The 57,671-nt window shown below is 56.0% G+C and carries 43 protein-coding genes and 1 other RNA gene (1 of these 44 running past the window's edge); 15 read left to right on the top strand and 29 right to left on the bottom strand.

Annotated elements, in window-relative coordinates:
• The 11 genes from EPN93_10805 to EPN93_10855 all read right to left on the bottom strand — a co-directional run.
• Positions 1 to 164: lipoate--protein ligase family protein (locus EPN93_10805; GenBank protein ID TAL35186.1), on the bottom strand; the 164-nt coding region annotated here is incomplete at its 3' end.
• Entirely contained in the window at positions 152 to 1,015 is an 864-nt protein-coding gene (gene lipA / locus EPN93_10810; protein TAL35187.1) for a lipoyl synthase, read from the bottom strand. The genes EPN93_10805 and lipA, both read right to left, overlap by 13 nt.
• Complete coding sequence (locus tag EPN93_10815) at positions 1,003 to 2,427, bottom strand: glycine dehydrogenase subunit 2 (GenBank protein ID TAL35188.1); 1,425 nt, start codon at positions 2,425 to 2,427, stop codon at positions 1,003 to 1,005. The genes lipA and EPN93_10815 overlap by 13 nt, the downstream gene beginning before the upstream one ends.
• A gap of 7 nt (positions 2,428 to 2,434) precedes the next feature.
• On the bottom strand, positions 2,435 to 3,946 hold the full coding sequence (locus EPN93_10820; GenBank protein ID TAL35189.1) for an ammonia-forming cytochrome c nitrite reductase subunit c552: 1,512 nt from the start codon (positions 3,944 to 3,946) through the stop codon (positions 2,435 to 2,437).
• A gap of 48 nt (positions 3,947 to 3,994) precedes the next feature.
• Complete coding sequence (nrfH, locus tag EPN93_10825; GenBank protein TAL35190.1) at positions 3,995 to 4,438, bottom strand: cytochrome c nitrite reductase small subunit; 444 nt, start codon at positions 4,436 to 4,438, stop codon at positions 3,995 to 3,997.
• A 122-nt stretch (positions 4,439 to 4,560) separates the two neighbouring features.
• Positions 4,561 to 4,890 (bottom strand): cupin domain-containing protein, encoded by a 330-nt coding sequence (locus EPN93_10830; GenBank protein TAL35191.1) that lies wholly within the window; start codon positions 4,888 to 4,890, stop codon positions 4,561 to 4,563.
• A gap of 22 nt (positions 4,891 to 4,912) precedes the next feature.
• Positions 4,913 to 6,145: a DUF438 domain-containing protein gene (locus EPN93_10835; GenBank protein ID TAL35192.1), complete on the bottom strand. Its 1,233-nt coding sequence runs from the start codon at positions 6,143 to 6,145 to the stop codon at positions 4,913 to 4,915.
• A 15-nt stretch (positions 6,146 to 6,160) separates the two neighbouring features.
• Positions 6,161 to 6,529 carry a nitrous oxide-stimulated promoter family protein gene (locus EPN93_10840; protein ID TAL35193.1) on the bottom strand — a complete coding sequence of 123 codons (369 nt, stop codon included), beginning with the start codon at positions 6,527 to 6,529 and terminating at the stop codon, positions 6,161 to 6,163.
• Positions 6,529 to 7,143, bottom strand: coding sequence for a MarR family transcriptional regulator (locus tag EPN93_10845; protein TAL35194.1), 615 nt, complete (start codon positions 7,141 to 7,143; stop codon positions 6,529 to 6,531). The genes EPN93_10840 and EPN93_10845 overlap by 1 nt, the downstream gene beginning before the upstream one ends.
• The gene (locus EPN93_10850) at positions 7,133 to 7,414 is read right to left on the bottom strand and encodes a hypothetical protein (GenBank protein ID TAL35195.1); all 282 of its coding nucleotides are present in this window, start codon (positions 7,412 to 7,414) and stop codon (positions 7,133 to 7,135) included. The genes EPN93_10845 and EPN93_10850 overlap by 11 nt, the downstream gene beginning before the upstream one ends.
• 11 nt (positions 7,415 to 7,425) lie before the next feature.
• Positions 7,426 to 8,289 carry a 4Fe-4S dicluster domain-containing protein gene (locus tag EPN93_10855; GenBank protein ID TAL35196.1) on the bottom strand — a complete coding sequence of 288 codons (864 nt, stop codon included), beginning with the start codon at positions 8,287 to 8,289 and terminating at the stop codon, positions 7,426 to 7,428.
• A gap of 347 nt (positions 8,290 to 8,636) precedes the next feature.
• Here EPN93_10855 and EPN93_10860 point away from each other — a divergent pair, with 347 nt between their 5' ends.
• Positions 8,637 to 9,878 carry an MFS transporter gene (locus EPN93_10860; GenBank protein TAL35197.1) on the top strand — a complete coding sequence of 414 codons (1,242 nt, stop codon included), beginning with the start codon at positions 8,637 to 8,639 and terminating at the stop codon, positions 9,876 to 9,878.
• 132 nt (positions 9,879 to 10,010) lie between these two features.
• On the opposite strand, the gene EPN93_10865 is transcribed toward EPN93_10860, so the two are convergent.
• Both EPN93_10865 and EPN93_10870 read right to left on the bottom strand, forming a co-directional pair.
• The gene (locus EPN93_10865; protein TAL35198.1) at positions 10,011 to 10,211 is read right to left on the bottom strand and encodes a hypothetical protein; all 201 of its coding nucleotides are present in this window, start codon (positions 10,209 to 10,211) and stop codon (positions 10,011 to 10,013) included.
• 136 nt (positions 10,212 to 10,347) lie between these two features.
• On the bottom strand, positions 10,348 to 11,070 hold the full coding sequence (locus EPN93_10870) for an enoyl-CoA hydratase/isomerase family protein (protein ID TAL35199.1): 723 nt from the start codon (positions 11,068 to 11,070) through the stop codon (positions 10,348 to 10,350).
• A gap of 425 nt (positions 11,071 to 11,495) precedes the next feature.
• Here EPN93_10870 and EPN93_10875 point away from each other — a divergent pair, with 425 nt between their 5' ends.
• Positions 11,496 to 12,710 (top strand): aminotransferase class I/II-fold pyridoxal phosphate-dependent enzyme, encoded by a 1,215-nt coding sequence (locus tag EPN93_10875; GenBank protein ID TAL35200.1) that lies wholly within the window; start codon positions 11,496 to 11,498, stop codon positions 12,708 to 12,710.
• A 92-nt stretch (positions 12,711 to 12,802) separates the two neighbouring features.
• Here EPN93_10875 and EPN93_10880 read toward each other — a convergent pair whose 3' ends face one another.
• Positions 12,803 to 13,789: an HD domain-containing protein gene (locus EPN93_10880; GenBank protein TAL35201.1), complete on the bottom strand. Its 987-nt coding sequence runs from the start codon at positions 13,787 to 13,789 to the stop codon at positions 12,803 to 12,805.
• Between the two features lie 166 nt (positions 13,790 to 13,955).
• On the opposite strand from EPN93_10880, the gene rnpB reads away from it, so the two are divergent.
• Positions 13,956 to 14,302: RNase P RNA component class A (rnpB, locus tag EPN93_10885), an RNA gene on the top strand.
• Between the two features lie 16 nt (positions 14,303 to 14,318).
• On the opposite strand, the gene EPN93_10890 is transcribed toward rnpB, so the two are convergent.
• From EPN93_10890 to EPN93_10900, 3 genes are all read right to left on the bottom strand, one after another.
• Positions 14,319 to 17,231 (bottom strand): peptidase M16, encoded by a 2,913-nt coding sequence (locus EPN93_10890; GenBank protein ID TAL35202.1) that lies wholly within the window; start codon positions 17,229 to 17,231, stop codon positions 14,319 to 14,321.
• Between the two features lie 233 nt (positions 17,232 to 17,464).
• On the bottom strand, positions 17,465 to 18,409 hold the full coding sequence (locus EPN93_10895; protein TAL35203.1) for a TIGR01212 family radical SAM protein: 945 nt from the start codon (positions 18,407 to 18,409) through the stop codon (positions 17,465 to 17,467).
• Positions 18,393 to 20,201, bottom strand: coding sequence for a hypothetical protein (locus EPN93_10900; protein ID TAL35204.1), 1,809 nt, complete (start codon positions 20,199 to 20,201; stop codon positions 18,393 to 18,395). Before EPN93_10900 ends, EPN93_10895 begins: the two co-directional genes overlap by 17 nt.
• An 8-nt stretch (positions 20,202 to 20,209) precedes the next feature.
• Here EPN93_10900 and EPN93_10905 point away from each other — a divergent pair, with 8 nt between their 5' ends.
• From EPN93_10905 to EPN93_10915, 3 genes are read left to right on the top strand one after another with little or no spacing between them, the layout of a single operon-like run.
• Positions 20,210 to 20,896 carry a PilZ domain-containing protein gene (locus EPN93_10905; GenBank protein TAL35205.1) on the top strand — a complete coding sequence of 229 codons (687 nt, stop codon included), beginning with the start codon at positions 20,210 to 20,212 and terminating at the stop codon, positions 20,894 to 20,896.
• On the top strand, positions 20,799 to 21,947 hold the full coding sequence (locus EPN93_10910; protein TAL35206.1) for an NAD-dependent epimerase/dehydratase family protein: 1,149 nt from the start codon (positions 20,799 to 20,801) through the stop codon (positions 21,945 to 21,947). Before EPN93_10905 ends, EPN93_10910 begins: the two co-directional genes overlap by 98 nt.
• Before the next feature lie 12 nt (positions 21,948 to 21,959).
• The gene (locus tag EPN93_10915; protein TAL35207.1) at positions 21,960 to 22,781 is read left to right on the top strand and encodes an SDR family NAD(P)-dependent oxidoreductase; all 822 of its coding nucleotides are present in this window, start codon (positions 21,960 to 21,962) and stop codon (positions 22,779 to 22,781) included.
• A gap of 35 nt (positions 22,782 to 22,816) precedes the next feature.
• Here the strand turns inward: EPN93_10915 and EPN93_10920 are convergent, their stop codons facing one another.
• The gene (locus EPN93_10920; GenBank protein TAL35208.1) at positions 22,817 to 24,571 is read right to left on the bottom strand and encodes a glycoside hydrolase family 32 protein; all 1,755 of its coding nucleotides are present in this window, start codon (positions 24,569 to 24,571) and stop codon (positions 22,817 to 22,819) included.
• On the bottom strand, positions 24,562 to 25,527 hold the full coding sequence (locus EPN93_10925; GenBank protein ID TAL35209.1) for a carbohydrate kinase: 966 nt from the start codon (positions 25,525 to 25,527) through the stop codon (positions 24,562 to 24,564). Before EPN93_10925 ends, EPN93_10920 begins: the two co-directional genes overlap by 10 nt.
• Before the next feature lie 301 nt (positions 25,528 to 25,828).
• Between EPN93_10925 and EPN93_10930 the strand changes: the two genes are divergently transcribed.
• Positions 25,829 to 27,163: an MFS transporter gene (locus EPN93_10930; GenBank protein ID TAL35210.1), complete on the top strand. Its 1,335-nt coding sequence runs from the start codon at positions 25,829 to 25,831 to the stop codon at positions 27,161 to 27,163.
• Here EPN93_10930 and EPN93_10935 read toward each other — a convergent pair.
• Positions 27,138 to 28,364 (bottom strand): mandelate racemase/muconate lactonizing enzyme family protein, encoded by a 1,227-nt coding sequence (locus EPN93_10935; protein TAL35240.1) that lies wholly within the window; start codon positions 28,362 to 28,364, stop codon positions 27,138 to 27,140. The two genes, EPN93_10930 and EPN93_10935, sit on opposite strands and share 26 nt — an antisense overlap.
• Before the next feature lie 225 nt (positions 28,365 to 28,589).
• Between EPN93_10935 and EPN93_10940 the strand changes: the two genes are divergently transcribed.
• Complete coding sequence (locus EPN93_10940; protein TAL35241.1) at positions 28,590 to 29,204, top strand: glycerol acyltransferase; 615 nt, start codon at positions 28,590 to 28,592, stop codon at positions 29,202 to 29,204.
• A 56-nt stretch (positions 29,205 to 29,260) separates the two neighbouring features.
• Here the strand turns inward: EPN93_10940 and EPN93_10945 are convergent, their stop codons facing one another.
• The 3 genes from EPN93_10945 to EPN93_10955 form a co-directional block, all read right to left on the bottom strand.
• Positions 29,261 to 31,183, bottom strand: a complete 1,923-nt coding sequence (locus EPN93_10945) for a radical SAM protein (protein ID TAL35211.1) — start codon at positions 31,181 to 31,183, stop codon at positions 29,261 to 29,263.
• Positions 31,059 to 32,282 (bottom strand): class I SAM-dependent methyltransferase, encoded by a 1,224-nt coding sequence (locus tag EPN93_10950; protein ID TAL35212.1) that lies wholly within the window; start codon positions 32,280 to 32,282, stop codon positions 31,059 to 31,061. The genes EPN93_10945 and EPN93_10950 overlap by 125 nt, the downstream gene beginning before the upstream one ends.
• Positions 32,283 to 32,371: 89 nt before the next feature.
• Positions 32,372 to 35,566, bottom strand: coding sequence for a response regulator (locus tag EPN93_10955; GenBank protein TAL35213.1), 3,195 nt, complete (start codon positions 35,564 to 35,566; stop codon positions 32,372 to 32,374).
• Between the two features lie 157 nt (positions 35,567 to 35,723).
• Between EPN93_10955 and EPN93_10960 the strand changes: the two genes are divergently transcribed.
• Complete coding sequence (locus EPN93_10960) at positions 35,724 to 37,058, top strand: NAD(P)/FAD-dependent oxidoreductase (GenBank protein ID TAL35214.1); 1,335 nt, start codon at positions 35,724 to 35,726, stop codon at positions 37,056 to 37,058.
• Here the strand turns inward: EPN93_10960 and EPN93_10965 are convergent.
• Positions 37,055 to 39,295 (bottom strand): hypothetical protein, encoded by a 2,241-nt coding sequence (locus tag EPN93_10965; protein TAL35215.1) that lies wholly within the window; start codon positions 39,293 to 39,295, stop codon positions 37,055 to 37,057. The genes EPN93_10960 and EPN93_10965 overlap by 4 nt on opposite strands.
• Before the next feature lie 217 nt (positions 39,296 to 39,512).
• Here EPN93_10965 and EPN93_10970 point away from each other — a divergent pair, with 217 nt between their 5' ends.
• The 4 genes from EPN93_10970 (at position 39,513) to EPN93_10985 (ending at position 45,835) form a co-directional block, all read left to right on the top strand.
• Positions 39,513 to 40,832, top strand: a complete 1,320-nt coding sequence (locus EPN93_10970; GenBank protein TAL35216.1) for an FAD-dependent oxidoreductase — start codon at positions 39,513 to 39,515, stop codon at positions 40,830 to 40,832.
• 187 nt (positions 40,833 to 41,019) lie between these two features.
• A complete protein-coding gene (locus EPN93_10975; protein ID TAL35217.1) occupies positions 41,020 to 42,654 on the top strand; it encodes an ATP-binding cassette domain-containing protein in 1,635 nt (544 codons plus the stop codon).
• Between the two features lie 219 nt (positions 42,655 to 42,873).
• Positions 42,874 to 43,239: a peptide chain release factor-like protein gene (locus EPN93_10980; GenBank protein TAL35218.1), complete on the top strand. Its 366-nt coding sequence runs from the start codon at positions 42,874 to 42,876 to the stop codon at positions 43,237 to 43,239.
• A gap of 88 nt (positions 43,240 to 43,327) precedes the next feature.
• Positions 43,328 to 45,835 carry a glycogen/starch/alpha-glucan phosphorylase gene (locus EPN93_10985; protein TAL35219.1) on the top strand — a complete coding sequence of 836 codons (2,508 nt, stop codon included), beginning with the start codon at positions 43,328 to 43,330 and terminating at the stop codon, positions 45,833 to 45,835.
• Positions 45,836 to 45,987: 152 nt separating this feature from the next.
• Here EPN93_10985 and EPN93_10990 read toward each other — a convergent pair whose 3' ends face one another.
• The 5 genes from EPN93_10990 to EPN93_11010 form a co-directional block, all read right to left on the bottom strand.
• A complete protein-coding gene (locus EPN93_10990) occupies positions 45,988 to 46,635 on the bottom strand; it encodes a cobalamin-binding protein (GenBank protein TAL35220.1) in 648 nt (215 codons plus the stop codon).
• Positions 46,636 to 46,814: 179 nt separating this feature from the next.
• Positions 46,815 to 48,029, bottom strand: a complete 1,215-nt coding sequence (locus EPN93_10995; GenBank protein TAL35221.1) for a hypothetical protein — start codon at positions 48,027 to 48,029, stop codon at positions 46,815 to 46,817.
• Positions 48,030 to 48,174: 145 nt separating this feature from the next.
• Positions 48,175 to 49,692 (bottom strand): response regulator, encoded by a 1,518-nt coding sequence (locus tag EPN93_11000; protein ID TAL35222.1) that lies wholly within the window; start codon positions 49,690 to 49,692, stop codon positions 48,175 to 48,177.
• A gap of 29 nt (positions 49,693 to 49,721) precedes the next feature.
• On the bottom strand, positions 49,722 to 50,147 hold the full coding sequence (locus tag EPN93_11005; GenBank protein ID TAL35223.1) for a response regulator: 426 nt from the start codon (positions 50,145 to 50,147) through the stop codon (positions 49,722 to 49,724).
• The gene (locus EPN93_11010; GenBank protein TAL35224.1) at positions 50,144 to 54,928 is read right to left on the bottom strand and encodes a PAS domain S-box protein; all 4,785 of its coding nucleotides are present in this window, start codon (positions 54,926 to 54,928) and stop codon (positions 50,144 to 50,146) included. The genes EPN93_11005 and EPN93_11010 overlap by 4 nt, the downstream gene beginning before the upstream one ends.
• A 645-nt stretch (positions 54,929 to 55,573) precedes the next feature.
• Here EPN93_11010 and EPN93_11015 point away from each other — a divergent pair.
• Together EPN93_11015 and EPN93_11020 are read left to right on the top strand one after the other, a co-directional pair.
• Positions 55,574 to 57,229: a hypothetical protein gene (locus EPN93_11015; protein ID TAL35225.1), complete on the top strand. Its 1,656-nt coding sequence runs from the start codon at positions 55,574 to 55,576 to the stop codon at positions 57,227 to 57,229.
• A gap of 369 nt (positions 57,230 to 57,598) precedes the next feature.
• Positions 57,599 to 57,671 carry the start of an aspartate aminotransferase family protein gene (locus EPN93_11020; GenBank protein ID TAL35226.1) on the top strand. It continues 1,193 nt past the right edge of the window, so only the first 73 of its 1,266 coding nucleotides appear in the window; its start codon is at positions 57,599 to 57,601; the stop codon falls past the right edge of the window.

The raw sequence follows: 57,671 nt of genomic DNA on the forward strand, positions 1-57,671 counted from the left end.
GTATTATTGAGGGAATTTTCGAGGCTTTCGACGGCGTCTTCGGGATGAATGAAAAAATCCCCCGATATTTTGATCGCTGTGACGCGCCCGGCGTCCAGGATAAATCGAACGCGCACGAGCTTCTCGCCCGGCGCCTTCACGATACCCGCCATCAGGCGCGGCATTCCGCCATCTCGCCGGCGTGATATGAACTGCGCACCAGGGGGCCGCATTGCACCGATTCGAACCCAAGCGATTGGGCCATGGCCCGGATATCGTCGAATTCCGCGGCAGTGTAGTAGCGGCCCACCGGATATCCCTCCCTGCGCGATCTCAGGTATTGCCCTGCCGTTATCATCGCGCATCCCGCGCTCCTGAGATCCCTCATCGTATCAAATACGTCGAGCCTGCTTTCGCCGAATCCCACCATGAGCCCGGACTTCGCGGGTATGCCCGATTTCGCGACTCGCTCGATCAATCGCAGGGAGTGCCGGTAATCGCCCTGGGGGCGCAGCTCTCCAAAAAGGGGGCGTACCACCTCGATATTATGATTTATGACGTCGGGCCTGCTTCGCATCACGGTGTCGAGCGCATCGGCACCCGACCCCATGAAGTCCGGGATGAGAACCTCGACCCGGCATCCGGGACTTCGCTCCCTGACGGCGCTCACCGTGCGCGCGAAGATTCCCGCACCCCCGTCCGCAAGATCGTCGCGGGTCACCGAGGTGATCACGGCGTAGGTGAGTTTCATTTTCTCAATCGCGCGCGCGACACGTAACGGTTCGTCGGGGTCCGGGGGTGCGGGTGCGCCCGTGGAGACGGCGCAGTACCGGCAATTACGGGTACAGGTCGGACCCATGATGAGGAAGGTGGCCGTCCCGCGGCACATGCAGTCGCCGATATTGGGACAGCGCGCCTCCATGCACACCGTGTGGAGATTCTCTTCTTTAATGACGCGCTTGATGCGGGTGTACTCTTCCCCCCCCGGGATACTGATCGCATACTCCGGCGGGATGGAGCGCCCTACTTTTCCCATGCCAGCACCGGCTTGCGGGCCGCCAGCACGGCGTCGACCCTGCGTATCGGCGTGGTGTGCGGCGCGGTCTTGACCTTCTCCGGGTCCCGCTCGGCCTCTTCCTTTATTGCTTTCATCGCGACCGCGAAGTCATCGAGCGTTTCCTTGCATTCGGATTCCGTGGGCTCGATCATGATCGCGCCCGGTATGAGCAGGGGAAAATAGACCGTGGGCGAATGAAAGCCGTAGTCCAGGATCCGTTTCGCGATATCGTTCGTGGTGACCCCATTGGGCATCCCCTTGTCGCTCAGCACGAACTCGTGCTTGCAGATGCGGTCGACGGGAAGATGGTAATCCTTTTTCAGCAGCGCCATGAGGTAATTCGCGTTCAGCACCGCCTGGTCGCTCAGTCCCTTGACGCCCTGGGCGCCCAGCATGCGGATGTAGACGAAGGCGCGTACCAGGATGAGGAAGTTCCCATAAAATGAATGTATCCGGCCGATCGTCAGGGGGCGTTCGCTGTCGAGGACGTATCGGTCCCCCCGCTTCTCCACCACCGGCACGGGAAGAAACTGCTCCAGGGACGCGACCACGCCCAGGGGTCCGGAACCGGGCCCGCCACCGCCGTGGGGCGTGGAAAACGTCTTGTGTAAATTTACATGCATGAGGTCGAAGCCCATGTCCGCGACGCGCGCGCGTCCCATGATCGCGTTCAGGTTCGCCCCGTCGCAGTAAAAAAGCGCGCCCCGCGCGTGCAGCATGTCGGCAATCACATGAATGTTGCGGTCGAAAAGCCCGAGCGTGTTGGGGCTGGTGAGCATCATCGCCGCCACGCGCTCGTCCAGCACTCCCTTGAGCGCTTCGATGTCGACGTCGCCCTCGGGCGTGGACGGCACCTCTTTCACCTTGAAACCGCACATCGCGACCGAGGCGGGATTCGTGCCGTGCGCGGAATCGGGAATGAGGATGACGTCGCGCCGTTCCCCGCGCGTTTGAAAATGCTTTTTGATCACCATCACGCCGGTGAGCTCGCCGTGCGCCCCCGCGGCCTGCTGAAGCGTGAAGCGGTTCATGCCGGTGATCGCGCACAGGTAGCCCGCGAGATCGTGCATGAGGCGCAGGGCGCCCTGGGCCATTTCTGGCGGGGCGAGCGGGTGAAGCATCGTGAAGCCGTCCCGCATGGCGAGGCGCTCGTTGATCTTGGGGTTGTATTTCATCGTGCAGCTGCCGAGCGGGTACATGCCCCCGTCCACCGAAAAGTTCATCTTCGATAGCGCGGTGTAGTGCCGCACCACGTCTATCTCGCTTACGTCGGGGAGGCGCGGGTCCTCGCCCAGGAGCTCCCCTGGAATGGGGTCTCCCCCGGGAATATCGGGCACCGAGATTTTGAACGAATTCCTGCCCGGTGCGGATTTTTCAAATATTGTCGCCATTCTTACCTTATATCCCCTTCGATATCGCGGGCTGCAGCCTGTCGGATGTCCCGTACGGATCCTTGATCTCATGGCCGGGCTGGAAATTCAAGTGTTTACTTCCCCTGTTGTTGAGATATTTCGGCAGCTCGAGCTGCACGACCTCGGGGACCTGCACCCCCGCCTGCATGAGGGCCTCCCGGAGCAGCGCCTCCGCGCGCATCGAGAAGGCGATTGCGTCGCCGAGTATCCTTCCGGCCTCCGTCGGATTATGGAATCCTATGGAGTTTTCGGCGCCTATGAAAATGCCCCTGAGCAGCGCCTCCTCGTAGAATTCTTTCGCCTTCGCGTACAAGGCCTGATCGATCGCCTTGCCGGCCGCCTGCTGCGCGTGGACCATTTCAAAAAGTTTGGCCGTTCCCGCCGCCGCGTAGCCGGCCCTGTTCAGCAGCGATACGATGCGGTCCTGGATCGCGAACACCGAATCGCGCAGCCGGTCCTTCGATTGCGGATGACAGTTGGCGCACGCCCGCAGGTCGTCCTTGATGGGGCTCATGATATTGTGATCGGATATCTTGAAGCCGCCTTCACGCCTGTACGGCATGTGGCAGTCGGCGCAGGCGAGTCCCGCCTTGAAATGCGTGCTCTGCATGGTGAAAAATTCGAATTCGGGGTGTCTGATAAACGGCAGCTTGAAGCCGGTCGTCGCCTGTTTCCACTCCCGGTTCGCGGGACTGGAGAGAAGAACCTTGATGATATTCTCCACCGATATGTTTCCCCACGTGCTGCCGGCCCAGGGAAACACCACGTCGCTCGAGACGCCCTTGTCGTCCTTGGGAATGAAATAGGTCACGTGACACTGCGCGCACACGACCGAGCGCATTTCCTGGCGGGCGAACTCGTCCTTCCCGAGCGCTTTAAGTCCGCCCTTGACGGTCCAGCGGCCCACCTTGAGGTCCATGTTCCTGTTGTCGTGGCAGTCGATGCACGAGACCCCCATATCCTGGTGCTCTTTGGGAATCTTCGCCACCGCGTCCGCGTAACTCAGCTTGAAGAGCTCCTTGCCCATTTCCTCGTAGAACTTGTTCGCATAGGGGCTCTTGCACGCCAGGCACGCGCCGCCTGCCTTCGTCCGCGACTGGTCGATTTCCCTCTGGTCTATCATCATGTAATAATGGCCGCGCGGCTCGTTGTATTCAATGCCGAACCCGAACCCGTTGAACAGGAGCGCCATGAAGGGGAACTCGGAAAGCTTGTCCCACACGATCTTGTCGGTGTCCCATCCCCGCTTGTACCTGCTCCTCGCCTTCTCGCGGGGCTCTTTCGTTTTCAGCCATGACTTGTACTCGAGGGGGTACACCTCTCCCCATTTCTCCGGGCGCATCTCGTTGTCGGGGATTCCACCCACAAGCACGGGATAGGGTTTGGATGGCGCACAGCCGTCGAACAGGATCACGAAAGAGAACAGGAACACCACGCATGCGGCACCGCCATATATGAGGTACTTCCTGTTGATGGTTTTAATCCAGTCCAGATTCATGGTAATCCCCCCGTGTAACTAGAATTTTCACGAAAGATTGAGCGTTGATTAGAATTCGTTTATTCTATTGTGGTAAAAACTGCGATGACAATCCCAGCAGCGCATTGCGTCGGCGTTGATACGGGACACCATCTCCTCGTGGCAGCGCACGCAATTCGCCTGGATTGTTTTTTTGCCGTGCACCGTGATATGTATCATCTCGGGCACTATCCCCGTGTAGAAATAGACGACGTCCTTCATCCCGTCCAGTCCCTTCCACACGTAATGGTTCAGAAAACTGTCGTTGGGCAGGTGGCAGTCGACGCAGCGTATCATTGTATGTTTCCCGGTGTAAAACCAGTCCTCGTAGCGGGGAAGCATCACATGGCAGCTCGCGCAATATTCGGTCGTGGAGGTTTTCTTCATGACGGCGGGAAGCGCTGCCGCGACGAGGAGCACGGCGAACAGCGTTCCCCCCAGGTATATCCTCGTTTTCCTGTCGGCAAGATTCATGCGGACCTCCCCGCGAGATGAATGGTGTTAAGAAAAAGGAATTACTCATTAAAGTAATTCCTTTTTCTCGTTTTCGCCAGTCTTTTTTTCGCCCCGGCCCGGGATTTATTACGGTCGCCTGGTCACGAGCCTTTAATCATTATCAGCATCATCTTGAAGGGCGCCACCGCCTCCAGGGCATGCGGTTTTCCCGCGGGCATGAGGATGAACTCTCCTTCCCGCACGGTGTAGGGTGTGCCCTCGATGGTAATTTTCGCGCTGCCGTCCAGGACATGGACCACCGCATCGAACGGTGCGGTATGTTCGCTCAGCTTTTCTCCCTTGTCGAACGCGAACAGGGTGAGCGTACCGCTCTGCTTGTTAATGATGGTCTTGCTGACCACCGATCCGTCCTGGTAATTCACCAGTTCGCGTACTGCCAGGCCTTCGCGTGTAAATTCGTGGCTTTCCATTGGTATCCTCTATTAAAATATTTCAGCGCTGTTTTTCAGAATAGCTGAGAAGGCGCTGTTCGCCGGTAAGACTTTTTTTGTCCGTCAGGTCCTGGGTGAACTCCAGGGTTCCCAGGTACCCTCCGCTCGTGTCGCGAAGCGCAACGTACTCGATATGGATGAATCGCTCCTTCATGGTGATCCAGAACGCCGCGCTCGATTCCTTCCCGTCCCTGAAGTCCGAGAGTATTTTTTCCACCATGTGCACACTTTTGGGCGGATGGCAGTGCTGCACCTTGCGTCCCAGGACGGCGCGGTTTCGCTCGAAGATGCGGTCCTTTCCCTGGGAGAAGTAGCGGACGGTATCGTCCTTGTCCACGAAGGTGACGTCGGCGGGCAGAGCGTCCAGGATCGCGGCGACCTCGATCGCCGAGAGCGATCCCGTCGGAAGGTTGAATCGGCCCCCCGACTCCTTTGCCGTCGTCGCCTCTCCAAGGTTTGCCGGGATCCACGACTCCTTTGGATCGACCAGGCAGAAGCCGATATCGCGGCTCTGTTGCGCGATGTCATACCATTCCGGGTCGGTCAGGGTATCCAGGCTCATGGGGAAGAGTATCTGGTCCTCCTTCCCGGTCATGTCCTGGACGGCATCGGATGCCTTTTTAAGCACGGGAAGCGCGCGGTGCAGCCTGACGATATCACCCCCCACGCCGTTCAGCGCGGAAAGCGCTTCTTTTAAAAATACGCGCGTCTCGTCATGCTTGGCCCACATTACCGTGGGAGGTGCGGTGATCCCGTGCTTTTCAAGGTAGGGGAAAAGGAGATACTCCTTCCTGCGATAGTGCTTGTCCACGTCCATGAGCCTGTTCATCCTGTCGCGCATCTCGAGCACGAGCGTCGTCGTGTCGCCCTGCAGAAGGCCGGCCGCTTTTTCCATGAGCTTCTCGAGTCCCAGTAGCTCCCCGTTCAGGGCGTTGTTTTCCAGCTTGAACGTATGTACGGGATGTCCTTCCGGCGCGATCCTGGCCCCCGACTGGTCGATGGCCCCCTTAAGCGCTGCCGTATGCACGTCGCACAGCTTGATGACCTCTTCCCGGGGAAGCCCCTCGGCGATCAATTCCTGTTCCGCGTGCACGACGTCGTCGTAGGGAATAGATCCCAGGACCCGGACGAGCTCCTCCCTGACATCCTCCGCACCGTGCCCCGCATGAAGCTTGCGAATGAGGCCCTTGAGCGTTTCCCTGCGCTGTTTCGATTCCTGGGTGTTCTCTCCCATTTGACTCCTCCCGGTTCAACTGAAGTATTTAAACATGAGATCCACACGTCCATGCCTGATCATGTACATGCCTGAAAATTTCATCACCGCGCGTATCCTGTCCCGGTACGCGGGCAGGTAACAGTGCGTCGCACACTTCTTGCACGAAGGCTTGGGATCATGGGGGCAGATAATCCTCTTGCTTACCGCGTGCGCCAGCAGACGCGCGCAGTCGTCGCACAGGTTCAGCGACAAGCTGTTCACCTGTGCGCCCACGGTCCCCTGGAAAATGCGCGCCTGCTTTTCGTCCGTGGGATGCAGGTTTTCGCAGTAGATGCCCACGAAATGCGCGAGTACCCGGCAGTCTTTTCGGGTTTTTTCATCCGACCCGGCATTCGTCGTCATCACGCCTCCCCTGCCCGGTCGGGAACCGAATAATGCGCGCACCCGTAGCTGAACTCCTCGTCCGAGATCGCGTTTCCCGTGAGCCCGCACAGATGCGGTTTCGCCGAGGCGGCGTAGGCGTCTATCCTGAAATTGCCGCATGCAAGGCACATTCTTGCCACGCGAATCACGCCGTCTTCGAAGAGCGCCTTGATGAGGCCCATGAGCATGCGCGAAAGTTCTTCCTTCCGCGGTGCGTCCAGCTCCGCGATGTGCCGGTACAGCGCGTCCTGCCAACCGGTAAGACGGGCCGCGATCCGCTTCCCGGCGGACGTCAGTGAAAGCGTGACCGTTCTGTGGTCCTCATCATCCCTCGATTTCGCGACAAGCCCCTTGGCCTCGAGCGCGCTCACCGCGTCGCTCACGGTGGCCTTGGTAAGATCGAATTCCCGGGCCAGCACGGTCACCCTGCGAAGCGCGGCCGGGTACTGCTGAATGAACTGGATGAATTGTATCTGGATGGGGCTCAGGTTTTCGTTCTTCGCCGCGTCCCACAGTAAAATCCGCTGCACCTGGCTCAGCTTGTCCAGCGCGGCGACTATTTTGAAATCCGCGTCCCTGATGTCACGGCTCATCGGCTATTCTCCTGTCCTGCGATCCGGGACGTCCGCGGTCAAGGGCGCTTTTAAGCGCGCGGTAAACCTCGCTTCCCACACAATCCTCGGCGTACCGGCACCACTGTATGCAGCTCTTCAGATCATTGTACACCGCCCGGCCGCACGCGGGACAGCGCGACTCGACCTCGTCCGAGAATATCTCGATCGCGCACCCGCACTGCGGGCAGATTTTGTTCCCCGCTATCTCAGGCGTGCGTATTTTCCCCGCGCCCGGACACTTCGCATGCATGAGGGCACCCCCTACATGATCTCCCCGCGAATCGATATCGTGTAATCCTTGATGACGATATTTTTCCCCGCCTTCGCGAGCGCGGCGCTCACCACGCGCTCCACGCCGAAGCAGCAGGGAACCTCCATGTGCACCAATGTAATCGAGGAAATATCCTGTGTCGAGAATATCTCCGCCAGTTTCTCGACGTATTCGTCCATCCCGTCATCGAGCTTGGGACAGAAAATCGCGAGCACCCTGTTTTTCAGGAAGCGCTGGTGGAAATTCGGATAGGTGAACGGGACGCAGTCGGCGGCGATCACCATGTCGGCGTTCTTTAAAAACGGCGCGCGCGGATTGAGCAGGTGCAACTGTACCGGCCACTGCCTGAGCTCCGTTTCCATTGCCACCTGCGCCTGGGGAGATGGGGACGCAGCGTGCGCGTCCCTGAAATCCATCGTTCGCGAGCCCGGGCATCCTCCGCCCGCGTGCGAGGCATGGGCATGTACCGCTGCAACGGCTACTGGTTTCGGTGCTGCCGGTGTGGAGGGTTCCGGGTAATTATTTTCCTTTAAAAACTGCACTGCCTCATTATAATACCCGGTCTCGCCGTGTTCCTTCAGGTGATGCAGGTGCGCCCTGACGGTGTTGTCGCCCTGCCTGATAATGTTTTCCATGACCAGGCGCTCGTTGTAGGGCTCGGCCTCGCGCTCCTCGATCACGATCGCGCCTTCCGGGCACTCGCCGATACATGCCCCCAGCCCGTCGCAGAAAAGGTCGCTCACCAGGCGCGCCTTGCCGTCGATTATCTGCAGCGCCCCCTCGGGACAACCCGGTACGCAGTTCCCGCACCCGTTGCATTTTTCTTCATCGATAAAAATTATGCTCCGTTTCATTTCCGCCTCACATTATCGTTAGGATTCCTAACCATTATCGGTACCGTCTGTTTTTGTCAACAGAATTTTTGCGGCTATAATAATTTTTCGGGGAGAGAACGCTCAATCGGCAGGCTCCGGGGGTCCGATATCACCCGCGGCGGACGTCACAGTATCGTTTTCCATGAATCCTTTCCCCATGACCATGCGAGGCGCGCGTGCCGGGAGAATAAATTCCATTTTTTGGAAATCCGTTTCGGTTAGAATTTGACAAATTCCCCCGTGTACTGATAGACATGTTCAAAATCATTGCGCAATAATCGTATCCGCTCCCACGAGCCTTACACATCTCACTAGGAGGATCCTTAATGTCGAACGAGAACAAACTCTTCGGTTTGGCTGCCGAAGGCGGCCGATGGATATTCGTCATTCTCTGCCTTGTCATGTACCTCTGTCTCGGAAGCGTCTATTCCTACAGCGTGTTTCTTCCCGAAATCAAGAAGATGCCGGACGTTACCGCGTTCCTGGGCAACCTACCCTTCATGATTTTCCTCGCCTTCTTTTCCATCATGATGTTTTTCGGCGGAAGGCTCATGGAAAAGCTGGGCCCCAAAAAGCTCGCCCTTATCGGAGGCGTAATTGTCGGCCTTGGATGGGCGCTTTCGTACGTATCCGTCCAGATGCAGAGCATCTACATGCTCATCCTCACCTATGGTGTGGTCGCCGGCAGCGGCGTGGGTCTTACGTATGGCGCCCCTGTCGCGATTGCCGCCAAGTGGTTCCCCGACAAGAAAGGCCTTGCGGTCGGCCTCATGCTCGCGGGTTTCGGCGGATCGGCGCTCATTACCGCCAACCTGGCGCAGGTACTTATCCCCTCCGTGGGACTCGGCATGACCTTCCTGTATTTCGGCATAGCCTTTGCGATAATCCTCGTCATCCTCGCGCTCCCGCTCAGCGTTCCCGTCGCGGGATGGAAACCCGCCGGCTGGAATCCCCCCGCGGGCGCCGCTTCATCGATCGACTTCGATTCAGGCGAAATGACGAAGACGAGCTCCTTCTGGGGCCTGTTCCTGTGCTACCTGTTCGGCTGCATCGCGGGCCTCATGGCGATCGGCGTATCCAAGTCGGTCGGCAACGAGATGATCAAGATCGACGGCGCTACCGGATCCATGCTCGTCGGTATATTCGCAATATTCAACGCGGTGGGTCGTCCGCTTTTCGGGACCCTTACCGACAAGCTTGCCCCAAAGGGCGCTGCGATCATCAACCTGGTCCTCATGCTCGTAGTATCCGTTATGATGCTGCTGGCGGGTGAAGGCGATGTCACGCTTTACGTGATTGCGTTCTGCGGCTTCTGGCTTTCGCTGGGCGGCTGGCTCGCGATCGCGCCCACGTCCACCGCGACCTTCTTCGGCATGAAGAACTACGCGCGCAACTATGGCGTCGTCTTCTTCGCGTACGGCCTTGGCGCCATCATCGGCGGAATCATCTCCGGCCAGGCGAAGGACGCGTTCGGCTCCTACCAGGTCGCGTTCTACCCGACCGCGGCGCTCGCCGTCCTGGGACTTATCCTGACCGTTCTCTTCATCAAGACCCCTGCGAAAAAGTAGAAAGGTCACCGCATAGAATCCAAGGGGGGTGCCCCTGCACCCCCCATTTTATTTGGTGCGCCCGTGCCGGGCGCACCAAATAAAAAAGCGATTGGGTTATCCAATCGCTGTTTGTCTCGAAATAATTTCAGGCTATTTTCGTTTGGTTACAGAATTAATCATTTTCACCTTGCTGTTCTTCCTGATGCTGTCCATGATTTCCTTCTTGTATACGCCAACCTCCATGAGGCTGGTTTCGATTTCCTCTATTATATCGTGCTTGGCTATTTCGATCTCTTTCTTCAGCCGGTGCTCCATTTCCTGAAGGTAGGTAAGCACTACATCATCGTTCATCGCGTTTTACCCCTCATCAATTTTTATCGTCACTGTGCCTTCAACCCGGCACCCGATCCCGTCGGAACAGCGATTGAATGAAACCTTCCTCCCACCCTATGCTAAATTAAGCGCATTTCCTTTAAAATAGCAAGCATCAATCGGCAATCATAAGGAAAAGCTTTTCTATAAAAACCTTGTCCTCGGCGTCCATGACCGCGATTATATTTTTATGGAGGCGCTTCTTCATCTCGCCGAATATTCCCCTTTTCTTGGCAAATGTTTTCGCGAACCCTAACGCATCTTTTAAAAGCTCATCGCGGTCCGCCGATGCCTTTTCGATGATATGGTGCTCGGCGAGCTCGGCGGCGCCCACGCGCCTGCCGCTGAGCTTCATCTCGTTGAATTTATAGTAGGGGATCGCCTTCTTCACAAATTCGATCATCCCGGGAAGGAAGGGAATGCCTATGTTGACTTCCGGAAAACAGAAAAACCCCCGATCCGATTTCATAAACCTGAAATCGCACGCGCATGAGAGAATAGCGCCGTTTCCGAACGCATGCCCGTTGATGGCCGCGATCACCGGTACGGGGAAAAGCATGATCTCCTGGAACACGCGGTTCATCTTGTACATGAATTCCTTAATGGAGTTGAAATCTTTTTCCCCCATCTTCCTGCCGAGCCATTCCACGTCGATTCCCAGGCAGAAGTTTTTCTCGTCGCTGGACGTGAGCACGATCGAGGTTACGGTCGCATCGGACTTGATCGCCTCCAGGGTCGCCAGCATCGTGTCCGCGAAATCCATGTTATGCCTGTTTTCGCCGTTGTTCATCGTTACGACTGCTGCCGATTCATCCTTTTTCCACTCTATAATTGCCATAAAGTACTCCTTCCCGTGGTGCTGGATTATTGGATCATTTTATGGGCGGTACCCGGAATTACAATTCATTTTAAAGAAGCGTTTCAAAAAAGGAACCCGCTAAACGAGTAAGCACTCATTCACAACTGAACGAATGCTCACTCAAAATTACATAGTATTGTTGCGCTGTTAGTTAATGATTATTTATATGATATATTATAAAAATATGATTGTATTTATAGTGTAGACTATTATATAATGCGCCGTTCATATAAGTTCCATTGATATTCTTTTTTATATGAACATATGTAAAAGAAATGTTGCGCTACTGCCGTCTCGCGCTCGCGGGGAGCCCCTGCGGGGGGCTTTTGAGGAGTTTCGCCCCTTAAAAGCCCGTAAAGACTGGAGTCATGCAACAAGTCTAATAATTAAACTGGAGGATTTTCATGGATCTTTTCGATAAATGCAGGGATTTTACGCTGGCCGACGAGGTCAAAGCCATGGGGCTGTATCCATTTTTTCATCCGATTACCGGCAACGAGGGGCCAATCGTGTACATGAACAACCGCAAAACGGTCATGGCCGGATCCAATAACTATCTCGGACTTACCACCGACCCGCGCGTAAAGGAAGCCACGATAGCCGCAACCAGGAAATACGGCTCCGGATGTTCGGGCTCGCGCTTCCTGAACGGCAGTCTCGACATACATTTCGAGCTCGAGGAAAAACTGGCGGAATTCACGGGAAAAGAGGCCGCCCTTCTTTATAGCACCGGTTTCCAGACGAACCAGGGCGCCATCGTAGGGATCATCAAGAAGGGCGATTATATCATTTCCGACAAGGAAAACCACGCGAGCATTATCCAGGGCTGCCTCATCGCGAAGGCGACGTGCGGCCCCGAGACGCTGGTCACGTACGAGCACAATGACATGATGGACCTTGAGCGCGTTATCAGCCGCCTTCCCCTCGACGCAGGAAAGCTCATTGTCGTGGACGGTGTTTTCAGCATGAATGGAGACATCATCAACCTTCCGGAGGTCGTGCGCATTGCACGGAAATACAACGCACGCATCATGTGCGATGACGCGCACAGCCTGGGCGTATTGGGGGACCTGGGACGCGGAACAGCGAACCATTTCGGACTCACCGCGGACACGGATATAATCATGGGCACGTTCAGCAAGAGCCTGGCTTCTCAGGGGGGGTTCATTTCTTCCGAAAAGAACGTCCTCAACTTCATCAAGCACAATTCCCCGGCGCTCATCTACAACGCGAGCATGCCCGCCGGCCAGGTTGCCGCGGTGCTCAAAGCCCTGGAAATCATGCAGGCGGAACCGGAGCGGATTCGCAAGCTGCATTCGAACGCCCGGAAGATCCGCACGGGGCTTAGGGACCTCGGCTTCAATGTCAAGGACGGCGAAACGCCGGTGGTCCCCATTCTCATAAACGGCGACGACATGCTGTTTACATTCAGGTTCTGGCGCAAGCTCCTGGATAATGGGGTTTTTTCCAATCCCGTGATATACCCGGCGGTACCGGTCGGTATGCAGTTGATCCGGCTCAGTTTCATGGCCACGCACGAGGACGAACACCTCGATTTCGTGCTCGACCGTTTCGAGAAAATCGGCCGCGAAACAAAGATTCTCGACAACGTGGCGTAACGGTATCCGGATCGCCGGAAATGAAGACGAAGAAGCCACCAGGTGCGTCGCAATCGTAGAGACGTCCCGCCGGGACGTCTCTACGATGACGACTACAATTTAAAATCCTTCCTTGTGAACAGTATCACACACGCGTCCACCGAGTCCCCGTCGTAGAGAGATCCCCGGTTCGCGGTGATCTCTTCCAGCGATTTGTCGATACCCAGTGCGGCGCGGTAGGGCCTGTGCGAGGCCATGGCTTCGACCACGTCGGCGACTGCGATCACGCGGGACTCCTTGTGTATCTGCTCCCCCTGCAGCCCCTGGGGATACCCGGACCCGTCGATCTTCTCATGGTGCTGGTGGACGATTTCCGCCACGGGCCAGGGGAATTCTATGTTTTTTAATATATCGTACCCCACCTGCGCATGCGTCTTGATAAGCCCGTATTCGAGGGGAAGGAGTTTGCCGGGACGGCTCAAAATTTCGGCGGGTATGGATATTTTGCCCAGATCGTGTATCACCCCCGCCATGCGAATGCCGTCGATCTGGTCATCGGTGAGCCAGAGCTCCTTCGCGATCGCGCGGGCGAGGTTCGCCACCCGTTTCTGGTGCCCCGCCGTGTACGGATCCCTTGTTTCCACCGTGAACACCATCGCCTCGATGATGGCGTTCATCGCGTTCCTGAGCTTCTGCAGCGTTTTCCGGGATACGTCTTCCGCCTTTTTTTTCGAGGTGATATCCCTGAACACGAACACGACACCGGTATTGTTCCCGTTTTCGTCCTGGACGGGTGACGCGTTGAAGCTGATGGCGATATCGTGCCCCTCACGGCTTACCATTATGGAGCTCTCGTTCTCCACCGTGCTGCCGTCGGAAAGCACCTTGACGACGGGGTCGTCGATAATCGCCCGAGTATCCTCGTTGATGATGGTGAACAGCTTGATCAGGTCTTTGCCGAGCGCCTCTTCGTTGGTCCAACCCGTCAGGTTTTCACCCGCGTAATTCATAAAGGTTACAAGGCGATCCCTGTCGGTGGTTATGACCGCGTCACCGATACATTTTAATGTGGTCGAGAGCCATTGGTCGATGTGCTGCATGGTCTTTTGTGTGAAGAAATGCTGTTTTCTATATAGTAGCTCATCATAGCTTCCATTCTACAAATATCAAGATTTTTCTCACCCCCGGGAAAACCCCGTCATGCGCCTCTTTTCATATTGTGCTTGTGCTCACGCGCGAGGAAGAAGTATGGTGACCTTAATCCCGGGAGGGGAACATGCGGCCGCGCGGCCCCGCGCAAGCGGGGAGCGAGGAAAGTCCGAACACCAAAGGGCAGGATGCCGGGTAACGCCCGGGCGCCGCGAGGCGACGGAAAGTGCAACAGAAAATATACCGCCCTGAGAAGGGTAAGGGTGAAATGGCGGGGTAAGAGCCCACCGCGCCTTCCGCAAGGAAGGCGGCAGTGCAAACCCCATTCGGTGCAAGACCAAGTAAGCAACCGCTCGAGGGCTGCCCGCCCCAGGTTGCGGGTAGGTCGCAAAGAGACGCGCGGCAACGCGCGTCCAAGATGGATGGCCGCAAAAACAGGATTCGGCTTACGGTCCCCTCCCGGGACTATTTTTCAATGTCCTACAGTATTTTAAGCGGGCTCAGGAGTCCGCGGGCGCCCTCGTCCGATGCGCTTACCGTTTCCTGGGACCCCATGACCGCGCGCACGGGGTTTTTCCATGCCTCTGCCAATGATGACGCGAACGCACGGAAATCACTCAGCTCAGTGGAAAGCACCTCATCCCGGGTTCGCTGCCGCTGCTCCTCCGTGGATCCCGTGAGATGACGCTCCAGGGCGACGAATCCCTGCGCGGGGGGCAGCAGGTACGCATCAATCTCGCCGATCGCGCCGATGATGCCCTTATGCAGCTCTTCTTTCGGAAGGTCGAGCGTCGACAGGAAGCGAGAAGCTTCCTCGAACACCCTCCACGTTGCGCTGATATTCGGGTCGCGGTAGGAGAGCATGCTGAAAACCCCGGAGAGACGGTCGAAGCCGCACAGCGCTCCATACGCCCCGCCCTGCACCCGAACGCGCTCCCAGAGCATGGTTGTCCTGAGCAGGCGCGTGATCACGCGCACCGAACCGTGATAACGGTATCCGAACTGGTAAAGGTTTGCCGCGGCGCCCACGTAATTGACACGCGCGGGAATCAGGAGCGCCTCCATTTCCGGCATCACTTTCCGTTCCCAGTTCGCCCGTGACGGCGATCCCGCGGGCAGCGCGTCAATGAGATTGTGGACCGGTTCGCGGCATGACTCCCAGGCCCGGGAGTCGGCGGTTATGTTCATCATGATGCTGTTCCGGTCGACGAGCGTAGCGTGAATTTCCACGAGCAATTCCCGCACCGACTCCCATTCGCGCTCAATCGAGGCGTCCAGGCGCTGCAGGAACGACAGGTAACTCAACCCGGTCATCGTTTCCATCGCGGCGTCGGCGGGCGTATACCGGGAGCGAAGCCGCTGGTCAACATACCCGGTTCCGTTAGGCACCACGCGCGCCTCATTGCGCGATTTTTCTTCGCGAAGGATCTGAAGAAACCTGTCCTTGCGGCTGAAATCGGGCACGGTGAGAATGTCCGCGAGGATGTCCGCGAGCTCGTGCGCCCGCGCCACGGTGGTCTTGCCTCGCAGGAACATCCATCCGGTCGGGTTCTCCGCGCCTTCCACCATCGACGAAAACAGCGCCCTGCGGATACCGCCGGTTTTCCCGCTGATCCGCTGGGACAGCGACAGGTAATCCTCTTTTTTGGTTCCCATCTCGAAAAGGGCCCTGCCGTAGAGGGGCAGATACGGCAGGAAGCGTTCCGGGAGCCTGGTAATATCGAGCCCCAGGTCCAGGTAGAGAATCCCGCTCGTAAAGATATCGTGCATCAGCAATCGCGTGGCCCCATGGTTCGACCCGGACGAGGGAATCTGCTTGTTCCGCGTGTCAAGGTCAGCGAGCGCGAGGCGCGGGATTTTCGCAAGGGCCTCCGGGCTGTCCGGCCGGGTCTGGAGCGCCTTCAGTTTCGCCGTATTTTCGGCACAGTCCCTGGAGGCGTGCTCCCCGAGTTTCGAAAGCGCCGCCTGGACGCGCGCGCGTTCGCGGCGCAGGAGCTCATCCCCATAGGAATGGTCCGGTTTTAGAATGACCGTCGTTCGGTGCGCGTTTTTCAGGAAATAGCGCTCGATAAGCGATTCAAAAAATCGCCCGTCGCGGTCGTACGATTTTTTCACCGCGTCAAGGGGAGACTCGAACGCGAGCAGCGCGCACGGGTCCTCGTCATAGAGCCAGGTGGTAAGCGCGCGCAGCATGAGCACGAGGCCGCGCGGCATCTGTCCGGTGTTATTCTCCCTGAAGCGGAATTCCACGGTATTGAGCCCCGCTTCAATTGTCCGCGGATCGATCCCGCCATGAGCGATTTTTTCCAGGGTATCGAGCACCAGGGCTTCCATCGCCGGCGCCTTTTCCGGGTCGATGTTCCTGAGGCCCGTCGAGAAATACATCTGGCGGATTTCGTTGTTGAGCCCCTGCCCGGCGATCCCCTCCCCCAGGCCCGAATCCAGGAGCGCCTTGCGAAGCGGGGACGCAGGCATACCCATAAGTATGTATTCCAGTACCTGCATCGCGATATTGACCGCCGGGGCGGTGCCCTCCGGCAGGAGCCAGTTGATAGTCGTTATGCCCTTGGCGCCATCACCGTCGGCGCCGTCAACGAAGGGCCGGGTGACCGTGGAGCGTAATTCCCGGGAAGCCTGCAGGGGGATTGCGGAATCGACCGGGACCGCATCGAACTGGTCGAGGTATTCGGCCAGTATGCGCAGCCTGGCCTCCGGCGCGTCGTTCCCGTAGAAATATATCCACGAATTGGAGGGATGGTAATATCGGCGATGAAATCCCCGTAGACCCTCGAAGGTAAGCTCCGTGATATGTTCGGGATCCCCCCCCGATTCGAGGCCGTAGATCGTCCCGGGGAAAAGGGAATACTGGGAAAACGAACCGCTCAGGCTCTCCGGGGAGGAATAATCCCCTTTCATCTCGTTGTATACGACACCTTTGAATTCGGGCTCTTTCCCGGGATCGAGCTCGATATGCCAGCCCTCCTGCTCGAATACGTGATCGGTGAGCCTGGGGAAAAATACCGCGTCCAGGTACACGTCGACCAGGTTGTAAAAATCCTGGGTGTTCTGGCTTGCGACAGGGTAGCAGGTCTTGTCCGGGTAGGTCATGGCGTTCAGGAATGTTTTTAGCGATCCCTTGAGGAGCTCCACGAAAGGTTCCCTGACCGGGTACTTGCGCGAACCGCACAGCACCGAGTGCTCCAGGATGTGCGCGACGCCCGTTGAATCGGAGGGCGGCGTTCGGAAGCTTATCCCGAACACCTTGTTGTCGTCGTCATTGGATATCGAAAGCAGGCGGGCGCCGGTCTTCACGTGCCGGTACAGCGACGCCTCCCCGTTGATCTCGTCGATTTTTCTCGTGGTGAGCAGCTCGAATCCGTGCAGTAAGCCCATGGTCGTATACCCTGAAATTAATATTTATGCTGTTCCGAACAAACCTCATCGCGGGGAAACCACATGCTGCGGAAGTTTCCTCTTTGAATCATACCCGCGGGCGGCAGGCAGTCGCTTTTTTGCCGCCCTGAGAAACATAGTCTACCGCGGCTCGCGTCCAGCGCAAGTACGAAACGCGGACGGTTGCTGCACGCGGCGAATTCTCGACCGCGTGTATCGCCTGCATTCGCACGTCAGGAACAGAGCATGCCCTGGAAACTGCCCCGGCGCATGAGCTCCTCCTCTATCGCCCTGAGCACCGTCCCCTTGTGAAGCGCCCACAGCGGGGCGACGAGCGTGGCCGGCGGGCGGTCGCCGATAAGCCGGTGAATGATAATGTCGGGCCGCAGCCTCTCAAGGAAATCGCACGCCGACGAGACATACTCTTCCAGTCCCAGGGGGCTGAATTTTCCTTCCCGAAACGCCTTTTCCAGCTGCGTGCCTCGTATAACGTGCAGATGGTGCAGCTTCACGCCGCGCACGGGCAGCGACGAAACCAGGGCCGCCGTATCCATTATATCCTTCCAGCTTTCGCCGGGGATGCCCAGTATAAGATGTGTGCATACCGGGATACCCCGAAGCGCCGCGCGGGACACGGCATCGACGGTGTCGGCATTCGTGTGCCTGCGGCCGAGCGTCTCCAGGCTCTTGTCGTGCGCGCTCTGCATGCCGAGCTCCAGCCACAGCTCGAAGCCCTCGCGCGCATACCCCGCGATGAGATCGAGCGTTTCGTCGGGGACGCAGTCGGGCCTTGTCGCGATCATGAGCCCCGTCACGCCGGGCTCCCCCAGCGCGGCATCGTACAGCCTTTTCAGCACATCGACGGGGGCATACGTGTTGGTGAAGGCCTGAAAATACGCGATGTAGAGCGTATCGGCGCCCGCCCTGCGGAAACTCTCCCTGGCTGTCCGCATCTGGAGGTGGATATCTTCCGTTCCCGCGGAGGTCGGGGACGCCGATCCGTCTTCTCCGCAGAATACGCACCCCCGGGTATCCAGCGTTCCGTCGCGGTTGGGACACGTGAGCCGCGCGTCGATGGGGAGCTTGAGCACGCGGCACCCGAATTTTTTCAGGAGATAATCCCCGAAAAAATTATACGGCTTCCCTTCCCGCCCCCCGTGCTCAGAGCGAACGGTCACGTTCCTCCGCGGAAAAATACGAGTTCTTCAGGTACTGGTGGTTCTGATACATGCACGGGTTTATCCGCACCTGGGCGACGGCCTCGACATTGGTCACGACCAGGTCCTCGCCAAGCGTCACCACGTACAGCCCCGGCCCGAAGTTGAACTTCGCCCCGTTGATCCACACCTGCCCGAATGAGCGCACGAGCTTTGCCAGCGCGTCCTTGTCCGGATTGAGCGCCCTCACGATCGCATCCTCAAGGCTCATGCCCTCCTCCACGGGAAAAATCACCGGTGTCGTGAGGGGCATCTTCCGGTAGGCGGCCGCAAAATACGGGGAGGGGCAGATTTTCGGTGCGGCGTCCGCATCGGCGGCGGGCAGGATGAGCTTCGAATATTCCGTGTTGTACTTCACATCGAGCGCGTACAGGAGCGCCCTGCTGTTTATGGTTTTCTTTGCGAGGCTCAGGTATGCCCCCGCGTCCCGATGCTTGTCGCTGAGCATCAGCTGCCGTCCCGTCTGGTAATAGCCCTCCGCCTGGGTGATGATGGTGCGAATGTCCTTGAAGGGAACCAGGTGCTGCGGGACCGGGTTGTCGGACAGTTTCTCCATCTCGGCCATGACCTCGAAGGCCTTGGCGAACTCCGACGTTTTCACGTAATACAGGGCAATCCGCGAAAGCTTGAAGACAGTGAGCGCCGCCTCCGGCACGTCCTTCACCTTAACCGGCGAGGCGCCCGATATATCGACGCCAAAGGTTTCCTTCACGGTATCGAGAAGCGTTTCATACTCGGCGCGCGCTATCTTCTTCTGGTTGTCGCTTTTGCGCAAAAAGGATTCCTCCTCGGGATTGCAGATAAATCCCGTTTCGAAAATGAGGGAAACCGGGAAGTCGACGAAATAGGTAAATCGCTCGTCTCCCACGCACCCATTCTCCCAGCCGTTCGATTTCATGCCCAGGTCGATGAGCTTTTTCTTCAGGGTTTGCGCGTATTTGAGGGAAAAGCCCGACGCATCGACCCGGTTATAGAGCGTGAGGAATCCGCGATATGCGAACCGCACGTTCGCGATGAACCGGGCCCCCGTCTCGTCCGTCGTGATGTGAATCCCGGGGATGTTCACGTACCCGTACGCCTTCTGGGTCTGCGCCACGTTGTTCAGGTGCTGGCTTATCGCCATGAACGCGTTCGAATCGAATGCCCGCTGCACTATGCCGTGCAGGAAGATGTTGCTGTAGCTGTCGCTTTTCCCCCTGAGCACCTTTAGGTAATCGTCCGTGGTGCGTATTTCCACCATGGGATTCGCGGCGAGAAGCGCGTAGAGCTCGCGCGCGAGCAGCATGGAATAGTACTCCTCGGTAAGTCCCGTAGAGCTTATGCGGTTGGTCGCCTCCCCCTCCCAGTAGCCGTTCGCGTACCGTCCGTGGGCGGGGCCGAAGAAGATCACGAGCTTCCGTCCCGCCTTGAGCTTATCGTACAGGTTCCCATACGTCTCCTCGATGCGCTGCGCCATCGCAAGCACCTGTTTCGCGCTCGCGGCGTTCCGCTCGCGGGCCAGCACCCTCTGGACAGCCTCCGGCTGACCCGCGAACGCGTAGGGGTACTGCGCGTGCGCTGCCCCCGGAAGGAACGGGTCGGTGCCCGTAAACAGCATGGAGAGGATGATTACCGATACGATCGTCGTTGTGCGCGTGAAACGGGAGAGAATCATAGGGCACCAGCCGGAATGAACAATTATCGCGAACCGTAGTGTATTAATAATATCGACTCCCGCAAGAAAATAATTGTATTTTTTACCATTGAATTGCATAGTGAGGCATGGAGCGAAAAAAGAGGCTAGGTGGTCCCATGCGCAGGAATGCCATAAAATTCGAAGAGCTCTCCTCCGAAATCAAAAAAGAAATCGAGAAATTCTGGCTTCGCCAGAAGGAGTTCGGAGACCAGTGCACCATGGAACAGGCGATGACGCAGTGGTTCGAGGAGGAGTTCGACATATGGATGATCACGAACTACACCTCCAAGATCCGCGGAGACCGCCGCGCCGCGGAGCGCCGAAAGCACGCACGCCTGGAGATGGAGAAGGAAGCGGAGGCCCAGGCGAAAAAGGACGCCAAGAGCGATCGGAGAGCCGCTCCACGCCGTAAAAAGTACCGCCTGGACATCGAGGTACCGGTAAGAATCGTCGAGACCCTCATCGAATCGTCCTCGGATGACCGGGAGGCGATCGATTTCATAGGCACCCTGGTGAATATCAGCCGTGGCGGGTTCTACTTCCGCTCCGCCAAGGAATTCGAGCCATCGAGCATCATCCGCGTGAACATCGACCTCTCCAAGCTCGATCCGGATCTCCGGGACATAGAAGCGCTGGCAATGGTCATCCGCTCGGAAAGGCTCACCCCCGAGTACTATGGGGTGGGCGTCATGTTTTCGAGCATTTACCACGAAGCGAAGGAAAAGCTCGATACCTTCATATTCAAGCATCTCGCGTATTACGTGTACTCATAAATCCCCGTTCCCGGATAACGCTATGCCAACTCGCAAACTCGCATCGAAAAATGTGCTCATCACCGGCGCGACAGGTTTTATCGGCGGTCACCTGGTAAGGGCCAATTTAAAAAAGAAAAAACACGTGCGCGCGTTCGTCCTGCCCGGCGACCCGGGAGAGGCGGCCCTGAAAAAATTGGGCGTCGATATTGCTTACGGCGATATCAGCGACTACGAATCCGTAAAAAAGGCATTGAAGGGGATCGATACCGTCTTTCACTGCGCCGCGGTGGTCACCGATTGGGCGCCCTGGAGCCTTTTCGAAAAGGTGACGATCCGCGGGACCGAGAACATCTGCCGCGCCGCCGCCCAGGCGAAGGTGCGCCGCTTCGTCGACATGAGCACCAACGACGTATTCGGGGTCGACGAGTCCGCCGTGATGGACGAGACCTTCCCGCTGCGGCCGTGGAAGGAGCCCTACCCCGACGCGAAGATCGAGGCCGAAAAAATTTCGTGGCGCTACCACAGGGAGCACGGGCTCCCCGTTACGATGGTATACCCGTGCTGGGTGTACGGCGAGGGCGACCTGACCTTCGTTCCCAGCCTGGCGGACGCGATCGTGAAGCGGGACCTCATCTTCTGGCGCAAAGACGTGCTGGTATGGCCCACGTACATCGAAAACCTCGTCGACCTTCTCCTGCTCATCTCGGAAGACCCGCGCGCCGTGGGTAACGGTTACCTCGTGCATGACGGTGAATCGGTCACGCTGCAGGAGTTCTGTGCGGGGATCGCGGACACGCTCGGCGTAAAACCCATCACCACGCACATCCCCTACTTCCTCGCCTACGCGGCGGGAATCGCGATGGAAGGGCTCTGGAAGCTCATGAAGAAAAAAACCAGGCCGCTGCTTACCACCTACACGGTGATCAACCTGGGTTCGCGCTTCCGCTTCACGATCGGTAAGGCGGAGAAAGAGCTCGGCTGGAAGCCACGGGTTTCATATAAGGAAGGCTTCACACGCACCATGCAGTGGCTCAAGGCCCTTGACCTGGAATCGCTCACGTTAAAATAGCGGAGACAACCCATGAAAGATTTCGCCGGTAAAAACGTCTATCTCACCGGGGGCTCGGCCGGTATCGGTCTTTCGACCGCGAAACTCCTGGCTGCCCGGGGCGCGCACATCATCATTTTCGCGCGTACGAAGGAGCGCCTCAAGAGTGCGGTCGCGGAGATATCGGCGTGTAAAAAAAGCGCCGGCCAGAAAATCGAGTACATGGAGCTCGACGTCTCGGACGACCGCGCGGTGCGCAAGGTGATGAAGAAGGCCGTTTCTTCGTTTGGGGCCCCGGACCTGCTTATCAACAACGCAGGGCGCGCGTATCCGCGCCGCTTCGAGGACATTTCATTTACCCAGTTCGAGGAGACGATGAGGACCAACCTCTACGGAATGTGGAGCACCATCTCCGCCCTCCTGCCCTCAATGAAGGATCGCGGCGGCCACATCGTCAACGTTTCCTCCATGGTCGGTTTCATGGGCGTGTACGGGTACGCCGATTACGCCGCGAGCAAATTCGGCATCATCGGCCTTTCGGAGACGCTTAAGAGCGAGCTCGCCGAATACAAGATCGGGATATCGGTGCTCTGCCCCCCCGATACCGATACCCCCGGCTTCAAGACCGAGAATATCACCAAGCCCGAAGAAACAAAGGCGATATCCGCGGCGGCGAAGGTCATGACCCCGGACGCGGTCGCGGAGCGGCTCGTCAAGGGGATTCGCAAAAAGCAGTTCATGATAATCCCGGGTTTCGACGGCCATTTCACCTGGCTCGCCAAGCGTTTCACCCCATGGCTCGTCGAATGGGTCATGAATATGAGCGTAAGGAAAGTCCAGGAAGCGCGGGATTGAAGGCGCGGATGCGTATCCGCGCTTTCGGAGGCCCGTTACCATGCGGAGGCAAGCTCCCATAGCGCACACCGTACCAGGTCAACCCGTCCCCGGGAAAAAATATCGGCCCTTCTTCCGGGCTCTTTGAAGTAGACGCGCGCGGTGCCGGCGGCCCGGTATCCGCCCGCGAACACCTCCACCGAAGAGCGGTCGCAGAACACGTGCAGGCGCACGAGACCGTTTTCCTCCGGGTCTATGCGTTCCGCGAATATGCCCTTTTCGCCCAGGACCATCGCACCCCTGTCGATCACGACCCTTGATTGGTCCGCATCGTAGAACACCGCGACCTCGCCGCCGTCTTTTCCCGCGATCACCAGTCCGCAGTGCGCGCCTTTTTCGAGGGGAGTGAATTCCAGCATGACCTCAAAAAGATCAAGGTCACTGTGCACCGGCAGCAGGGAGGTATCCAGCGCCTTCCCGCTCATCTCCACGGCAGGCTGCACCGTTTTTCTCAGGGCTTCAAGCTCTTCAACGGGGCGGATCAGGATTTCGCCGCGGGAGTTCGTTTCAATCGTACGCGGCAGGGTTGCCGCCCCCGACCATCCCGAAGGATGCGTCAGGAAACTGTTTCCCCAGTTCTCCATCCAGGCGATGACGATCCTCCTGCCCTTGTCGTCAAGAAAGCTCTGGGGCGCGTAGAAGTCGGGCCCGAAATCGAAACGCGTTTCGCGTTCCGGGACAAACGCACCCTCGCGGAAGGCTCCGGTCACCAGGATCGTATAAAACTCCTTCACACCCCCGCGCTCTTCCACGACGGAGGCAAGCAGGGCATGCCCTTCCCCGAGCGGGAAGAAATCGGGACATTCGTACATTCCCACGCCGTCCCGCGTCGCGCGGAAAAGCACTCCTCCGTATTCCCAGTGTTTCAAATCCTTCGAGCCGTACAGCAGCACCTGTCCCCTTCCCTCCATGCGCGAGCCCAGGACCATGCGCCACTCCCCGTCTTCACGCCACACCTTAGGATCACGGAAATCCTCCGCGCACCCGTCGGGCCTCGACGCGATCACCGGGTTATCTGCGAATTTTTTGAACACGATCCCGTCGTCGCTCGAGGCGACCGACTGCGACTGCATGATGCGGTCCACACAATACCGCGTATCCCGGTGATCGGTGTACACGAGCGTGAGGACGCCGTTATCGTCCACGGCGCTCCCGGTGAAAATCCCGCTGAAATCGTCCGCGTGTTCCGGGGTATCGGGCGCGAGCGCGACGGGAAGGTACCGCCAGTGGACCAGGTCCCCGCTTACCGCGTGCCCCCAGTGCATGGGACCCCAGAACGAGGAAAAGGGGTGGTACTGATAAAACATGTGGTATTCTCCGCGCCACCGGATGAGCCCGCACGGATCGTTCATCCAGTTCATTACCGGGGAAAAATGAAAGAGCGGACGATGCGGGTCCCGCGCAAAGCGGGACCGTATTGAACCGGCACCGATTACGCGCAGAAAGCCGTTTTCGGCCCAAAAGAACCGTGCGCCGTCATTAAGTACTCCCTTCCCATAAAGGCAGCACTCGGCAACGGAGCATGATTCCCGGCGCACATCGAGGATCGCCGATTCGCCCGCGTATGCGGAGAGGTCCCATTCCACGGGGATATATACCGTCGAGGAAACGCCCTTGAGATCAAAGAGAACCGCCCCGTCGTCCGTGCTTCGCAGCGTGACGAGGCTTGCCCCCGGAGCGGCGTCCGCCTTTACCCTGAACAGGAGGCGGTCACCCGCTTCTATAATGAACGTTTCGGAGATCATTCGCATTCCTCACACTTAATGAAGTCTTCGACCTCGTACAGGGCGGGCATGGCGTTCATCGCGCCCTTCCTGAGCGTGGTGAGCGCCCCCGCCGCGTTCGCGAACCGCGCCGTTTCTTCGAGAAATTCCCTTGAAAGGGATGCCGTATCCGCGGCGCCCGCCGCCTGTATTTTGTACAGTACCGCCGCCATAAACGCGTCCCCCGCGCCGGTCGTGTCCACGGGCGCGACCTGGAACCCGTCCGTGTAGAATTCGAAATCGCCTCCGCGCACGAAACAGCCCCGTGCGCCCAGGGTGACGAACACCAGCGACGGCCCCGTTTCCATGACCATGCGCGCTGCCGCTTCGACCGAAAGCTCCCCGGTGATGAATACGAGCTCCTCCTCCGATATCTTCAATAAATCTGCGAATTCCATTCCCTTGAATATCATTGCCTTCGCCGTCGCGCCGTCGGGCCACAGGTTCAGGCGCAGGTTGGGATCGTACGAGACCATCACATGGCGTTCGCGCGCGGCGGCCGCCCCGGCAAGCGTCGCCGACCGTACCGGTTCCTCAATGAGGCTTATCGACCCGAAGTGGAATGCCAGTGCCTCACCGATCATATCCAGCGGTAGTTCTTCGGGGGCGTACATGATGTCGGCGGCGCGATCGCGGTAGAAGAGAAATGACCGCTCGCCCTGCTCGTCCAGCGAGACGAACGCGAGGGAGGTCTTGTGCGTCTCCGACAGCAGCAGGCGGCCGGTATCGACGCCGGCCTCCACGAGCGCGCTCGCGAGAAACCTGCCGAAAAAATCATCGCCCACCTTGCCAATGAACGCGGAGAAACCGCCCAGCTTCGCCACCCCGGCGGCGACGTTGGCCGGCGCGCCGCCGGCCATGGGGAGGTATTCGATCGATCCCCTCTCCATTCCCGTCGGCAGGAAGTCGACCAGGAGCTCGCCCATCGTGACAATTCCGTTCATGCGCTGCCTCGCGTGCTGCCTAAGCGGTTTTTCCCGAATGCCGCGATCTTCTGGCGGCATGGATGCGGGACCAGGGGCGAATCGGCGCCCCCGCCCGCCGCGCCTGGAAGGTAATCCCCGGGATGCAGGCGCTCGTTCGCGTCACACCATTGTATGCAGATTCCGTGCGGCTCGGTCAAACAGAAAACATGGGAACCCCGCAGCCCGCGCCGCGCGGCCCAAATAGGATTTGACTTCCCGCCCGCCGTATCGGTGTAGTACCGGCAGTTGGCGGCAAACCTGCACCACACCGGAGGGCAGCATGGGCGAGCTCGGGCTCGGTAAAAAAATTTCCTACGCGCTCGCGGGGGTTTCGCTCAACCTCGCGAACCTGGTGATATCGCAGTGGCTCCTTAAGCTCTATGTGCCCAGCCGGGACGAGGCCCTGGTAGACGCCGTGCTCTTCTCGGCGATCTTCCTCCTGGGGCGCATCACCGACGGCATCGCCGAGCCGCTCGTGGGATACTGGACCGACCACCACCGCTCGCGGCGGGGGCGCAGGATCCCGTTCATCGCCTTCGGCCTGGTGCCCGCGGCGCTCGCCACCCTGCTCCTGTGGACGCCCCCCTTCCCGCACGAATCGCACTGGCTGAACGCGGTGTACATTTTCATCGTGGTCCAGGCTTTTTTCATATGCTGGTCGATCGTCGCGAACCCCTATCTCTCGCTCCTGCCCGAGATAACGCGTGACGGAAAAGAGCGCGTCGACATCGCGACGATGCAGGCGGGCTTCATCATGCTGGGAACCGTGGTGTTCGCCTTCATGGGTCCCCTGAAGGACGCGTTCGGCTGGGCGAGCATGGGCATGGTCGCGGGTGGCCTCACCATCATCACCTTCCTCCCCACCCTGTTTGCGATCAAGGAAGCGCCTTCCCCGGATACCGCGCCGCGGGACGAGGGATTCTCCCCGCGCCTCATCTTCGACTGGGCGCGCACGACCTTTCACAACAGGCCCTTCGTGATCTATCTCTCCGCGGCCGCGCTTTACTGGCTGTCCCTGAACATGCTCACCCTGCTCATCCCGTTCTGGATCCAGTACGTGCTGCACGAGCCCGATTCATCGGTCGCGCTCGTCATGGCGCCCTTCCTCGCGGCCAACGTCGCGTTCTTCTTCGTGTTCAACGCGCTTTCGCGCCGCTTCGGTAAGTTCGCCATGTTCGCGCTCTGCCTGGCGGGGACCGGTATCACGATGCCCCTGCTCTGGCTCACCGGCATGGTCCCGCTCTCGCCCATGGCGTACACCCAGGTCGTTATGGGGCTGGCGGGCGCGTTCATCGCGGGCTACATCATGCTGCAGCCCGCCATTCTCGCCGATATCATCGATCATGACGAAAAGCTCACAGGCCGGAGGCGCGAGGGCATCTACGTGGGGATGCAGGCCATTTTCTCGAAGCTGTCCATGGGGATATCCATCGCCGTCGCGTCCGTCCTCATGTACGCGGGCGGCATCGAGAAGCCCACGGAACTGGGACTCAAGCTGATAATGGTCCTCGGCGGCGCGGTTTCGCTCGCCGCGTTCCTCGTGTTCCTGCGCTATCCCATCCGCGAGCGGGACGGCAAGGCGTATTTCGTCACTGGCTCTCCTTCCGCTTCTTGAGCGCGAGCGCCTCGCGCAGCCCCTTTTCGCGGATGACCTTGATCTTGAGCCTGGTCTCGTTCATCTTGAAAAAACGGGTCCCGTATTTCCGGAGAAGCGACTTGTCTATCTCGAACCCAAGGCCCGGCCTCGTGAACGGCGCGAGCCGTCCCTGGGCGTCGGGCAGGATGGGCGCGATAATACCCTCCCTGAATTCGGGAATCCACGACGGCTCCTCGAGCGGGTACTCCAGGGGAAGGTTGTTTTTGGGGTCCGATAATACCAGGTTCCAGTTGACGTAGAATCCGATTCCGTTTGTCCACGTGTGGGGGGTGTACTCCCGTTTACGCGCTTTGCAGGCGTCCATCACCTGCTTCACCTGCGCGATCCCCCCGGCGAAGGTCGCGTCGGGCTGATACACGTGAAAGCAGTCCTTTTCGAGCATTATCTTGATCTCGTCCCACCCGTAGTTGAGCTCGGCGCCGGATATTTTGATCTTCGACGCGCGCTTGAGCTTCGCGCTGTCGTCGTAATTGCGGGAATCGAGCGGCTCCTCCAGCCAGGCGAGGCCGTTCGCGTGGCAGGCGGCGGCGAACTCTTTCGCGCGCGCGAGGTCCCATGCCGGAACCCTGTCGACGATGCTCACGAGCCATCCCTGGTTGGCGTCCACGCCCAGCGTGAGCACACCCTTGAGCCTCTTCGCGATCTGTTCGATGTTCGACACATCCTCCTTGAGCGTACGTCCCTTCACGCGAAGCTTCGCGGTCCTGAATCCTCGCTCCCGCATGCCCAGCAGATAATCCACGCGCCGCTCCGGCCCCTGCATCTCCCCGGTCGAACAGTACACGTCGATGGTGCGCGCCTTTCCCCCAAGGAGCTCGTACACGGGTTTGCCGGCTTTCTTGCCTATAATGTCCCAGCATGCCGGCTCGATCCAGAAATTACGCCACCCCAGGATTCCCGCCTGTTTCAGGAGGCTCTGCATCCGGTCGACATCCGTGGGATCGGCGCCCATGAGGTAGCCGCCCAGGAGGTCTCCCAGGCCCTCACGCTCGCGCCCCATCGCCGAGCCCGCCGAATATCCCTCGATCCCCTCGTCGGTGACGAGCTTGATGAGCGTGAAGCGGTTATGCGTCTGCGGGTAGCCGGGTATCCATGTGGGCCAAAAGGTGGTCCTGAGCGGCACCGATACATGGAAAAGCTCGATCTGGCTGATACGCATTTTCATTCCTCCAGGTGGGCTGTTTTGCAGTATCCTATCACGACCAGTCCGGTATGCAAGAGATAAATCGATACCGGATGGAATATCGGACCAAAGCCGATCGGAGTTATGTGAAATCCCTGATGGATTAAACGGTTGACAACAGTGTTCATTCATAATGAACATGGTCTTACATTAGTACAAATAGGGGACCCCACTGCCATGACCATGCGTATCGCCTCACGAATGCGTTTCACCATTTTCGACACACCGGTTCTCAGGGAGATCATGCAGGGTGCGGCAATCCTGGCCCTGAAGATAATGGGCTGGAAGCGGGAGGGCGCCATTCCCGATCCGCCGCGCTGCGTCATGATCGCCGCGCCCCACACCTCCAACGTCGATCTGCCCATCACCCTCCTCCTGGCGTTCGCCTTCAGGGTGAAGGTATACTGGATGGGCAAGGACCGCATCTTTAAAAAGCCCTTCGGTACGATCATGCGATGGCTCGGCGGTATCCCGGTTGAGCGCAGCAGGTCGCACAATATCGTCGAGGCTTCAATCGAGGAATTCAGGAAAAATCAAAACCTCATTCTCATCGTGGCCCCGGAGGGAACACGCAACAAGGTTAACTACTGGAAATCGGGATTCTACCATATCGCCAACGGGGCCGGCGTTCCCATCTCGTGCGGATTTCTCGATTACCGGCGCAAGGTCGGGGGAATGGGGCCGCTTGTCGTTCCCACGGGCGCGATCGAACGGGACATGGAGACCATCCAGACTTTTTACAAGGGCGTGATGGGAAGGAATCCGGCGAAGACCGCGAGCGAGTACGTGAGCTGCAGTCAGAATGAAAAAGAGTGATATTCTGGCCCTGATAAGGGCGTCATGATCTTACGATTCGATCCCTTCCATTGATTTTATGGCTGGGAAATATCCCTGAAACTGCTCACAAAATCCGCAAACTGGTTTTTAATTTCCGGGTCCCGCTCCTGCTCCCAGAGCCTCTCAAATATTCCCTTATATCCCCTTCGGGACCTTACCAAGGAATCATAAAACCTAACGTAGGCACCCATGGCCCGCTGGATACCGAATGTAGAGGCGGTATCAATTAAGCGCTCCCAGAACGAGAGGGATCCGCTGTATGTCCGCGCTTTCCATGCTTTGTCGGCCATGAAGTAGGAAGCGGCGCGCGAATTCCTTTTCGAATATAATTGGACGAGACAATCATACGCCATATACGCTGTGACAAGCGGACTCCCATGAACCAAACTGTGTAATTCGATGTTGGATTCCATCAGGTCGGTCGCGCTCAGAGACAGGAAATAGTCAACCGAGCCGGGCTCTCCATATAAGTATGTTCCCCGTTCCTGGCTTTCCACGTAATTCGGTGAACCCGGAAGTGCGGTGATGCACGTCGATTGGAGGCCGATGTTATTCGACCGGCAAAACTCGGCTATCTCCTTTCCAGTGTGATCCGAAAGTGAATCAAACCGATCAAAAGGAAGACCCAATATGAATGCTCCAAGAATCGCGATGCCCTGATCCTGTATTTTTTTCACGGCGCGTGCGTAATACTCTGATACGCCCAGGCCGCTGTGTTCGATTAGAGGTACGACACCTTTACCAATGTGCTTGAGGTTACGGATATCCAGTGATTCGAAGCCTATAAAAAAGCATGATGCACCTGCCCGGCGCAGCTTTGCAAGCAGCTCTTCGTTGTGCGCAATCTCTATCGACACCTGCGTGGTAAAATTCATGGTTACACGACTTCGGATAATATTATCCAGGATTCCGTCCAACGTTTTCCCTCCCAGCAGTATGTTGTCGGGATAGAAAAAGAAATACCTTGTCCTTAATTTTACTCCGTCTTTCTGAACTTCGCGTATCTCCTCCACGAAGTCCTTGGGACTGCGTGCATGGAATTTCCTTCGCAGCATAGGCAGGGATGCAATTGAACAAAACTTGCACGAATGGGGGCATCCGACATACGGGGTGGTCACATTTACACGGGTTTTACCGGCCAACAATAGTTTAATGGGATTTAAGGTTAATCCCATTTTCTTACGGATTGGTGGAAGCTCCTTCACATCCGAGCACCCCCATACGCCATCCTCGATTGTCTTGCCACCCATATAAACGTTCATTAGCCCATTCGTACGCCAATCATTGATGATCCTTTTAAGCGTGCCTGAATCACCAGCTCCTATTACCGTACTTACGAGTCTAGAATTCTTCGCATATTTCCTGATGAAGGTGTCCACATCGTCGGGCTGCAATGAAACGTGGACCCCACCAAGAACTACCGGGATATTCACCCTGTTTAGCACGATCGCCGCCAATGCGGCGGCGGGGAAGTTTGTGCTCATGCAGGTGATGAACACGATACCGGGTTTAGACCGTTCACTTAATATTATCTCCTTGAAAGTCCGCCGCTTCCCATCGGCCAAGATTACCCTACTGCTCGGATCGGCCGCACATATCTGATTGGCGATATAGTACGAACCATAGTTTTCATATGGGAAAAAATTGATTCGGTTTGCACGTTCCTTAGATGAATCGAAATTTAAATAAGACAGGTAGTTATGCTCGTTTACTACGGACGCTTTCTGCCTCGTCAAATAGCCAAGCAACCCTTCCGGATAGATAATGCCGCTGCTTAAGTGATCCATAAAATTGTACTGTAATGGATTATAAAGGATATGGTAACTGCTCATTTTACCATGCGGAATAGACAGATATATCCGAAAGGGGTGAACCATATGGCATCTTCTCGAATACCATCTGAGCCAAAGAGGTTCCAGTTTCCATCGCGGCACCACCCATTTGCCAAGAGTATTCATGGCTGCGGTAAAGTTTTTCCGGGTAGCGTTTAAGTATCTCGTTCCGGTTCTTCTGCATATTTTTCAGCCATTCTTGCGCCGTGCGTGTATAATGGATGCCAAACGTGTCATAATGCAGGAGGCGCAGCAACCCGGACCGAAGCGCCGATTTCACGACCTGCGAGGGCGTAGGCGAATCCGCATTGGGCATGAGCACAGATGAAAAATTCAGGTGTTTCTCGGTCCCTCCGCTCATAAAGAGGTCGACCCCGTGGTATATCATCGTGTGGAGAACGAACCTTCCCCCTTCCCGCAGGTGATCCGCGACGATTTTGATGAATGAATCCATGTAGGGCCGTCCCACATGTTCGGCCATTCCAACCGACACGATGCTATCATAAGTCCCTTTTATCTCACGGTAATCGAGATACTCGAAATCGAGTTGCGGATATTTTTCCTTGCAGTACCTGATCTGCTCATCGCAGAGCGCGATTCCCTTTACACGCGCGCCCGTGGTGCTGCTGATGAAGTTAGTGAGCGTCCCCCAGCCGCAGCCAATCTCGAGCACGCTGTTCTTCTTTTCGATCTTCGCTTTTCGCGTGATGAGCCTCATCTTGTACTCCTGCGCTTCTTCCAGGGTCGCGTCGGGGCGCGGCCAGATCGCGCAGGAATAATTCATGGAGGGGCCAAGCATCATCTCATAGAAATCATTGCCGATGCCGTAGGTGACGCCCACCTCCCTTCTGCAATTTTCCAGGGTATTTTGGGTTCGACGCCTGATGCGTTTTCGCAAAAGGCGGGCGCGGATATCGATACGCGAAAAGCGTGCATTAAGCCTTCGGAAGCGCTCTTCGTTGAGCATGAAGACTAGCAATACAAGATACATCGATGGTGATTTCCATTTCCCGTTCACATATCCCATACCCAGCGCGAATTCACCCTGCGTCAGAATTTCATAGATAAGGCTGTCGTCCGTTATATTCATCATTCCGGAGGGCTCCTTGGCCGGGTCGCCAAACTCGTACCGTTTTCCCGAAGATATATAATTTATTACCAAGTGCCCGTTTACTATATCGCCTAGTACATTGTGGAATATCTTTCTCGCAATCGCAGTTTTCATATCGTTCTCGAATAATAAAATTATATGCGAGCTTGAAGCGCGCTCAGTCTATCGATATCGCGGAAATCCTAAAATATCGCATGGGTTGCTTATTTAATGTCTACGACGACAAGGGAGAAGTCGTCGTCAAGGCTTCTGCTCCTCCCCGTCCACTTGAACAGCTGTCCCAGAATAAGATCGGTGAGCTCCTTCGCGGACACGCCCACATTCCCCATCACGAGCTCCATAAACCTCCGGCTTCCAAACATATCCCCGCGCGGATTCATCGCTTCGATGATGCCGTCGGTGTACAATATTATCCTGTCAGAGGGTACAACAGTAAGTTCGATCACCTCGTGATTGCACGTCTTTACGATTCCCATAGCGCGCCCCCGGGGAAGGTACTTGAGGAATTCGTTGGTTCTGCGACGATGAATCACCAGGGGCTCATGCCCGGCGCGCGCGTACCTAAGCTTACGCGTGTCCGTATCCAAGGAGAAGTAGGCAGCCGTAAGAAAATGCCCGCTCAGGTTCCCCATAAGCATGGTGTTCATTTCTGTCAGGAGCTTCCCGGGCATCTCGGCGATGCCGTCCATGGTGCTGAACGCGATTTTTACCATGGCTGCAATCAATGCAGCGCTTATCCCGTGCCCCGAAACGTCCGATATGAAAACCCCGATTTTTCCTTCCCCGGTAATATGGAAATCGTAATAATCGCCCCCCACGCTTTCCATGGGGATGTATTTCACGGCGATGTCTATGCTCGAAAGGACGGGTACACCCTCAGGAATCGCCGTTTGTAAAATCCTGCGCGCGACCTCGAATTCCTTGTCGATTGAAAAGAGACGTTTGTTCTCTTTCACAGCAGTTTTAAGCGTCACCAGAGTTTTAACGCGTGCGAGGAGCTCGTTCTTGTGAAAGGGCTTGGTGAGATAATCATTTGCACCTTGCATGAATCCCTCGATCATATCATCAACACGATTCTTCGCGGTCAGCATCATGATAGGAAGGTCAAACAGGGAGAAGTCCTTGCGCAGTTCCGCGGCAACCTCGTATCCCGACATACGCGGCATCATTATGTCAAGGAGAACCAGGTCAGGAATCCGGCCGTTGTTTATTTTATAGAGCGCGTCTTCGCCGCTGATCGATTTCTCTACGTCGTAATTATGAATCGAGAGATGATCCTCCAGTACCTGCAGGTTCACCATGTCGTCATCGACCACATGCACGAGCGCACGATCATACTCTTTGTTCCCCGCGAGGATGCTGAAATAGCGGTCTGCGGTGGATTCCGTTGCAACTTCGGCCTCAATCGCGAACGACGCGTCTTCTTTCAGGCTCTCCAGCCGCAGGGTATTGGGCTCCTCCTCAGAAAGCGCGCCCCGTTCCCCGGCCGGGAGCGTGAAAAAGAACTTCGATCCCTCGCCGACTTTTGAATGCAGACGAAGCTCGCCCCCATGCAACTGTACAAGCTGTCTGGCAAGTGAGAGCCCGAGTCCAGTTCCCCCATAAGTACGGGATATGGAACCATCCAGCTGTTCGAAGGACTCGAAGATTCTTTCGTGCGCGCTCTCAGGGATGCCTATCCCCGTGTCCTCGATGGAAATTTCAACTAAATCCTCCAGACGCACCGCGGCAACGACAACGGTACCCTCATCCGTAAACTTGATTGCGTTACCTACCAGGTTTAGCAGTATTTGCTGAACCCTATCCTCGTCGGCGAAAAGGATGCACTCCCTGGGTCGAACGGCATTGATTAGTTTCAGGTTTTTTTTGCCCAGTAGAGGGCGGAATAAGCGCAGCACCGCGTCCGCCACAGGCTGAAGATCGAATGTCCTTTTCCGGAGCTCGATCTCACGGTGTCGTAACTTCGAATAATCGAGTATGTCGTTCACGAGGTTCGACAAACGGCGGCCGCTCGACGAGATCATCGACAGGCTGCTCACAGCCTTTTGCGGGAGTGAGCCCGATGCTCCGTCCAGGAGCGCCTCGACGAGCCCAATGATTCCGTTGAGCGGTGTTCTTAGCTCGTGGGACGTATTAGCGAGAAACTCATCCTTGAGTTTATCGGCTTTATGAAGGTTTTCAATTGCCTGGCGCTGGGCATCTTCTTTTTCCTTTTTGATAATACTTATCCTGTCTCCAAGAGCAAATGAGAAAAGGACTACTTCGAGTACAGAACCGATATGCATGCTGTATTCGGTAAACATACCTCCAGGTACTAATCCAAATGTCTTTAACGAATATACCAGCAATCCAAACAAAAAAATAATCCATGCATATAGGAAATATCGTGCCGACCTATTGCCTTTCTTTAGGACTATGACAATTGTCATTAATGTCAATAAAGAACCAGCTCCAAGCAGTATCCCAGCACCTTGTATTCCGACCTTATAAGGAATCAGCAATGACGCCAACGAAGCGAAAAGGCAAAGGAATGCAAATGCTTTGTAAACAAAGGACAGTCTCTTATCATATTTTTGAATCTCAAGAAAACTGATCACAAAGACTGCACCAGGGAATAATGAAAAAATAGACATAAAGGGAATGCTCATTTTTGAATAATTGGAGTACTCGCCCCAAAAATAGCGCGCACAAAAACCATCCAATGTAAGCCGCATAAGCATAAATCCAGCAACATAAAGAACGTAAAGCAAATATCTCCTGTCCCTTAGCATAAAAAAAAGGAATAGGTTATAAATTCCCATTATCAACAAGATTCCATAGTAGGCTCCCAAAAGCATAACGGATGCTCGCGTTTGCCCGATAAAGCCCCGCTCCGACATCAGATTTGCATCCAGGATCATGGAGCCGCTGCTCATCACTTTAATGTAGACGGTTTTAACCCGCTCGTCCGAGATAGGTATTTTAAATACGAAGGAATGGCTTTCAACCGTTCGATTCGACACAGGGTAGAGAAGACCGGCATGTTGTGTTGCGAATGTCGCATCCTCATTGAGGGTAAATACCTGAATCGAGTCAAGAAGCGGATAGCTCAATTCCAGAAACCATTGAAAGTATTTGCTCATTTCATCATGAACAATTGAGAATTTTAACCAGTAGATCGAATCCGTAAAACCAAAGTTTAGGCCGTGCCGTGTATTTCTAATGAATTGAGAATTATATTTTCCGGACAGTATTTCGGCTTCGGAAATTGAATTGTTCGTATCTTCAAAGTATTCCAGATAACGGCTTAATTTGATAAAATTGACATCCTTCTGCAATTCAACCTGGGAAGCATATGTCTCCCCTGCTGAAAAAATAATTCCAGCCATTACGGCAATAAATGTAAGTCGCCTTTTCATCTATGTTGGTGCGATCAAGGATTACTGGCAATCCCCAATACGAACTCCCGAAACCATGAATAATTATTGATTTTGAATCGATACTATGATCATGCTAATTACGGATGTGATCGATGAGTTATCTAATTTCGTAAACATTCAATAAATCAATTAAAATATGGGGCCGGCAATGAAAAAGTCTAAGAAGGCCGAAATATGCATAATAGGCGCCGGCGCTTCAGGATTGAGCGCAGCCTATTATCTCAGAAAAAAGGGATACAAAAATGTGGTCGTTCTCGAAAAAAACAGTTACGTGGGTGGCATGTGTTTCTCCGAGACGAAATACGGTATGGCGAATGGCATGGGTGCAGTCGCTATCACGAAGGATTACAAGAATGTCATTTCCTTATGCAAAAAATACAGATTAGATATTGTCCGCGGACCAAGAAATGTCATCCTGGATCACACTACAGGATTCCAATACTCTTTGCGATGGATTATTAATAATGCATCAATGCTTCCCTTTTTGTGGTCGATAATTAAATTTTATTTATATATATTTAAATACCGTAAACATGTCCACAGGCCGGGTTTTCGAAAATTAAACGATGAAATATCCATGAATTTCAGTGCATGGCTAAAAATGAAAAACATGGAAAACCTTGGCCAGTTTCTTTGCGTTCCGATCACATGCTTCGGCTACGGGTATTTGGATGAGATTCCCGCCGTGTACGTATTCAAATACCTCAATCTCATTAATTTTACGACGCTGCTCTATCTCGGGTTGTGCGATATCGCAGGCCTTAATCCGCGATGGACCAAGCGACTTACCAATGGCCTGCAGGACCTCTTCCAGGCAATGGCTGACGATCTCGGCAATATTCAATTGAGTGTAAAAATAACCAACATACATCGCGATCATCCTGGTCAGCATCCCGTTGCAATCAAATATGCGTCGAAAGACGGGAAAAGGCATACTCACTATTGTGATCGTCTGATAATCGCCATGTGCCCGGATCTGCATAATATTAAGTTTATGGATTTCTCTCCCGAGGAGGAGGCCATTTTCTCGCTGGTAAAGCATAATAATTATTATACAATCGCATGCGACGTAAAAAGCTTCAGTTATAATTACTTCTTGAACCTGTTTTCAAAACGCGTATTCAAGCTTCCGCCCGATGGCTATCCCTTCATGGCTTCTAAGGTATGGGATGAATGCGATATAGTGATTTTTTATTCCTACAGCAGGAAGCCAATAACCGACAAGGCAGTCACCGACAACCTAAAAGCGAACCTGAAAACAATGAACCGCCAACTGCTACACATCACGGAATATAAAAAATGGGATTATTTCCCTCACTTCGCCTCCCGTGCACTATCGGATGGCATAATGGAGCGGCTTGAGCGCAATCAAGGCGCCAATAATACGTATTATACCGGTGGTTTGATGAATTTCGAACTCGTAGAGAATGTTATCGCGTATTCAAAACATATTGTCCGGAAGCATTTTTAGAAATATTTGCGGGATTCATCCCGATTGTCCTCAAGCCAGCGTCTGATTACCTGGAGCCCGTGCGCATATCCGACATCTATTATTTGCTTCGCACGTTTCATTTCTAGAATGCCGAATTTTCCAATGGGCGGATTGATGTAAAGATCGGCGTAATCTTTTACGCTCTCCTTCTTTATGGTAGCGCTGATCGCCATTGACCTCATAACAATCTCAATGATATGAGGCGCTCTGCGCCGTTTTTCCAGCGGGTTTATCATACGCCATAACATGCTCCGCGCCGACGGGTATTGCATGCGCCTGATCACGCGCTCCTTTTCATGGCTCGCATCGGAAGCGATAATCAGGCCGCCCGACCTTTCTCTCATTCTATCCACTGGAAAATTGTTTACCAGTCCGCCATCCACATGTATCTCGTTGTTGATGAGCACTGGAGGCAGGAATCCCGGAATAGAAGTGCTGGCCCTTATCGCTTTCCAGGCGAGGCCGCGGTCATGAACACCCTCCGTATGCTTCGATAGATTGCTGGTTATGCAAAAATAGTTTATCCATAAATCCTCTATGCATAATTCTTCAATACCGATACGATGAACACGATCCAGGTTTTTTCCCTTAATGAGCGAGACGATCGGAAGCGTATAATCTCCGAGTGGATTGCGTCTTACAAAATGCGTCTCTATAAACTCTTCGATTTGGTAGCTATTCATGCCAAGCGCCAATCCTGATCCTATTACCGCGCCTATGCTGGCTCCGCCAACCATGTCGACCGCGATCCCCGATTGCTCGAGCGCGCGAATCACGCCGATGTGCGCATATCCGCGTGCGCCTCCTCCGCTCATAACCAGGCAGATCGCGTTATTAGTAAGTATTCGCGCGCATCGTTTGTAATCACCATCCTCTTTATTCCTGATGTGAAGATGTGTTTGAATTCTACCGCCCCCGATCCAATCTTTGGTATTTCTTGGAAAGACAGAACTGTCTTCGTGTAGAAATACCATGGCCGTCGCCGCTGAATTCCCCGTCGTCATGATCGGTGGGAGCCATGCATCAATATCGAACGATTCAGGCGTGATCGTTTCATCAACGATAAATACCACGCAGTCCGCCAAGCTGGCGCACTTTCGTGTCCATTTGCTCCCAGATTTCCCCGCGAAAAAGAGGATAAACGCATTCTCCCGTTCATTTTTCTCGAACCATGCATCTATTTGTTCATCTTCCAAATCTTCCGGACCCGCGTTCATTTTCCCTGGCATGAACAGTTCAGAGATTATTGTTGACGAATCGACAAATCGCGCTGAACCAATCGTATTCATGGCCTGAGAAAGCCTTTTCGCAAAGTAGCTGGCACGGTTGTTATCGCCCAAAGGAATCAGTGTAAAGGTGCATCTGGTCATAACGCCAACTCGCTTAAAAGCGGTCTGTCCAACATGCATGGTTCCGGACTTGAGCAGCTCAGGTAACATATACGGGTATTTCGCAATGATGTCTCCGGCGATATTTGCTGAATACTTCAACAAAAAACTATCCCTAGTCGCCGCGACTCGGAATCCTTTATTCTTATCAGTGATGAATGCGGCAGGCCAGATACAATCCCCGCTTGCTGCCTCTCGTCCGCCAGCGCGCCGGTCCATATTGTTTTCGTATTCGATTATAAGCTTTCCGGAAATGACGATGTAAAGTCCGTCGCCGGCATCCATATCCACCGCCTTGCCACCTTTCAAGAACATCCATTCCGACATGCTTTCCAAATTGCGTATCTCACCCTGACTGCAGCGATTGAACAGGTGAGCGAGCGCATCCTGGGCGTTGCGTTTGCGCCGGGCTATCCTCTCGGCCTCAAGCGCCATATGTTCCATTGAGGCCGGCTCGGACGTCGCATCCGTCAATCGTTTCCAGTTTACACGAATAAATTTGCATGAATTCCGCGAAAACCCGGAGCTCGAATATGTGCCCCCCGCAATCGCTTCAGTTAGTCCGGCAAATTCACCACTCGAAAGCATCCAAGATTTTACGACATTTTCGGTTATACACCTGCCGACTGTTTCCAGACAACCGGAGGCAATAATAAAAAACGCATCCGCAATATTCCCCTGCGAAAATAATTCAACCTCAGGCTCGATCGTCCGCACTTCCGCATGGGCGCACATGGTATCCAGAAAAGCCGGTGGAAGAAAGTCAAATCTTACAACAGAAGCCAACTCTTGAAGCACTTCCTTATTCATTCTCATATCACCGCACATTATATACCCTGAATATGCACTTCATTCGTCACACTTTAGCGACACCGATTTGTATCCGAATATATTGAAAAGTCAATTTCATCATACAGTCCGGATTCACCAAGGCCTTTATGGAAAATTTTTTGGTTGATTTGTAAGCAAGTACATTTATATCTGCACATTACTATTAATCTACTCATTTTCCAACTTTCTCGATATCTCATTGAAAAACACAAGTATGGACTCGATCGATAAAATGAGCGTTTGCATTGTTGGCGCCGGACCCGCCGGTTTAAGCGCAGCATATTTTCTGAAACAAAAAGGCTATTCAAGGATAACTGTACTTGAAAAGAATGACTGCGTCGGGGGTAAGTGCTTAACAAAGTATTACGGAAATATCAATTATAGCCTCGGAGCAGTATCAATTGGTCCGCGCGACAAGAATGTTTTTCATTTGATCAGCGATTTCGGCCTCAGGCTTGTGACTTCTCCTGTTTCTCCGGCGCTTATTGACGGCACCACAGGCATGCATCATCCCCTGGAAACGCTTATCGCAAGTGAGAAAATTCTCGACGTAACGGCATCCATGGTAAAGTACTTTTATTATCTTCTTAAATACCATCATATCCTAAGAAAGGTTGGTTTCGAGAACATCCCACGCGAGCTTGCGACACCTTTTTCTCCATGGCTAGAAGAACGAGGCATGAAAAGTATTCTCAATCTTTTTCTTCCGATCGTAACATGCTTCGGCTATGGCGACCTTCAGGAAATCCCCGCTATCTATGTGCTAAAATACATGAACCTCGCAAATTTCCCCTTACTGTTTCATTTCGCCATATGCCGTCTTTTAAATATCAGGCCGCGATGGCCAAAACTTATCGATGAAGGCTTTCAGGAACTCTTGCACAAGATGGCCGGGACATTACCCGATGTTCGTTTAAATGCCTGCATACAGAGCATTTCCCGGACAAACGAGGGGATAAGAGTCAATTACATTGATACTTTAACAGGAAAAGCACTGTCGATTAAGGCAGATAGTTTAATCCTTAGCATTCCTCCCGAGGGGAATTTCAAAGGGCTGCTGGACCTCACCGATGAGGAAACAACAATATTTTCAAGGGTGCGATGCGGCCATTATTACACAACGTCATGCAGAATAGAGGGAGACCTTGACGGCTTTCTATTCAATCTCGTCCAGAATGGGAATATCGGGATCCCACAGAACGTCGTTCCCTATATGATATCGAAGCCTGTCGAAAATAGCGATATCGCCATTGTGTACAGCTATGCATTATCTCCTGTCGCCTCAGATTCCATCGAGCACAACATTCTGGAATTCGCGCGTTCAATCGGCATTACCATACGAGAGGTGCTTAATATCTCCGAATGGAAATACTTTTTCCATTTCGATTCGGAGGATGTACGAGACGGATTTCATGGGCGACTGGAACGGCTCCAGGGACGCAATCGGACTTATTATACCGGCGGATTATTCAACTTCGAACTAGTTGAGAATTCTATCTCCTATTCCGGATACATCATAAATAAATATTTTTAATCATATGGTTACAATGATTCGCCCCGAGTCGATCTCCGATCACGTGGGGGCCTTACTCCCAGTTCCTACTAAAACTGACTATTTAAAATTGAATTCAGGCCCTGCGGCCCCCTTCCCCCGATCGTGATTGACATAATATGCCCCTTATTGTTAATGACCCTTTACTTCAAGTTAAAGGCATAAGATAATGTTAAATGCAAGCGAAGTGAGCCTCTCGTTCGGAAAGAGGGTGCTTTTCAAGAATGTCAATATACGGTTCGCGCCCGGAAACTGCTACGGGCTTATCGGCGCCAACGGATCCGGAAAATCCACGTTTCTAAAGGTGCTCTCCGGGGAGATCGAGTCGAGCTCCGGGGTCATTTCGCGAAACCCGGGAGAACGCATATCAATCCTCCAGCAGGACCAGTTCGCCTACGACGAGTTCACGGTGCTGGATACCGCGATTATGGGACACCGCGCCCTGTACGACGTGCTCAAAGAGCGCGACGAGGTGTACGCGCGCGAAAATTTCTCGGATGAGGACGGGCATCGGGCCGCGGAGCTCGAGGAACTCCTGGACGAGATGAACGGCTACGAGGCCGAGGCCGACGCCGCCTCGCTCCTGGCCGGACTGGGGATCGAGGGGGACGTGCTTACGAAAAAGATGAGAGAACTCGAGGGCGGCCAGAAGGTGCGCGTGCTCCTGGCCCAGGCGCTTTTCGGCAATCCCGACATTTTGCTCCTGGACGAGCCCACGAACAACCTCGACCTAGAATCGATCACCTGGCTCGAAAATTTTCTCTACAACTTCTCCAATACCGTCATCGTGGTTTCGCACGACCGGCACTTCATCAACAAGACCTGCACCCACATCGCCGACATCGATTTTGGGCAGATAAGGGTCTACGCGGGCAACTACGACTTCTGGGCACAGGCGAGCCAACTCGCGTTGAAACAAAAGAAAGAAGAGAACAAGAAGAAAGAAGACAAGATCAGGGAGCTCCAGTCCTTCATCGAGCGCTTCAGCTCCAATGCGTCGAAAGCCCGCCAGGCCACCTCCCGCAAGAAGCTCGTCGAAAAGCTCACCATCGAGGAGATCCCAACGACATCCAGGCGCTTTCCCTACGTCGCGTTCAAGCCCGAGCGGGAATGCGGCAAGATGATCCTTTCGATTGAGAACCTGGGCAAATCGGTGGACGGTATCCCCGTCCTGAACGATTTCAGCCTCCTGGTCAACCGGCACGACAAGATCGCCTTTGTGGGCCAGAACAATCTTGTCAAAACGGTGCTTTTCCAGATACTTATGGGAGAAATGAAACCGGACAGGGGGGGATTCAAGTGGGGCGAAACGATCACGACCGCCTATTTCCCCAAGGAAAACGACACCTACTTCGACAGCGACCTCCGGCTCCTGGACTGGCTGCGCCAGTATTCCGCGGAAAAGGACGAAACCTACGTGAGGGGCTTCCTGGGAAGGATGCTCTTCTCGGGCGACGAATCGCTTAAACCGGTACGCGTGCTTTCCGGGGGAGAGAAGGTCCGATGCATGCTTTCGAAGATCATGCTCTCCGGGGCGAACGCGCTCGTACTGGACGAGCCTACGAACCACCTCGATCTCGAGTCCATCACCTCTCTCAACAACGGGCTTATCGCCTACCCCGAGGTAGTGCTCTTTTCTTCGCATGACCACCAGTTTATCGATTCCATCGCGACACGGATAGTCGAGATCACGCCGTCGGGCGTTATCGATCGCGTGATGGGTTTCGACGAATACATCGAGAGCGCGGAGATCAAGCGGCTCAGGGACGAGCTTTACCACGGGCACGAGCGGCTCAACCTGTAAGGACGCGTCACCATCCCGGAGAGTTGCCGCGGCAAATCAAACAGGATATGCTCCCTGCCGCAAAAAGTATCGCATCACACTTTTTCTCCCGGCGATTGCCTCCCTGGAATACGGCTTGACACAATAGTTTCCCCGCCGGTTACGCTATATTGTAGAGACGTGCCAGCTATACATAGAGACGTGCCAGCGGCGCGTCTCTATGTACGACGGACAAACCACATGCCCAGGACCAAACAACCAACCCCCGACGCCGCCGCCCTCCTTGCCGAGTGCGCCGTCGATTACTACAGCGGAACTGGAAAGGGCGGCCAGAACCGCAACCGGCATTATAACTGCGTCCGCCTGCACCACCTGCCCTCAGGCCTTATCGCGCTGGGCACCGAACACCGCTCGCAGGCGAAGAACCGCGAGGATGCGCTCATGCGCCTTTCCGAAAAGCTCGAGGCGTTAAACTACACGCCGCCCCCCCGCAAACCCACGAAGGTCCCCCGTGGCGCCGTAAAGGAACGCCTTGATTCGAAGACGCGGAAGGGCGTCAAAAAAACCGTCCGTAAAAGGGTGACGAACGACGAGGGGGCCGATTAAGCCCGGCAGCGGCAACGGGGCCGGCGTGATTATTAATTGATTTTTTCACCGGACCGGTATAGCCTCGGGGCGAGCAAAGGAGGCGCGTATGCCGTCCAGGAAAAAGAGCACCGAATCGTTTACCACTACCACCAATCCCCTCCAGGGCACCGACGTCGATTCGCTTAAAATGTCCTTCATCAACCACCTTGAATTTTCCCGGGGCAAGGACGAATACTCGGCGACCGAGAGGGACCGTTTTCACAGTCTCGCCCTCGTGGTGCGCGACCGCCTCATAGAGCGGTGGATCGAGACCCAGCAGACTTACTACAACACCGACGCGAAGCGGGTCTACTACCTCTCCCTGGAGTTTCTCATGGGACGCGCGCTCGGCAACAGCCTCATTAGCCTCGGACTCATGGATGCGATGCGCACCACGGCCGAAGAACTTGGTTATTCCCTGGACGAACTGGGTGACCATGAATGGGACGCGGGGCTCGGAAACGGGGGACTGGGAAGGCTTGCCGCGTGCTTCATGGATTCGCTCGCCACGCTCGAAATGCCCGCGGTGGGCTACGGCATCCGCTACGACTACGGTATCTTTTTCCAGAAAATCATCAACGGCTACCAGGTGGAGACGCCCGACAACTGGCTGCGCTACGGCAACCCGTGGGAATTCCCCCGCGCCGAGTTCCTGTACCCAGTGAAGCTTTACGGCAGCGTGCACCAGTACCGCGACGACGACGGGCGCTTCAGGGCCGACTGGGTGGACACCGAGGTCATCCTCGCGATGGCCTACGACACGCCCATCCCCGGGTACCGCAACAATACGGTGAACAACCTCAGGCTCTGGTCGGCGAAATCCACGCGGGAGTTCGACCTGGGCTATTTCAACGACGGCGACTACGAGCGCGCGGTTTCCGAGAAGGCGCAATCGGAAACCATCTCCAAGGTGCTCTATCCGAACGACAATATCTTCGAGGGCAAGGAGCTCAGGCTCAAGCAGGAATATTTCTTCGTCTCGGCAACCCTCCAGGATATCATCCGCCGGTATAAGAAGACACACGCGAATTTCGCGCTGTTCCCGGAAAGGGTCGCCATACAGCTTAACGACACCCACCCGGCCATCGCCATCCCCGAGCTCATGCGGCTTCTCATGGACGTGGAACGGCTCGAATGGGACGAGGCGTGGGAGATCGTCATCCGGACGTTCGGCTACACGAACCATACGGTGCTGCCCGAGGCCCTCGAAAAATGGCCCGTCGCCCTGCTGGAGCGCGTGCTCCCGCGCCATCTCCAGATCATCTACGAGATCAACAGGCGATTCCTCGACCGCGTGCGCGCGCATTTCCCCGGGGAGGACGACCGCAAGGGACGCATGTCCATCATCGAGGAGGGCCCCGAGCGCAGGGTGCGCATGGCCTATCTCTCCATCGTGGGAAGCCACTCGGTGAACGGCGTCGCCGCCCTCCACAGCGATATCCTCAAGGCCTCGCTCTTCCGCGATTTTCACGAGCTCATGCCGGAGCGGTTCAACAACAAGACCAACGGCATAACCCAGCGCCGCTGGCTCATGCTCTGCAATCCCGGGCTCTCGGCGCTCATCACCGGGCGCCTGGGCGAAGGCTGGGCGAAGGACCTCGATGAATTGAAAAGACTCGAGCCGCTGGCGGCCGATTCCTCGTTTCTCGCGCAGTGGGCGGACGTCAAGCGTCGCAACAAGGAGCGCTTCGCCGCGCACATCGAGGAGCAGTGCAATGTCGTCGTGGACCCCGCCTCCATGTTCGACTGCCAGGTGAAGCGCATGCACGAGTACAAGCGCCAGCTCCTTAACGTGCTCCACGTTGTCACGCTCTACAACCGGATCAGGAGCGGGCGCACGGCGGGCATCGCGCCGCGCACGGTCATATTCGCGGGGAAATCGGCTCCCGGCTACCACATGGCGAAGATGATCATCAAGCTCATAAACTCGATCGCGAAGACGGTGAACAACGATCACGCGGCGCGGGACCTCCTGCGCGTCGCCTTCATTCCCAACTACTCGGTGACCCTCGCGGAAATAATAATGCCGGCGGCGGACCTCTCCGAGCAGATTTCCACGGCGGGAACCGAGGCCTCGGGAACGGGCAATATGAAGTTCGCGCTCAACGGCGCGCTCACCATCGGTACCCTTGACGGCGCGAACGTCGAGATCGCCCAGGAGGTGGGCGCGGATAACATCTTCATTTTCGGACTCAAGACCGGCGAGGTGAACGCGCTCTACGCCGGGGGATACAATCCGCGCGAATGGTATGACCGGCAGCCCGAGCTCCGCGAGGCGGTCGAAATGATCGCGGGCGGTTATTTCTCACCGGGCGAGCCGGACCTTTTCAGGGTGGTCACCGATTCGCTTTTCGCGCACGACCACTACCTGCTCTTTGCCGACTACGAGTCGTACGTGAAATGCCAGGACAGGGTCTCCGCCGCCTTCGGAGACCGCGATGCGTGGGCGCGCATGTCGGTCCTCAACGTGGCGCGCATGGGCAAGTTTTCGACGGACCGCACGATCCGGGAATACGCGCGCGACATCTGGGGCGTGAAACCGGTGAAGGTGGAACTGGGCAGGAAAAAGAAATAGGGGGCCGATACTCCGGCGCCCGTTGAAAGGCGCATCGTGCATGGGGGTGCGACCGCGCGCCACGCCTCTCGCTTCATGTCCCTTCGCGCGCCCGGAACGACGCGCTCGCTCAGCGCAGGCCTGTCGAGGGACTCACCATGACAGTACGTATTCTATCCGGCCGCGGACGCGCAGAACCCGTCGAATATGCGCACCGCCGCGATCGCCGATTCGCCAAAGGCATCCACGCCCATTTCCTCCGCGAGATGCGGCGAGCAGCACGCCCCGCCAATGGCGATCTTCACCCCGTCACGCATTCCGGCCTGCGTAAGACCTGCGACCACCTCCCGGATGCCGTATACCATGGTAGTAAGAAGCACCGAAAGTCCCACCATCCTCGCGCCCGTTTCGCGGATCGCGCCTACGATCTTCGCGGCAGGAACGTCCGCCCCCAGGTCGATGATCTCGTACCCGGACGCCGCCAGCATGATCCCGACGACCTTTTTCCCTATATCGTGAACGTCACCCTTCACCGTCGCGAGGATCACCTTGCCCTTCACGCCGTGTTCGCCCGGCGAGAGCCTTTCGCTGAGCATCCCGGTGGCCCTGGTTACCATGTCTCCGGCGATGATGAGGTCGGCGAGAAAATATTCACCCTCCTCGAATTTCGCGCCCACGGCATCGAGGCCCCGGCCCAGCCCTTCCTGGATTATCTCGAGGGGCGACACGCCCTGCTCCAGGCACCTGTGTATCAGACCCAAAAAATTATCGTCGATGACCTTCGCGACCGCGTCATGTACATCGGCCAGGTACTGGTTCATGATCGCTCTTTCCTCCCCGAATGAATTATTTTTATGCCGTCACGCGCGGTAAATCACATGTGGTCACCCTGAGCGGAGTCGAAGGGCGACCTTTTTTGCCGACAGGCATGGTTTCCCGAAGCCTGTCGAGGGACTCACCATGACGATGGTTCGACTCTGTTTCATGGCCGTTGGCGCAATCAGCCGTGCGCCGGGTACACCCCGAATTCGCGCGCCGCGTCCAGCATCACCCTGAGCTTATGCGCGGGAAGGCTGTCCTCGCTGTGCGCCGGGCCCAGGATGAACCTGCCGCCGGGCGCGAGATCGCGGACGAGCTCCTTCACCTTTTCGACGATCTCCTCGTCACGCGAGCGCTCGGTGAGCAGGTAGTCTATGCCCACGCCGCCGATAATGGTCGCGCGCTCCCCGTGGACCTTTTTCTCATGGACGATATTCACGTTAGAGGTCGGCTCGTACGCGTGGAAACCGTCCACGCCCCAGTCGAGGAACACGTCGAAGAGCCTCGTGTTGTCGCCGCACGAGTGCAGGACGAACTTCGCCCCCCGCCCGTGAACGTTGCCTATGATCCTCCGGTACCGGGGCCCGAAAATTTCTTCCACCATCCGGGGGCTCATGAAGGGGCCCGTCTTGAAGGCGAAATCGTCCATCTGCACGATCACCTTCGCGCCGGCGTCGAGAATCGCCGTATGCGTCTTCGTGGTGACCTCCTCGAGGATGTCGAGGAAGCGGTTCACGTAATCGGGATGCCGCCTGATCCAGAGCGGGGCCTTGTCGATCCCGAACGTCCAGTTCATCGATTCCTGGAGCCCGCCAAAGAACCCGCAGCCGAATATGCATACCCTGTCCCCGGTGCGCGCGTAGAGGCGCCGGTAATAATCGTACACCCGTTGCGCGACGGCGTCCGCGTCGGGCCAGTACGGCCACGCGTCGAATTCCCCCGGCGTCGTGATCCCCGGGCCGCGGTACATGTAGGTCATGTTCCCGAAACCGTCCGCAATCACGTTGAACAGTGAACCCGTGGTGAGCGCGATGGTCTTCGCATCGAGGAAAAACCAGGTGTCGTCGTAGTAGGCCCACACGGCGTCGAAACCCATCCCGATCTGGGCGAGGTTGCGCCGGTGGAGTACGTTCGCGAGTATGGGGCGGGTGAAGAAGCTGGTCACGCGGGGGCCCAGGCCGTCCAGCAGGTACCTCGTGACCGGGAACTTGATGCTCGCCGCGGAGGATATGAGCGGCTTGCCCAGCACCTCGTTCGCGGTTCTGCTTTCCATCATCGCGCAGAACACGGGAACCCTGTCCACGGGCTTCCCTTCGAAGGTGCGCAGTACGCGTTCCACAGGACCCATGTTTTTCATCGTTCCTCCCGGGTCCTGATCCGCTGTATATCGCGGCATTCGGGGATGCCGCCGGACCCGGGGTGGAATATGGCACAGCACGGCTGTTGTTGCAAGCAAATTCAGCCCGGCGCTCCACGATTCTAACAATATCCGGGGAACGCGTCCTGAAACGCCTGGATCTGAGATATCCGGGCGCGGGAGATTACTCCTCGGGTTCCTTGTATGCAGGCAGGTATATCTCGAAGGTCGCACCCTCGCCTTCTACGGATTCCGCGTGAATGCTTCCCCCGTGTTTTTGAACGATGGAATGACAGATCGCCAGTCCCAACCCCTTTCCCTTCTTGGTGCTCAGCCCGGTCGAGGTGAAATAGGGATCGAATATTTTATTGAGATCGGCCGCGCGTATGCCTATCCCTTCATCGATAAATGAAATGTTAACATAATCGCCCGGCTTCAGGTCGGTTTTCCTGGCGCCCTTCAGCCGCTTATTTTTCGCCGCAACCCGCAGCGTGCCCCCCGAGGGCATGGCCTCCTTGGCATTTATGGTCAGGTTATAGAACACCTGCCGCATCTGGTTTTCATCCATCTCGACGGGAAAGAGGTCCTCATCGATCCGGTACTCCCCCTGGATGGGCGACCCTGCGAGAAAGAAATCCACTGCCTCCCGTAATACGCCGCCCGGGCTGACAACCTTCGTCACGGGATCGCCGCCCTTGGAAAACGTCAGGAGCCTGTACGCCAGGTCCTTCGCCGTTTCGCAGGCGCCTTCGGCTTTCTTGAGCCTCTCGTACGCGCTGTCCGACTGATCCATGTTCATCATGGCGAGGCAGATATTCCCCACGATCATGGTGAGCAGGTTGTTGAAATCATGCGCGATGCCGCCCGCGAGAACGCCTATCGATTCAAGCTTCTGTATCACAAGCTGCTGTTCCTCAATCTCCTTGCGGTCGGTGATATCGCTTGCGACGCCCAGTATCCGCCGTACCGCTCCCGTATCATCGGTGATGGGAAATGTCCTGGCCCAAAGCCAGCGGACGCCTTCCTCCGGCTGCAGGACGCGAAATTCCAGGTTTAAGCCCTCACCCGAACCGGTCGTAAAACTTTCGCGCACGCGCGCGACATCCGCCGGATGAACCACCTCGAGCCAGGAGAGGGGATGCTCTTTAAGGGACTCAATGCTCCTGTTATAGACCTGCTCGTACGCGGGGTTCACGTAGATGAGCGCGCGGCTCCCGGGCACCATGAGCCAGTAGACGTCCCTGGAATTAACCGCGATCTGCCTGAAAACCTCTTCGCTCTGACGCAAGGCTTCTCGGGCCTGCTTCCTGTCCTGAATGAGGCTCCATTCCCGCATGGATCGTTCGAGCGTCCTGGGCATATCGAGAAAGGTCTCGTGGGATTTTACCATGTAATCGAGCGCCCCGGTCTTGATCGCCTCGACCGCCCATTTTTCGCTTCCGAAGCTGGTCATGATGAGTACGGGAAAGCGCGCGTCCTCGATCGGCGATTCGAGCGCCTCGATCGCCTTGCCGTCGGGCAGGTTAAGGTCGATGAGCGCGATATCGGGCGTAAAGCGCTCGAGGAGCCTCCGATATTCGGCGAGCGAGCCCGCCTTGCCGATTTCACATCCCGGCAACGCCTCGTTGATCGCCCGTTCGATCGCCTCCATGTGAACCGGCTCGTCGTCCACGATGATTATTTTTCCAGGAAGTGAGTTCATCACGCCTCCATGCTTTAAATAAGGGATCCCTATTCCATGAGCCAGTAAAAGCCCAGGGATTCCATGAGTTGAATGATCTGGGAAAAATTTATCGGCTTGACCAGGTAGCTGTTCGCGTCGAATTGCGAGGCGCGCAGCTTATCGAACTCGTCGATCGAGGTCGTGAGGATGACGACGGGAATACGTCCCACGATCTCGTCCGACTTGATGATGCGAAGAACCTCGAGGCCGTCCACCTTCGGCAGCCGCAGGTCGAGCAGCACAAGGCCGGGCATGGGATATGCCGTGGTATCCGCGAATTTTTCCCGCCGGAACAGGTAATCCAGCGCGTCCTGGCCGTTTTCAACGACTATCACGCGATTCGCGAGATGGAGATCCTCGAAATTCCGAAGCACGATTTCGGCATGCGCGGGGTCATCCTCGACAAGCAGTATCACCAGCGATTCGGAATTCATGATCTCTCTCCTATCTCGATCCCGGCCATTGCCTCGGGCAGGGTAAACCTGAAACACGCGCCCTCGCCCGGCCCCGCGGATTCCACCACGATCCTGCCGTCCAGCGTCTCCACTATTTTTTTAACCAGGGCGAGGCCCAGCCCCGTACCCTCCGTCTTAGGATCGAGCTTTTCGAACAGCCCGAAAATCTTTTCATGAAAACGCGGATCTATGCCGGTACCGTTATCCCGCACGAAAAAGACCGCGTCCCTGCCGTCGCCCTCCACCCCTATCTCGATGCGCGGATCCTCGCGGTCACCCAGGAACTTGACCGCGTTTTCCACCAGGTTCTGCCAGATCTCCACCAGGCGGGCCCGGTCCCCGAAAAATACCGCCGGCGAATCCTCCACCTGTATTTCCACGCCTCGTTTTGTAACCTGCCCCGCCACCAGGCCAAGGGCCTCGGAAACGGTCTCCCTGAAGGAAACCCGCACGGGCGGATTGCCGACCCTGCCCACCCGCGACATTTCCAGTATCTCCCCGAGCAGGCGGCCCATCCGTTCGGCGGCGTTGTTCATATACAAGATGTCTTTCTCTATTTTTTCGGAATCGGACCGGTACAGGTCCTTTTTCAGGTATTCCAGGAACGTCTTGATGGTAACCAGCGGGCTTTTCAGATCATGGGAGATGGAGTAGGTAAACCGTTCCAACTCCGCATTTTTTTCGTAAAGATCCCTTTCCGTCCTGCGCAGGTCGGTTACGTCGAGTATTGTACCGAACACGTTTACAGGCCTGCCCTGTTCGCTGCGCAGCGCCTCCCCGCCGCCGCTCAGGTAGCGCACGCTTCCGTCGCTCCTTAGCCCGCGCAATTCGAATTCGCAGGTGCCCTCCATGCACGCCCCGCCTATAGCTCCCTCGAAGAGCGCGATGTCGTCCGGATGGATGAGAACCCCGAGCGACTCGCGGCGCGGAATGAAATCCGCCCTGTTGACCCCGAATATCCGGTACATCTCGTCCGACCATGAGTACTCGTTGGTTTCCAGGTCCAGGCTCCAGTGCCCCAGGTGCGCGATCGATTCCGCATGCCGCAGGCGGCTTTCGCTTTCCCGCAACGCCTGTTCAGCGCGCCTGCGTTCCGTGATGTCGCGTGAAACGGTGACCGCCCCCAGGATCGTACCCTCGCTATCGCGCATCGGCGACGACGAAGACAGGAGCGTGCGCGGCAATCCCGCGGGATCGATAAATTCGGAGATTCCGTTCGTGACGGTCTCTCCCTTGAGCGCGCGGAACGTCGCGCCCAGTTCCGCCCCTGCTCCGGTTCCCGCCGCATCCGGGGTGTGTTCCAGCTTTTTTCCGAGCGGATCGAAACCAAGCATCGCGCGGGCGGCGGCGTTGGACCGGATCACGGTCGCATCGGGACCGTACACCAGGATCGCATCGGTCTGGGCGGAGAATACCGTCTCGAGCTCCGCGGATTGCTTGCGCGCCTGCAATTCCCTCGCGCGCAATTCCTCCTCGTTGTTCAATCGGACCATTGCGGTGGCGACCTGGTCGGTGACCGCTTTCATAAGCGAAAGGTCGTCATCGCTGAATGTATCGCGGGTCCTGGAACCGAACGAAAGCGTACCGATCACCTTGCCCTCTTCTCCCATGAGCGGGTGACACGCGTATGCCCTTACCCCGTACGATTTCACCAGCTCGGTCCTTGGGTCCGTAGTGCACTGTATCTGCTCGGCGACGATACGACTTCCATCCCGCGCCACGCAGCCGCATACGGCGACTCCGTAATCCAACCACCGGATACGCCGCACCTCCTCTTCGGGAATGCCGGCACACGCGTTCAGGTAAAGCTTGCCCGTTTCAAATACCGACAGGAAGTTGAAAAATACCTGGCAGTCCAGCATTCTCATTATCCTGGTGCAGAGCCTCTCGACCAGCTTCTGCGGTTCCGGATTCCTCAGGAGCTCGGCCGCGGTCATGGCCAGTGTCTCGAACCGCGCCGTGCTCTGGCGCAGGCGTTCCTGCGCCTCGATGTACGCGGTAATATCCATGAGGCTGACGGCGCATCCGTCTATTCGAAGCTGCGAATCCAGGATGGGCGCCGCGCTATTCTGTATGTACGCTTTCGAACCGTCGAAACGCTCTATCCGCATCGCCTGTCCTATTACGGTCTCGCCGTTTTTTACCGCGCGTGCCGACGCCCATTCATCGGCGAGTACCTTTTCGCCTGAATCCAGCCACCACGCCTTGTGGAAATCATAATCGTTTATTCCCGTCGTGCGCGGTATCGTGGATCCCCATATTTTTTCGAATTCGAGGTTGGATTGAATGTTCTCGCCTTTCTCATCGAGTATTGCGACGCCCACCGACAACGCCTCCATGACCGCCTCGAGCCGATTCTTCTCCCTGAGTGCCTCGACGCGCGACGCCGAAAGGGCGTCCTGCGCCTTCTTTATGCCCTCGATACTCACGGCGACCCCAAACCAGCGCATGATTTTTCCCGACGCGTCACGAATGGGATTGCCCCGCACCTTGAACCATTCATACGTTCCGTCGAAATGTCTCACCCGGTATTCAAGATCATACGGTGCTTTCTCTTCCACGGCGGCACGCCAGGCCGCGAATGCCCTGGGCCTGTCGCCCGGATGGAGCAGCTTGTTCCACCCGTTCCCCAGGTGCTCGATCATAGGCACGCCGGTAAAATCAACCCATTGCTGGCTCTGGAAATCGCAGTAACCGTCCGGCCTGGTCGTGAACACCATGCCGGGGATGGATTCGAGCGTCTCGTGGTAGAAGTACTCGCTGTCGCGAAGCGCCTGCTCTGCCTTTTTGCGTTCGGTGATATCCTGCACCGTACCGCGCAGCCCGATCACGGCGCCCGCTGCGTCGCAAATCCTTTCACTTCGCGTAGTGACCCATATAGGGGCGCCATTGCGGAACGCCTGAACGTCCAGTTCATACCCGATTCCCGTTTGCACCGTCTGTTCAACGGCACTGTTCACCTTTTCCCATTCTTCTTCTGGGTAACAGAGGCCCTTTTGATCCTTGAAATCCGGCATTTTCTGCGTCGCCGGATCGAAACCGTAAATGCGGAGGAGTTCATCGGATCCCACCGTGACGTCGGTCGCCGCGTCCCAGTACCAGCTCCCGAGGTGGGCGATGCGCTGCGCTTCCATTAAATCCGCCTCTTTCCGGCGTATCTCCCCCTCGATCCGCAGGCGCTCCGATATGTCCACCGCGAATCCGATTATTCCGGCGACCTCCCCCTTCTCGTCGAAAAAGGGGACCTTGTGCGTCTGGACCCACCGGGTTCCCTGGATCGTTTCCATCGGCTCCAGGATACCCGTTTTCGGTCTTTTCGATTCGGCTACTTCCAGGTCGTCCCGCCGGAAGGCTTCGGCCTGTTCCGCGGGGTAGAGTTCGGATAGCGAGCGCCCTTCAAGCTCGCTCTTCTCGCGCCCCATGATTTTCTCGAACTCCTTGTTGATACGGATAAACCTGTTATTCAAATCCTTGTAATAGACAATCGCCGGAACGGAATCCAGGATAAGCTGCAGTTCACGGGCATTCTGCTTTATTAATTGTTCGGCTGCGACACTCCCGGTGATATCGAGTACCTGCGACAACACCGATTTCATCCGTCCCTGCGTGTCTTTCAGGATCGAATTGTACCAGGTGCAATGAATAATGTTTCCTGATTTTGTGTAATTGCGGTTGGTGGAAACGACATGGGGCATCCCGCCGCCCGCAAGCCTGGCCATGACATTCTCGACGATTGGAATATCTTCTTCGTAGACCATATTAAGGCCGGCCAGGGGTTTCCCGACGGTTTCCGCCGCACTCCACCCGAACATTCGTTCCGCCTCTCCCGCCCAGCGCGTTACAACGAATTCGGTGTTCCATTCGACGACCGCCATGGGAGAATTTTCCGTGTGAAACCTGAGGCGCTCCTCGCTTTCACGAACGGCATTTTCCGCGCGCTTACGGTCGGTAATATCTTCTATGACGGCGTTTATGCCCGTGACCCTGCCCGCATTATCGAACAGGGGCAGGTAGCTCACCGTGAAGTATCCCCGCATCCCTGGAGCAGACTCCGCGGTCAGCTCCTGATCCAGGATGCCCTGACCGGTCTTAAGCACGTTAAGGAGCATGGGCTCGACCAGATCGGCGATTTCCGGTATGAGATCGCGCATGCGTACACCCAGGTGCTCCTCCACGGTATGCCCGTTCATCTGCGCCAGCCGCTCGTTTATCTTCACATAGCGCAAATCGACATCGAGGACACAAAGGCCCACGGGGGTGGTCCGATACAGCTGTTCGATCTCGTCCAGGCGCCTCCGGGCGAAATCCTTGCTCCCCCGCAGCGCGTCCTCGGCTAATATACGTTCCCTTATTTCCGCCCTGAGCTGTTCATTCGCCGCATTGAACTCCCGTGTCCTCTCCTTGACCAGGATTTCAAGCTTTCCTCGGATTCCCCGGTATCGGCCCATAAAGAGGGTGATAAGAACGCCCATCAAAATGAAAAATCCCAGGCCGATGGCCTCGATTATATTTCCCGGACTCAACCGGCCTATCGGCGCGAGAAGCCACAGGTCCGCGATCAGTGCGAAGGCGATAGTCGCGATGAATCCCGGGCCATAACCGGCCAGGAGGGCGGTAAATATAATCGCGGGATAAAAGGTTACATAGGTAGGCAATCCGGGCCCGAATTGATCCGTAATGAGCAGGCGCAAAAATACGCCCGCGGCGACGGCCGCTATCGCGATAAAATATCGGGACACCAAACTGCTTCCAATTACCATCGTCAACTCCAGACGGGAATAACCGGGCCCCGAAAAGCCTGTCCCGGTAACTCCGGCTCGCCGCGAATGCGAGTACGAATAATCGCGTTCCAGCGGTCATGAATTCCGGCAAAGAACCCTGAATACCGCGAATTCACCCCTATATGATTTTAGCCACGCATCCGGTAAATAAGTTATTGAAATTCTAAATAGTGAGTTCCTTCCGCCGCAATCCCCGTCTTTCAACGAGAAGGAATCGACAGGAGATTCAACTTCATACGTTTAAATTAACAATTGGGAACCATTACGTCAAGCCTATCGCCGGTTATTGTGGCGCGCGTTCGACTACTGCCGTTGATTCGCTGATTCCGAAGCCGGGGAGGAGAAATCCCTTCACGGGGGATTATTCATGGGTAAAAACCGGAGAAATGGCATGGGGATCGATACGCCCCCCGCCCGGGCTCCCGGACTCACCGCGGCCTGTATGCAAAAATCGACTTGTTGCATAACTCACTTTCTCACGGGGTATAAGGGGCGAAGCCCCTTAAGAGCCCCCCGCAGTGGTTCCCCGCGGGCGCGAGACGGCAGTCTCGCGCCAAGTCAAATAATTTTCTTGTAATATGTAATACAACATGTTACTGTTTTCGAAAAAGGAGGAATTGTCTAATGAAGCAGTGCGAATCCGTCAGGGATGCCGTTCAGCAGGCCATTGCAAAGCTTGGGAAGAAGGTGTTCGTCCTGTCGCCTATTGCGATCGGGGCGGGCAACGAGTATCTGAACGAGTTGGGCGAATGCGCCAGGCGCGGCGAGGTCGACCTTACCGTATTCTCGGGACTTACCCTTGAAAAGCCCATGCTGCCGGGAGGAGTGAGGGCAAAGGTGCTCAATCCCATATTCGAGAGAATTTACAAGGACTACACGACGTTCAGGTTTATCGACGAATGCCGTGAGGCGTCGTCCCAGGGGAAGCCCCTTCCCGATTACCTCACCTTCACCAGCCTTTATCATTTTCCCGGGTACCTCCTCCGTATTCCGCAGCAGCAGCATGTGTTCACCGCCGTGAACTTTCGTGATACGAACGAGCGCTTCCGCCAGAAGAGCTGCAACTGCATAGTAATGAAGGTATCGTGCCGCGACGGGAAGTACAACTGCGGCACTAATTCCGACGTGATGATACATGCGATGCGCGACGTGAAAAAAAACAACGGCGTGGTCATGCTGCTCGATAACAAGAACGTTCCGTACGTATATGGGAGCGCCGACATACCGGACGAACTCATCGATTTCGTCGTGAAAAGCGACGAGCCCCTCTATGTAATGCCGCACCAGGCGCTTACCGTGGTCGAACACGCCATCGGCAACTACGTATCGGAGATAATCCCGGACGGCGCGACCCTCCAGATAGGAATCGGGCAAATGGCCGATGCGATCGGTTTCTGGATGGCGAAAAAAGGCCGCACCGGCATCAACGGCTGGTCCGAGCTGCTTTCACCGTCCTTCCTGTACATGATCAAGAAGGGCGTAATAAATCGAAAGGATGAACACAACGTGCTCCTTACGGGCGCGTTCATTGTCGGGAACGAGGAGCTCTACAAGTTCGCGAGCGAGAACCCCGATGTGCGCATGACCTCGGTGCACGAAACCAACAACAAGGAATTCATCCAGCGGATACCCAATTTCCATGCGGTGAACAGCACCCTCCAGGCCGACCTCTTCAGCCAGGCTGCCTCGGAAGGCTTTTTCAAGAAAGACCAGTACGTCCAGTACACCGGGATCGGGGGGCAGTTCGAGTTCCAGGAATCCGCGATGAAAAGCGAGGGCGGCAAGTCGATACTGTGCCTGCGCGCGGTGAACCGCACTGAAAGCGGAAAGCCCGTTGCGAGCAGCATAGTGCCCTTCCTCAAGAACGTCATTTCGGTTCCCCGCAACAAGATGGACTGCGTGGTCACCGAATACGGGTGGCGTCAGGTGCGCTTCGGCACCATTCACGAGCGCGCGTCCGCGATGATCGAGCTCGCGGATTCGGCGTACCAGAAGGATCTCCTCAAGGCGGCGCGTAAGATGAACCTTGTGGACGCCTCGTACGCGATACCGAAGGAGTGCAGGAACAACACGTGGGCGTCGCTTGTCGCGAAATTCGGCGCCATCGCGAAAGAGGTTCCTTACCCGCTCGGCCTGGGCATAGACCTTGCAAAGTACTCCACGGACGGGGAAAAAGCGATGCTTGCCGCCGTGCGCGAGGGCGCGGGACTGCTCAAAAAGATAAAGTTATTGAGAAACCTGAACCGCGAGCGCAAGGAGATGGCGAAAAACATCAATTAAACCCCAGTCATGTTTTTTTGTGCGATTTACGGCCGGGCTGAGATGCCCGGCCTTTTTCATTCGTTTCAGGCTGCAATTATTATCGATAGTGAGCACCGGCTATGTGCGATCGCGCGCACATCCCGATTGAAATGCGTACCCCGTATCCTTGTCATTACAACCGGTGGCCCGGCGGGGAGCTTCGACTCCATGAAAATTCCGTTGACACTAATTTATTATTGTTATATACTATGTTTGATAAAAAAACCGTTTCAAGGCCTGGCATAAAGGCACCGTGGAGAAGGTAGATGCGTGCAGCATGCCGTACTTTCCCGCGCATCCCGGTAGTAGGTTTTCGTTCCACAATTTAACAATTTTACGGTCTTCGGAATGCGGGTCAAAGGAGACGCCATGGAACTGAAACCTTCCGACAAGAAGAAAGACCTTCTCGACCGTTATGCGC

The sequence above is a fragment of the Spirochaetota bacterium genome (genome assembly GCA_004297825.1).
In the GTDB taxonomy this organism is placed as follows: Bacteria; Spirochaetota; UBA4802; order UBA4802; family UBA5368; genus FW300-bin19.

What these genes read in the sequence shown, in the direction of transcription:
- lipA (TAL35187.1), bottom strand. Translation starts at nt 1,015, where the DNA reads ATGGGAAAAGTAGGGCGCTCCATCCCGCCGGAGTATGCGATCAGTATC.
- EPN93_10815 (TAL35188.1), bottom strand. Translation starts at nt 2,427, where the DNA reads ATGGCGACAATATTTGAAAAATCCGCACCGGGCAGGAATTCGTTCAAA.
- EPN93_10820 (TAL35189.1), bottom strand. Translation starts at nt 3,946, where the DNA reads ATGAATCTGGACTGGATTAAAACCATCAACAGGAAGTACCTCATATAT.
- nrfH (TAL35190.1), bottom strand. Translation starts at nt 4,438, where the DNA reads ATGAATCTTGCCGACAGGAAAACGAGGATATACCTGGGGGGAACGCTG.
- EPN93_10830 (TAL35191.1), bottom strand. Translation starts at nt 4,890, where the DNA reads ATGGAAAGCCACGAATTTACACGCGAAGGCCTGGCAGTACGCGAACTG.
- EPN93_10835 (TAL35192.1), bottom strand. Translation starts at nt 6,145, where the DNA reads ATGGGAGAGAACACCCAGGAATCGAAACAGCGCAGGGAAACGCTCAAG.
- EPN93_10840 (TAL35193.1), bottom strand. Translation starts at nt 6,529, where the DNA reads ATGACGACGAATGCCGGGTCGGATGAAAAAACCCGAAAAGACTGCCGG.
- EPN93_10845 (TAL35194.1), bottom strand. Translation starts at nt 7,143, where the DNA reads ATGAGCCGTGACATCAGGGACGCGGATTTCAAAATAGTCGCCGCGCTG.
- EPN93_10850 (TAL35195.1), bottom strand. Translation starts at nt 7,414, where the DNA reads ATGCATGCGAAGTGTCCGGGCGCGGGGAAAATACGCACGCCTGAGATA.
- EPN93_10855 (TAL35196.1), bottom strand. Translation starts at nt 8,289, where the DNA reads ATGAAACGGAGCATAATTTTTATCGATGAAGAAAAATGCAACGGGTGC.
- EPN93_10860 (TAL35197.1), top strand. Translation starts at nt 8,637, where the DNA reads ATGTCGAACGAGAACAAACTCTTCGGTTTGGCTGCCGAAGGCGGCCGA.
- EPN93_10865 (TAL35198.1), bottom strand. Translation starts at nt 10,211, where the DNA reads ATGAACGATGATGTAGTGCTTACCTACCTTCAGGAAATGGAGCACCGG.
- EPN93_10870 (TAL35199.1), bottom strand. Translation starts at nt 11,070, where the DNA reads ATGGCAATTATAGAGTGGAAAAAGGATGAATCGGCAGCAGTCGTAACG.
- EPN93_10875 (TAL35200.1), top strand. Translation starts at nt 11,496, where the DNA reads ATGGATCTTTTCGATAAATGCAGGGATTTTACGCTGGCCGACGAGGTC.
- EPN93_10880 (TAL35201.1), bottom strand. Translation starts at nt 13,789, where the DNA reads ATGCAGCACATCGACCAATGGCTCTCGACCACATTAAAATGTATCGGT.
- EPN93_10890 (TAL35202.1), bottom strand. Translation starts at nt 17,231, where the DNA reads ATGGGCTTACTGCACGGATTCGAGCTGCTCACCACGAGAAAAATCGAC.
- EPN93_10900 (TAL35204.1), bottom strand. Translation starts at nt 20,201, where the DNA reads ATGCAATTCAATGGTAAAAAATACAATTATTTTCTTGCGGGAGTCGAT.
- EPN93_10905 (TAL35205.1), top strand. Translation starts at nt 20,210, where the DNA reads ATGGAGCGAAAAAAGAGGCTAGGTGGTCCCATGCGCAGGAATGCCATA.
- EPN93_10910 (TAL35206.1), top strand. Translation starts at nt 20,799, where the DNA reads ATGGGGTGGGCGTCATGTTTTCGAGCATTTACCACGAAGCGAAGGAAA.
- EPN93_10915 (TAL35207.1), top strand. Translation starts at nt 21,960, where the DNA reads ATGAAAGATTTCGCCGGTAAAAACGTCTATCTCACCGGGGGCTCGGCC.
- EPN93_10920 (TAL35208.1), bottom strand. Translation starts at nt 24,571, where the DNA reads ATGCGAATGATCTCCGAAACGTTCATTATAGAAGCGGGTGACCGCCTC.
- EPN93_10925 (TAL35209.1), bottom strand. Translation starts at nt 25,527, where the DNA reads ATGAACGGAATTGTCACGATGGGCGAGCTCCTGGTCGACTTCCTGCCG.
- EPN93_10930 (TAL35210.1), top strand. Translation starts at nt 25,829, where the DNA reads ATGGGCGAGCTCGGGCTCGGTAAAAAAATTTCCTACGCGCTCGCGGGG.
- EPN93_10935 (TAL35240.1), bottom strand. Translation starts at nt 28,364, where the DNA reads ATGCGTATCAGCCAGATCGAGCTTTTCCATGTATCGGTGCCGCTCAGG.
- EPN93_10940 (TAL35241.1), top strand. Translation starts at nt 28,590, where the DNA reads ATGCGTTTCACCATTTTCGACACACCGGTTCTCAGGGAGATCATGCAG.
- EPN93_10945 (TAL35211.1), bottom strand. Translation starts at nt 31,183, where the DNA reads ATGAATACTCTTGGCAAATGGGTGGTGCCGCGATGGAAACTGGAACCT.
- EPN93_10950 (TAL35212.1), bottom strand. Translation starts at nt 32,282, where the DNA reads ATGAAAACTGCGATTGCGAGAAAGATATTCCACAATGTACTAGGCGAT.
- EPN93_10955 (TAL35213.1), bottom strand. Translation starts at nt 35,566, where the DNA reads ATGAAAAGGCGACTTACATTTATTGCCGTAATGGCTGGAATTATTTTT.
- EPN93_10960 (TAL35214.1), top strand. Translation starts at nt 35,724, where the DNA reads ATGGGGCCGGCAATGAAAAAGTCTAAGAAGGCCGAAATATGCATAATA.
- EPN93_10965 (TAL35215.1), bottom strand. Translation starts at nt 39,295, where the DNA reads ATGTGCGGTGATATGAGAATGAATAAGGAAGTGCTTCAAGAGTTGGCT.
- EPN93_10970 (TAL35216.1), top strand. Translation starts at nt 39,513, where the DNA reads ATGGACTCGATCGATAAAATGAGCGTTTGCATTGTTGGCGCCGGACCC.
- EPN93_10975 (TAL35217.1), top strand. Translation starts at nt 41,020, where the DNA reads ATGTTAAATGCAAGCGAAGTGAGCCTCTCGTTCGGAAAGAGGGTGCTT.
- EPN93_10980 (TAL35218.1), top strand. Translation starts at nt 42,874, where the DNA reads ATGCCCAGGACCAAACAACCAACCCCCGACGCCGCCGCCCTCCTTGCC.
- EPN93_10985 (TAL35219.1), top strand. Translation starts at nt 43,328, where the DNA reads ATGCCGTCCAGGAAAAAGAGCACCGAATCGTTTACCACTACCACCAAT.
- EPN93_10990 (TAL35220.1), bottom strand. Translation starts at nt 46,635, where the DNA reads ATGAACCAGTACCTGGCCGATGTACATGACGCGGTCGCGAAGGTCATC.
- EPN93_10995 (TAL35221.1), bottom strand. Translation starts at nt 48,029, where the DNA reads ATGCCGCGATATACAGCGGATCAGGACCCGGGAGGAACGATGAAAAAC.
- EPN93_11000 (TAL35222.1), bottom strand. Translation starts at nt 49,692, where the DNA reads ATGAACTCACTTCCTGGAAAAATAATCATCGTGGACGACGAGCCGGTT.
- EPN93_11005 (TAL35223.1), bottom strand. Translation starts at nt 50,147, where the DNA reads ATGAATTCCGAATCGCTGGTGATACTGCTTGTCGAGGATGACCCCGCG.
- EPN93_11010 (TAL35224.1), bottom strand. Translation starts at nt 54,928, where the DNA reads ATGGTAATTGGAAGCAGTTTGGTGTCCCGATATTTTATCGCGATAGCG.
- EPN93_11015 (TAL35225.1), top strand. Translation starts at nt 55,574, where the DNA reads ATGAAGCAGTGCGAATCCGTCAGGGATGCCGTTCAGCAGGCCATTGCA.